Origin of the sequence: uncultured Adlercreutzia sp., from assembly GCA_910585575.1 — a bacterium.
Lineage (GTDB): Bacteria > Actinomycetota > Coriobacteriia > Coriobacteriales > Eggerthellaceae > Adlercreutzia.
This window is the reverse complement of record CAJUFS010000007.1, coordinates 7222-63392: the sequence shown is the minus strand read 5'-3', so window position 1 is coordinate 63392 and position 56171 is coordinate 7222. Positions and strand designations below refer to the sequence as shown.

The window sequence follows — 56171 nt, the reverse complement described above, 5'->3', positions numbered from 1 at the left end:
CGTCAGGTTGGTGTCGGGATCGACGAGCCAACTCTCTACCCCGACTCTGGATAATGTGCTGTGCACCGTCGCGGGCGCACGGCTGTTCATGCTAGCGGTTGGGCGAAGTTGGCGCAAGAAGATTCGCGGTTAACCCGCAACTTCCTCGGCTGACGATGGGCACGCTCGGCTTCGGCGAGAAGTTCTCTACGAAACGACCACGAAGGCCGGCGGGTGCGGGGAGGAGTGCTACACTTTTCTCCTAGTGTACGAGTTCGAGGAAAAGAGCGCCCATGCCAACCAATGCTGATTACACCCGCGAGTACTTCTCCATCATCGATGATCTTGACGGGGCCGTTGAGGGGCGCCGCGCAGCGTTCGACTACATGTTGAACTCCACGGCCATCGTTCATCATCAGGTGGTGGCCTCCTCGTTCGTGCCGCGCCTGTTCAATCAGGAAACCTACGACGTTATGAAGCGTACGGCCGAAACCTGCCACCGCATTCTGTGCAAGGTCATCGAGCGCTATCGCTCCGATGAGGAGTACCGCAAGGTGTTCGACTTCGACGAGCGTCTGGTGGATCTCATCTTGCTGCCCCGCGGCTACGATTCGGTGCTGCCCTTCGCCCGCGTGGACACCTTCCTCAACGAGGACGACTTCCGCATTCACTTCTGCGAGTTCAACGGCGACGGTTCGGCGGGCATGAACGAAAATCGCGAGATCACGAACTCCATCATCGGCTCCGAGACCTTCCGTACCTTCGCGCAGAACCACCAGGTGCTCGGCTGCAGCCTGTTCGAGCCGTGGGTGAAGGAGTTCATGAACATCTACGGCACTTACGAGCACAAGGTGGACAACCCGCGCTTCGCCATCTGCGATTACCTGGAGAACGGCGTGGTGGACGAGTTCTACCAGTTCGCTGAGTTGTTCCGTCAGAGCGGCGTGGACTGCGTGGTGGCCGATGTGCGCGAGCTTACCTTCGACGGCACGGTGCTGCGCAACAAGGACGGCTTGGAGATCAACGCCATCTGGCGCCGCTGCGTCACCAACGACGTGCTGGAGTTCTGGGACGAGTCCCAGGCGCTCATCGAGGCGGTGCGCGCCGAGAAAGTGGCGCTCATCGGGTCGTTCGCCGGACACATCGTGCACGATAAGCAGCTGTTCGAGGTGCTGTTTAAGCCCGAGACCCAGGCCTTCCTCATCGACGAAGAGATCAGCTTCGTTGAGGAAACGGTGCCCATGACGGCCTTCCTCAACGAGGACGAGGTGAACCTGGCTCAGATCCGCGCGAACAAGGACGAGTGGATCATCAAGCCCACCGACCACTACGGCGCCGATAACGTGTACGCGGGCAACGCTTTGTCCCAGGAGGAATGGGAGCAGGTCATCGACGAGTTCGCCAACGAGCGCGCCGGCTATCCGTTCATCGTGCAGCGCTTCATCACGCCCTTCAAGACCGACACACTGCCGCCCGATTACGGCATCAACGAGAAGCCCGACGGCGCCGTGCTCAGCGATCCGGTGCCTTACAACAATTTGAACGGCCTTTACCTGTACAATGGGCGCTTCCAGGGCGTGTTCAGCCGTCTGGGGCCGCACTCCACCATCTGCAAGCAGAACGAGGGCATGACGGCTGCTTCCATTTGGGTTGATTGCTCGGTGGACCCGGCGGTGGCGCTGGAGGTATAGCGGGAAAGCGTAGCGGCGCCCGGCGGGGTGGGGTGCGTGCTTCGCGCTCGCACCGCTGCAGGGCCGCAGTTGAGCTGCAGACGTGTCGTGGCTGCGTCACGCGCGTAGGAGAGAGGGGAGGGAGCCCATGGGCTCTTCCGATAGTATTTTGGCGGGCATTGGCGCCACGGTGCTTGCGGTGGCGCTGGCCGTGTGCGGTTTTGCCTTTTGCTGCATGCCGCCTACCACGAACTGGCTGGCTTCGTCGATGAGCCTGGGGGAGGAGTCTCCCTATACCCATGATCAGCTGGTACAGTTGGCCGATGTCACGCGCACCTATACGGTAGACCAGCGCAGTCTGGGCGACGATCCGGTGCAGGCCGTGGCCAACGCTACGCTGACCTGCGCTCGTGAGGCTTCGGCCGAGGGATCGCCCAAGGCCGACTTGTGGAATGCCCAGGCCAAGGCCGTGCTGGACGAAAGCGCGGCTGACGCCTCGCCGGATGTTACGATGGAGAAGCTGGCCCAGGTGAGCGACCGCTATGCGCTTGATTCAGCGGCCATGACGCATCTCGATGATTGCTACCGTGCTATCACGGGCGTCAGCTCGTGGCTGGGCATGATCGGTGTGGCGGCGCTGCTGGTGGCCATTCTCCTGTTCGTGCGCAAGCAGTTCGCAGCCTTGGCCTTTATGCTGCGAGTGGGCCCGGTGTTTCTGGTGGCCGTGCTGGGTATCTTGGGCCTGTGGGCCGTCATCGACTTCAACGGCTTGTTCGCCGTGTTCCACTCGTTCTTCTTCGAGGACGGCACGTGGACGTTCCCAGCTGACTCTCTGCTCATCTCTATGTATCCGCTTACGTTCTGGCAGGGCATGGCGGGCGTGTGGGCTGCCGGCGCCATTGGGTTGGGCGTGCTGTGCTTTGTCGGAGGCTGTGCGGCCTCGTGGCGTGCCAAGCAGCAGGCCGCTGAGCTGGCCGCCGAGGCGGCACGCGCTGCTAAAAAGTCGAAGAAAGGCAAGAAGAACCGTGGCTAAGGCCCCCAAAGAGCACAAGACGAACGCCCTGCGCGAGCTGGACGCCGCGGGCCTTGCGCACGAGGCGCTGTTCTTCGAGGCTGAGGCTACTATGACCGGTGAGGAAATCGCCCGCGCCCAGGGAGAAGACCCCGATGCGGTGTTCAAGACCCTTGTTACCTGCGGAAAGACCGGGGAGCACTACGTGTTCCTGGTGCCCGTGGTCAGCGAGCTCGATCTGAAGAAGGCCGCTGCCGCCTGTGGCGAGAAAGCCGTGTCCATGGTGAAGGCCCGCGAGCTTCTGCCGCTTACCGGGTACGTGCACGGCGGCTGCTCGCCCGTGGGCATGAAGAAACGGTTCGATACTTTCGTGGACGAGACGGCCCAGTTGTTCGACGAGATCTACTTCTCTGGCGGCAAAATCGGCTGCCAGGTGCGCATGAACCCCGACGACCTCCAGAAGCTCATTCCCTTCACCTACGCCGATTTGACGGTGTAGCAATGCCTCATATATCGATCATTAATGCGATTAACGATCGATATAGGGAACGCAAGGGGCGTGGGAGCAGCTGCCGCCGATGGCGTCCTGACAGGTAGGGCTTGCCCTCCTTGGTATACTATGCCCCATGAAAATTGCCTCGGTCATAGTCGATATTCCTACCCAAGCGCTTGACACCCCGTACTCCTATGCCGTGCCCGACGAGGGCGTGGGGGAGGACGGGCTGGCGCCTGAGGTGGGGTGCGCCGTGCTGGTGACGCTGGGCGGTCGCAAGGCTGTGGGTTACATCGTGGGGTTGGAAGAAGCCGAGGAAGCCCCTGGTGAAGAGGTCGATTTGTGGGGCAACCCGCTTTCGGCCAGCAAGTTGAAGATGGTGGAGCGGGTGCTTTCCAAGCCGTACTTCGACGAAGAGGGTGCGGCCTGCGCGCAGTTTCTGGCCGAGCGCTACGTGGCGCCGCTTTCCAGCTGCGTGCGGCTGTTCACGCCGCCGGGCGCGGTGCCGCGCGTAGTGCGCGGCCGCGACGGGCGGTGGCGGCTCGAGGAACCCACGGTGGGTCAGGTGGACGATCGCTGGGTAACCCGCGGCCCCGCCTTCGAGGGATTCCAGCCGCGCAAGAATGCCGTGAAGCAGCAGTCCGTGTTAGAAGTACTCGCCCAAGGCGACGCGCGCGTTGCCGAGCTGGCCCAGGAGTTCGGCGCGGTGGACAGCACGTTGAAGGCGCTGGAGGCGAAGGACGTAGTGCGCATCGAGCGCCGGCGCCGCATGCGGGGCGTGGGGGCCGATCCTTCGGGCACTGCCTTCACGCCCACGGCGCCGCCGCCTCTTACCCCAGGCCAGCAGCAGGCCCTCGAGGCTATTGAGGCGGCCCGTGCGGCCGGCGAGGGCCGCGTGGTGGTGGTCGACGGCGTGACGGGCTCGGGCAAGACCGAGGTGTATTTGCAGGCCATCGAGCGCACCCTGGCCGAGGGGCGCACGGCTATGGTGCTGGTGCCGGAGATCTCGCTCACGCCGCAGACGGTGGCGCGGTTCCGCGGTCGCTTCGGCGATGCCGTGGCGGTCATGCACTCGCGCATGAGCCAGGGCGAGCGCTACGACCAGTGGGACTTCGTGAAAAGCGGCGCCGCCCGCGTGGTGGTGGGCGCCCGAAGCGCCCTGTTCACGCCGCTGGCCAACGTGGGGCTCATCGTCATCGACGAGGAGCACGAGGGCTCCTACAAGCAGGACTCCGCCCCGCGCTACACCACGCGCGACGTGGCCGCGTGGATGATGCGACGCGCCGGCGGTGCCCTCGTGCTGGGCTCGGCCACACCGTCCATCGAGGCGCTGCACAGTGCGGCGAAGGATCCGCTGTGGAGCCAGGTGGCGCTGCCCGAGCGCGCCAACGGCCGCCCGCTTCCCGCTGTGGAAGTGGTGGACATGGCCGCCGAGTTTTCCAGCGGCAGCCGCTCCATGTTCTCGGGGCGCTTGACGCGCGCGCTCCAGCAGGAGCTGTCCCAGGGGCACAAGGTGGTGCTGCTGCTGAACCAGCGCGGTTTCGCGAAGTTCCTCCTGTGCCGCGACTGCGGGTTCGTGCCCGAGTGTCCCCATTGCGCCACCTCGCTTACCTATCATGAAGAGGGCAGCAAACTGGTGTGCCATCATTGCGGCTACCACGTGGGGGCGCCGCCCACGTGCCCCGAGTGCGGCAGCCCTTATCTGAAGAAGTTCGGTGCCGGCACCCAGCGCGTGGAGGCCGATCTGCGCGCGCTGCTGGACGGCATGGCCGGCGTGGGGCCGGGTGTGCCCATTATCCGCATGGACGCCGATACCACCAAGGCGAAAGGCGCCCATCAGGCGCTTCTTGAGGAATTCGCCGCCGCGGACGCTGCGGTGCTGCTGGGCACGCAGATGATCGCGAAGGGGCTCGACTTCGACGACGTAACCCTCGTGGGCGTCATCAACGCCGATACCCAGCTGCACCTACCCGACTATCGGGCCGGCGAGCGCACGTTCCAGCTCATCGAGCAGGTAGCCGGCCGCGCGGGGCGGGCGAATTTGCCCGGGCGCGTGCTGGTGCAAACCTACGAGGCGAACGATGTGGCCATTCGGGCCGCGGCATCCTATGACCGTGCGCTGTTCCTGAAGTCCGAGCTGCCCAAACGCAAGGTGCTTCAGTACCCGCCCTACGTGCGCATGGCGAATGTGCTGGTGTGGGGCAAAAACGAGGACGAAGTGGCCGCCGAGGCCGAGGCTCTGCACAAGGCGTTGGAAGAGCTGATCCGCTGCGAGGTGGGCCAGCGCTGGAGCGTGCTGCCGGCCAGCCCCTGCGTGCTGGGAAAGCTGCGCAACACCTACCGCTGGCACATCGTGGTGAAGGCACCGGCAGGCGACGATATCTCGGGCCCCTTGGCGCGCCTCTTCCGCGCCCGAAAGCCGCATCCCGCGGTGAACGCCGCCGTGGACGTCGACCCTGTTGACCTGCTGTAGCGACTGCGTTGCTAAATTGTAAACTTTCTGAAAATATCCTGTATGCAGCGAAAATATTGCTTTTCCGCCCTGACCAAGGGTTCCTTCACACCGTTTGATTGAAAACAGTTAACTGAATGTCTATAATTTGTAAAGTTAGGTGAATTCTACCTGATTAACTCATGTTTTTGACAAGTCTAGCGAACGATGCTAGGTGGACGTAGGAAAAAGGGCGGAAGCATTATGAAACGGAAAATGCTCACTACGAATTTCGGTTTAAGCCGAAATAATGCCACGGGGGGGGGGCGCTCATAGCAAAGACCCCCGCCTAGACCGCGAGGGACGGGCAAAAAGCTCGCAGAATGAGGGGGTGACCGCCGCCCCAGGGCTTTCCGCAAACGACTCTTTTGTCGAGGGCGCCTCGGCAACGGTGATCTCCACCAACGCCCCCTTGCGCACTCGACCGTGGCAGAAGACGATCGCCGTTATCTTGTCGGTACTTCTGGCCTTCACCATGTTCGATTTCTCGGCCATCGGCCCTTCGGTTTCCTCGGCTCTGGCCAGCGAAGAGACTTCCGAACAGGTAGCTTCGGAGGATGCCGACTCCTCTTCTCCCAGCGATTCTGAGAGCGAAGAAGGGGAGAAGTCTGCCCAGAATCAGGACGAAGACGCTGACAAGGCCAACTCCGAGAACGCTTCGGCTGAAAAGACGTCGTCCGAAAATCAGGGGGATTCCGTTTCTCCCTCTGAGGGCGATGATGACAAAACCGCTGATTACCAGGAGAATGAACCTGCTGAGTCTGAGTCGGTCGCGCCATCGGTGGCCGATGTGCAGGCTGTGGCCATTTCCGAGGAAGACCTGAAGGCCCTTGCTCCCGTTGGACTGACGCCCGCCGACCAGGTGCTGCCCGCTGACTTGGGTGGCGAAGACGACATCCGCGAGCGGTTGACTTCCGACCTGGCTGCCTGGGGAGCGCCGTTCTCGAGCGAGGGCAGCTTCCAGCTGAAGGGCCGCCGCATGCAGGTGCGGCTCGGACTGGGAAATCTGAAATCCCAGCTCAACGGTGGATTTATGGGCGGTAGCGCCGAAGGCGATGCCGTGGTGCTCACATTCGATGCCCCCTATCTGTATCCGGCTGACGAAAAGGGGACACTGGCTTCCACGCTCTCGGCCGAGGAGTGGGCCATTCGCGTTGTCCGTGCCAACGAGGCGAAGAGCGCCCATGTCGGCGAAACGGCCCAGGCAGTGGCCGATCGAGCCCATGAGGCTCTGATGAGCGAAAACGTCAAGCGCTTGGGCGGACGCGTAGCGCTGTACCGCGAAGGTGTGCCCGAGGGTTGGTCGGCGTGGCAGCTTCATCAGAATGGTTACGCGCGCTTGACCGACGACGACTTCAAAGGGGGCGTGTCCGGTCGCATCGTGTTCCGCTATGAAGGCGGCGAGCGCGGCAAGGACGGCAAACGTACCGAGGCAGACGGTCGCCTGGATGCCGACGCCGCGATGCCCCAGTTCGAGGTGGGCTTCGCCGGCTCCGTCATTGACGGAGGTAGCGCGGCTTTGACCTGCGGTTATGAGGTGCATTCCTATACCGATGCCGACGGGAAGACTTCCTTGGGCACTGCTATGCGCCAAGGGGCTGGATCGCTCAACTTGTCGAACGTGGAGTCGACGGCGGAAGCAAGCCTGGCCGTCGAGCCGATGGGCTCGCCGACGGTGGCTGACGGGCAGACCGGATGGGCGAGCCATCTGCTCACCCTCGCCATTCCCGAGCATGCTCCCGCCGCGCAGAGCGCGGCTTTCGCCGTTTCCTACCCGGCCGATGCTCAGGGCAAAAACGGTCTGACCGCCCACGACCTGCGCGCGAATCGCGCAGATGGCAACAAGGAGGAGAAGGCTGCCGACGGTGAGACGGAATACGTGGGCATACCGGGCGAAAGCGGCTTGGTCGTGCTGGATGTGACGGGGCTTTCCGCAGATGAGCGTGCGACTATTGATCCCACGAATGCCGAGGCGCTGGAGGCAGCGGGTTTGATTTGCCTGCCTTACCAGGTAACTGACGAGGGCCGAGCCGTTGTCAGCTTGAAAGACGAAGCGGGCAAGGTGTCGGCCGGCGGCGAGCGCGTACTGCTGGTGAGTGTGCCGTTCGCGTCCGAGAATCTGACGCTTGATGGGACAGCGGACAAGAGCGCCTATCAACCGGTGCGCGCCGTGTTCGAGGCCCAGCCCTCACTGCGCGTGCTGTCTTCGGCCCAAGCCTTCCCGCTGCGCGAGGAAGCCGACATCGCATTCGCGCGCAAAGCCTCGGTGTCTCCCGCTCCTGACCAGCTGAAACCTGCCGAGGGTGACGCTGCGCAGAAGCCTGAGGGCGATGAGGGCGACAACGCTGCCAGCAACGAGCCGACTGACGATAACTCCGCAAATGAAGGCGGCGACGAGGGCGCCAACGCGCCAGCAGCCACCGAGTTCACCAAGCCGGCTCTTCCCGAATCGCATCCGGGCATCAGCGGCCATGCGGTGACGGACGCGAACGGCAATTTCTACTCGCTGATGATGCAGAGTATTAACCCTGATGGGAATGTGGCTTTGTATGCGGCCACCGACGAGGAGCTTCTCGATGCCTTTAGTCTGACCTTGGGCTATAACGGCGACTGCATGATGCTCGACCAGGAGAACAATATCTACATGGTGGGCTCCACGAACAAGGCCACGGTTTCGCTGGACTACGCTTATACGTCGGACCTCTACATTCTGGGTACGCCGAACGATCCGGCCAATATCTACCTCGAGATTCCTTATTTCTACCGAGACGTCGACGGCACCATCCAGGAGGTAGCCGACTATAACGAGTACTGCGGCATTTTGGCTGATCCGGCCGTCGCGGCTAAAAACCCTGACTGGAACACGAATCCCATGCGTATGATGCTCACCTCCGAGGACATGGACGCGCTTTTCGAAAGCTATGATGTCTATTCCTCCCTGTCTCCGTTCCCCATTAATGGCGCGGACAACTGGAAGCAGATCGAAGGGTGCTACTACCAAGAAGACAAGAACGACCCCGAAAGCAAAGTATTTGCGCTCACCGGCGTGTTCCGACTTTGCCCGAAGAGCTTCGACGACCCGACGCTCGCCCTTGCGGATGTTTTCGACGTGGCCTTTACCGCCAATGTGCCGGAGAATACAGGCGGTGCGGTAAAAACGGGCTGCGTAATAGAGTCGTACATCGATGTCCTCACGAACGAGGCGCACACCTGTGGAGTGGTTATCGATAACGGTACCAGCACCAAGGAGTTCGTGCGCAGTATCACGTTCATTAAGTCGAATCTGCAGTGGGAAATGAAAGTGACTCCGCTTACCGAGCATCAGGTGATGTGGGACCGCTACAACTATCACGCTTACAAGGTTGAGATCGAGAACACGTCGCCGACGTTCGACACGCCCATCGACCTTCTTGGCTTTAACCTGACGGTGCCCAACTCCGAAAGCGGTACGGGCGGTATCCTGCGCTCCGATATTGCCAGCTGGAAAGCAGACGGAACTCCGGTCAGCGCCGACGAACTGTACGGCGATGTTTGGAAGTCGGGCTCTTTCATTGGTAAGCCCAATGCGGGCGGCGTGCTCATCTACGATGTGACTGACCAGGACACCGATGCCGCGTCGTGGAATGTGTTCTGGGACAGCGTCGACCAGGTGAAATTCACCAACGTGGAGAGCTTGGCAAACGTGCAGCCTCTGGCTTACCAGACGTTCGAGCGCAACGGCCAGATGAACTTCTTGATTCAAAACGAGAAGGATGCCAATGGCGAACTGCCTCCGCTTCTCATGCCCACCGGTAATCCCGACCATAAGCGCAGCAAGGTGACTCTGCTGGTGGCAGCGCCGTTTACTACCAATTTGAGCTATACGCCCTGGCAAGAACCGGATACGAAGATTCAGCGCAAGACCTATCCGAACTTGGCCTTCGGCTGCTATCCCACGGTCTATTTCGGCAATCGGGGCATTGAGGGCTTCACCTGGTCGAAGTCGAACAAGAACGACGCCCAGCGCTTCGAGGACGTGTTCAACAGTGTGAAGATGCGCAAGATCGCCAGCGCCTACGATGCGGCGAACGATCCGAATGCCCCGGCGTCGGTGATGAACGAGCCGAAGTTCCTTGAAAACGGCGGATCGGGAACCGGCCGCTTGGGCTATCCGTCCCATTATCGCTTGACGGATTTCACCTCTCAGGGAAACATCTTCATTTCCGGTATTGAGAAGAACTGCGATCAGCCGAGCAATGTGGTGGACTCGCTTCCCAAATATTGGGATCTCAGCACGATTACTTTGAGGGTCAAAAAGGATTCGAGAAACACCGCTTCGCCGTCGGCCGCCACGGCCGCCGCGGGCAGCCTCGAGCAATGGTTCGGCGGAAATGGCAAGCCGATTATCGAGGTGCAGGTGTGTACGGCTCCCAAGCAGACGCAATACATCGAAGATAATCAGTTGGAGTGGGTGCCGCTCGACCTCGAGCCGGTTGACGAGGGAATCTCGGGGCAATGGCACGTCTGGCGATGGGGAACCAAGGGCGGTTTTGCCCAGGGTGCTCTGGACATCGCTGGATATCTGGAGAGCAAGGGCATCGAGGCTAAAACGCGTACGAAGCTTGTTACGGGTTCGGGTCTGCCGCGTTGGTTTACGGGTAAAGTGCGCATAAACTTCGCCGATCGTCTGCCCGTGCACGAGCCTGGAGTTCACGAGAGCAGCGTCGATGCTGCGAAGGTGGTCGTGGACATTCCCATCGATATTACGTTCTCGGGCATTATGCGCGAGCCTCAAGGAGAGGGAGTAAGCACCGATCCAGAGGAAACGATCCCCTTTACGAACGTTGCCACCTTAAGCAACGGTACTCCCACGTGGGTGACGCCGGTCAATCTGGGTGATAACGCCCAGGGATTCTATGCTGGATCGGTGCGCACGTGCCTGCAGCAGGTGGCTCTTAACCCCTTGGGGCCGGTGCAGCCCAAGGTGCAGGCCTACGGTTATTTGACGCCCCAAGAAGCGCCTGGCGCCACGCTGTCCGGTCATAGCAACAATGAAGGCGAGCTCTACGTACCCGTGAACGAGGAGCGGGCTGGCTTCGTTTTCAACCTCTCTAACGAGCATGAGTCGAAGATGGAGCCTGGCTCGTTTACCACATCGTCTTTCTCGTCGGGTACCCCCATCGACGAGAACGCAACGGCCAACAACGCCGGTGCGAACAATGCGCTGTACTCGGCATGCGATTGCACACTGCTGCCCGATGGCGGCTTCGTCGACGGCGTTACCTACCCCGAGGGTTCGGTGATCCACCGAGGCCATAACGGTTTTGTGCCCTCGTCGGTGGTGATTAGCAAGGGACTTCTGGCCTGTGCCGACATCACTTCAGTCACCCTCTGGCGCGTCCATGACGGCACCGAGCTGGGCGCCGAGGGCCCGCTGACCCTTACCCGCGAGGAACTGGAGCCGTTCATCAATCGCAATGCTTCTTCCGAGCTCTACGGCTGCGCAGTCATTCCCCAGAGCGCCTGGGCTACTCCAGAGTGGCCTGATGCCCGCTTGGATAAAGTGAAGGTCAATTTCGAGTCCTTTGACGGCAGGGTGGCGGCGTCGAGCAACGCCTCGCCCTCTACTACGGCCTCGTCCGTGTACGTTGCCATTCACGGGAATCCTGGCATTGTAGGCCGTTATCCCATGAGCGGAACGCTGGCCACCGACTATCGCCTGGGAAACAACGCTGTTCATTCTTCTAAGAAGGCCTATTTGCACGCCTCATCACCGTCGCCTGAGGTGCACGCTTTTGGCTATCGCCTCGAGCGTGGCTACGCTTATTTCCAGGACGACGCGACGGGTGGCAGCCGGGCGGCGCAGAAGGTATCGCTCGGCACGGCGAATGAATCGGGATCTTCGGCCTTCAGTGCCGGTTCGGGCTTTGCCTTCTACATCGACAACCACACCACTTCGCCGGCGCACAACGGCTCGTTCAGCACGGGAGATCTGTACAGCATCTACAACGATGTGAACGGCTTCAGGGGCTACAAAACCTCGTCGGTCTATCTGAATCAGTCATTGTTGGAAAACATGACCCTGCGCGATGCCGATGCCGTGGTGCTGCACTTGCGTGACGCCTCGGGCGCTTCTTCGACAAAAACGCTGACAAAGGCTCAGGTTTTAGCCAAACGCATCATGACGAACAACAAATACTACGCCAATATGAGGCATGAGATGTCAGGGGCGATCGGTTCGTCTCCCGTGGGCGGCGTGCTCCTTGCTTCCGACATGTGGAATGCTTCGGCCGGGTATTACCTAACGGGACTTACCGTCAACTTCTCATATTTCAACCCGAATGTGTTCTTCCAGCACTTTGATCGCGACACCTATGAGGAAGCCTCGCAGGACGCCGCCTATACGCCGGCTGTGCGTCAGAAGGATCTACTGAATCCTACCTGCCCGTTGGTGGCTTTCTACGGTGCTCCAACGCTTCCCTCGGGCGCCTACCTGACTTCTCCGCTCAAAAGCGAGTGCCGGTTGACCGGCTCGGTAGTGGCCTCCTATGCCACGTCGGTGTCGCCCAGTGAAGAACTGGCGCACAGCGACACCGGTGCCATCACGCCGATCGATCCCGTGGCCACCAACAAAACCTTCGCCTACTTGAAGGATCGACCGACCGATCTGCAGACCTCCGAGAAGGAAGACGATCTGACCGTTCCCTTGGAGGAGGAACGCGAGGGCTTCGTCATCCACGTGGGTGATACGAAGAAAGTGGAGAATGCCACATCGGTAGTTGGTTGGAACATCCTGACCCGGGACGACAAGTTGACGGGCAAGTCCCAGATTCTTCCTGGCTACGTAAGCACCAGTGACTTGCCTTTCACGGCCCTCGGCGACGGGAAGCGCTACGGCTTCGAGACGAGCCGCATTGTAGTGAACCGCTATCTGCGCAATCAGTCCGATATCACCTCCATCGTTGTGAAATGGGTGAAGGACGACGGCACGACGGGCACGACTTCCATTCCGCGTGCGGAATTGGATGCCAAGTACCTGGTGAACGCCTCGGGTGCGACGGGCAGCGGGCTCTCGGTCAATGGGAGCCTCTCGGGCAGTTACGTGGTGCCCCGCACGGCTTGGGAAGGCTATCATCTGGTTAACGTCCGTGTGAACTACAACTACCTGCGTGAGCAGACTATCATTCACTACGACGAGGATGAGGATCCCCACACATTCTCGAGTGACGCCATGGTTGTTCTGCACGGCTCGCCCACAATGCCGGGGACTTATCAGGTAACCTCAACCGTGGGTACTGACTACGGGGTGGCCGGCGTGCCCAATGTGTCGAAGAGCGACACGGCGGTGCTGCGCGTGAAGACGGCAGAGCCTCGCGTGTACGCCTTCGCTTACCGTGATGGCACCAACAGCATTACTTCGAATCCTTTGGCAGCGGTGTCCACCCATGACGCTGGAACCAATTCCTACAATAGCGAGCAGACGGCTCATATCGGTTTTAATAACGCGGGCTATCACTTCCAAGTTACCACTGAGAATGGCTCTATGCTTGCTCCGGGATCGTTCAGCACGTCGGATATTCCTTGCGTGCAGGATGGAAACACTGCTGACTACCATGGATTCAAGACCTCTCATGTGGTGATCAGCAAGGGTTTTGCGGCCAATTCAACCATACAGAGCGTCGACCTCACCTACCTCGATCCTGCGACAGGCCAGACGGCCGTTCGAACGCTGACCGCCGCGCAGTTGGCGTCTTATCGAGCCTCGTCGGGAGTAATGGCCGGGGCCTACGTTATCCCTTCCAGCGCCTGGAACGGGAAATGGCTCAGGAACGTCAAGGTAAACTACGGCAAGTTCAATGGAGACGTGCAGTTCGAAGGCGACGCCTATCCCTTCTCAGGCCGCTATTACCTGCACGATACCGGGAATGATCAAGCGCAGAAGGGGGCCTTCGTCGCCCTGTTGGGCACGCCGACGGCCTCTTTGGGTGCTGATGGACGCTTGGACGTATACGGTACCATGACCACGAACTACCCCGCGGGGCTGCCCCAAGCTACCGCGCGATCTCGGGCCACCCTCAAGGTCAAGCCCGCGCAGCCGTCGGTGTACGCCTTCGGCTTCTCGGATGGGGGCACTGGCGGCGGCCATTACGATCGCAGTATTGGTTCCGGTAACGGAAGCGACGGTTCGCGCACCGTGTCCATTGGACGCGGCAACTCCGGTTACAGCTTCCATATGGCCACGGATGCGGGCTCTTCGATTATCCCGGGCTATCTGGAAATCGGTACTACCCAGGTCATGCAGCGTCCCGGTACCAACCCTGCCGACATGCGTGGCTTCAAAGCTACGAAAGTGGTTATCAGCAAGGCCTTCGCCGCTGCGGCGCAGAACATGACAGTCACCTTCCAGGTAAGCAACGCCGTTGCAGCGCCTCTGCTCAGTCCGGTAACGGTCACGCTGACGGCAGCCCAGTTGGCCCAATGCCGCAAGTCCGACGGCTCCTATGAGTTTGCGCCGGCGCGCTGGCTTCCCACGGGAACCGCCGACGGGACGGTGTGGCTGCGCGGTCTGCGTATCGACTTCACCCGCTTTAACGGCGGTGTGAACTTCCAAGGCCAGCATTCCGGCAGCTCCTACTATGTGGACAGCGATGCCCTGAATTACGATGCCTATGTAAACATCTACGGCACGCCTACCAAGTCGGGCTCGATGCCGGTGAGCGCCACGGCCTCCACGGCCTATGCTCAGGGCTCGCAACTTACTAACGTGTCCACCACCCATACGGCCACGCTCAATGTGCAGCAGGCCAATCCCGAGGTGTACGCGTTCTCGTACCAGGGCACGACGGCTGTCGGGTTCGACCACAGCGTCATCACGCGCTCGCTTGGCTCCAGCGCTTCGACTCTCGATAAGGATCGCAAGCATGTGGCCTCCATGGGCGTGGGGGATTCGGGCTATACCTTCCATGTGACTACCGACAACGGCTCCGACATGGCGCCGGGTTACTTTGAGACTACCTATACCGCCCTGGGGACCCGTCCGGGAACGACGGACGACTTCCGCGGGTACCAGGCTTCTCATGTCGTAGTGAGCAAGGACTTCTGGAACAACGCCACGAACCCGGTAGTGAAACTGGCCCTTACCGACCCGGCCACGGGGCAGAGCAGCACTTTGGTTCTGACTGCGGCGCAGATGGCGTCCTATCGCCAGAGCACCGGGGCGCTGGCGGGTGGCTACGTTATTCCCGCGAGTGTCTGGGGCGGGAAGTGGCTGCGAAGCGTGCGCATCGATTTCGAGAAATTCAAAGGTGGCGTTCAGTTTGCAGGCGGCATTGCCGATAACGGACTCGCTTCTGGCAATAAGAATTACCAGTCCTGGTATACGGCTCCTGCGCCCGGCCAGGGATCGTTTGTGGGCTTGTACGGCATGCCGACGCAGCCAGGCACGCTGAACATGAAGGCCACCTTTGCCACCAATTACGGTGCCGACGACCGCACCATGGATCACAACGGCACCATCGTCAACCAGGGCGCTAATCTTGAGATCGAACAGCCCGATCCGCTGCTCGCCGCCGATGGCTATTACCAGCGTACGGGAACTACCGACCTGAAGACAACGGCGGCTGGCGCGGGCGAGCAAGAGGTGCCCATGGCCATGGCCAGTGCTGGCTACTGGTTCCGGTTGGGCTCGGGCAACTCCTCGAAGATCATGCCCGGTCAGTTCGTGACCGACGACCTGCCCGTTTCGTATTTCGATGAGGAGCAGTGCCTGCGCGGTTTCGACACCTCGCGCGTTATCCTCGGTAAGAACCTATTGGCCAACGCCGATATTGTCTCGGTGCGCATCCGCTATGCCGTGCTGGGCACCTCGGGCCAGTTCTCCCGCCAGTCTAAAACAATCAGCGGAGCCGATCTGATTCAGTATCTCAACGCCCACAAGGTGACCAGTGGCTCTTTGGCGGGCTCGGTGGTGCTGACGCCGGTCGACTGGGACAACCACTACTTCCTCGGCATTGATTTCGACTACCGTTCGTTCAAGCCGAACGTAAGCGTCGCCCGTTCCTCAGCGGCCAGCTATGTGGCCTATGAGGGAGAGGGAAGCCAGGTGGGCATTCTTCCGGTGAAGGGCACTCATCGCTCCACCTACTATGGCGGGGGCGTGCAGGACGGCACGGCCTCCAAGACGCCCAAGCTGAAGATAACCACCATTGCGCCCGAGCTTACCATTGACGGGCAGTGGAGCCTGGACAGCACGGTCTACACGCCCCAGCCGCCCACGACGCTCAATGGTTGGACGCAGTGGAAAGATCCCGTACCCTACCGTTGGGGCGAGAACGACCTGCAGGAGAGGGCCTGGTACAACTACACCTTAAAGAACCATACGGTCTCTCAGGCCAAGAACCAGGACTTGCTCATTGCCGTCGAGGAGATTTCCGGTTCCACACCGTCCGCCTTGCGCGGGTTCGTGGCCAAGGAGCTGCAAATTGACAGCGTCAGCTTCAGCGGAGGCGTTCTTCGCCAGGGTACCAGCGAGATCGGCTACATCGACTTCTTCGACAGCGATCAGGGTGTGACCGGTGGCTACCAAAACTTCGCCAGTGACGACGCGAAGCAAAAGGTTACGCTCACTGCGGCGGATTTGGCCAGCCGTATCACCGGCACCAAGCTTTCCGTCAACCTGACCACCCTGGGTCTGAAGAATGTGAAGTACGTGCGCGTGCACTTCAATGTGCTGGGGGACAATGTAGGCGGGGTGCCGTCCAACGACTTCCGTGCTCGCCTCTATGGCCACGTGTATACCCATGGCGCCCGTTCCGACGCCTATGGGCGCTATACCCGCAGTACGGCGAAGTTCTATCCACGCACGATGAAATACGGCTCTGATACCGCGCGCGACGCCCTCTATGATATGCCCATCAAAGAGCTGATCTTCGACGCCTGGAGCGAGGCGTTCCGAAGCACGAACGCGAGCGAAGGCTCGCTGGCCTCGTCAGATCATCAGTGGAACGTCCAGGTGTCCCACGTCACGCCGCCCGCAGCGAACGGAAAGTATGCGGGATACCGCTACCGCGTCAAGAACACCACTTACGCCCGCTCCGACACGAACCAGATCGTGCTTAGCGTCGACAGCGTTCGCAACGTCTCGTCGGGCGGGTTGACGAACATTCGTGGCTTCTTCACCGAGACGGTCGATTTGGACATGGGTCTTCTGTGGCTGGGCTCGGAGCGCATGACGGGCAACGACCCGCGCACGTCCTCGCTGGTAAATTTGAATTTCGTTTTCCTTGACAGTGCTACCGGTCAAGAGAAGAGTGTCACCATTCCGAAGTCCCAGCTGCTGAAGCCGGCTTCGGCGCAGGAGCTGCCCGGAGGCACTCACTGGCGCACCTCAAACCCCACGTTTGATCCCGCCTGCTCCGATTGGGGCTGGAACAATACGGGCGGCTACCACTTCAACACCCGCGACCAGGCCGTATTCGGTTCCTGCGCCGGAATGTACCTGAAGCGCATCGAGATCAACTACGGCGTGGTGGCACCCAGCTACTTCGCGAATAGTATCCTGCATGCCCAGTTGAGCGGTGAGCCGAACTGGTACAACGTGCTGGACAACGGCCCGTTGATCTCTACGGTGACGGCGAAGCGCACGAATTTCCCGAACGGTCTGACCTATCCTTCCTCGTTCACCTTTAATGACAAGGCGGATTCGCGTCTGACGGTGCGCGATCCTGTTTTGGGCATCGAGACCCATGCGAAGTGGGGAACGCCCGGCTCTGGCACAGTCATCGACGAAGTGCCCAATGCACAGTACAAGTCCGACAACATGGATAGGTACCAGTCGCAGATAGCCGTGCCCTACGACAAGGACTTCACCTTGTACGCACGCATCTTCAACTCATCGGATATTTCGAAACTGGAGATGTGCGATGTGACCCTTGATCTGCTGATGCTGCGCGAGAATGGCATCTACCAGAAGGGCGGCGGCACGGTGTCGGCCTGGACCGGTTTCCATACCACCAAGGTCACGTTCAAGAAAGAGCTGCTGGAGCGATTCGGCACGGTGGGCGACATCATGTTCTACGGCTCGCGCGATACCGACACCGCCATGGACGCCACGACGCCGAAGCTGAAGCTGACCCCGGTGTACAATGGCACGGCCCTGCAGGGCTTCAAGGATCAGAACGGCACGATGTACAGCTGTCGCTCCGCTTCGGGCGCCCTCACTGATCTGGTTATCAGCGAAGCGCAGCTGCGGGCCGCGGGTATCGACGATTTAAAGAAGGTGTACCTGTCCAAATGGCTGGAGATGGCCCGCGATACCTCCACCTCGCGCCCCAACCAGCTTGTGGTATTCGATGGCTACACTGATCGCGAGCCGGGCGACCGCAACGTGAATATTGCCGGCACGGCCAAGATGTTCCTGGGCGGCGTGACCAACGATCCCAACTACGTCATCACGCGCTACGATGATACGGCGGTTCTGGTGTCCAAGATGTTCTTCGACGCCATTGCCCATGCGGGCTTTGCCGACCAGCAGACCAACAAGCGCTTCGATCGATGGGCCACTCAGGCCGATGACCGCCATCAGGTCCGCCGTGAGGGTGTCTACAACCGCGAGGAGCCCGACAACATCTTGCAAATCGGCTACAAGGCTCAAGGCTCGCTTCTGACCGATTTCCGTCAAAGCGCCGGCGCGCTGCCGAACCGCGATCATGCGAGCCAGTACGAGTGGGAGCTCGATCCTTGGAAAACCTTCGAGCCCAGCTCTCAGTCGTTCAGCAGCGGCGCCGAGGTCGAGATCGTTCAGAATATTCCCCACCAGTACTTTGATGCTTACTACGTGAAAATTCACCCGCAGGCCCTGTCTTATCTGCAGGACATCGTCGTTACCTACGGTGATGGCTCCACGTACACGGTGAGCCGTGCGACCATCGATGCAAACAAGGGCAACGCCGTGGCTACGGCTAACACGGGCGGAAAGTACACGCGCCTTAATCTGTTGGCAAAGAACGGAAACACCCACATCGCAGACTTCTCGGGTACGAAGGGCAATTATTTGCGCGATGCTTTTGAGGACTACAACACCACGAAAGAGCCGGCGCTTTCCGAGCGTGTAACCAAGGTGACCTATCGTCTGCGCATCAACCAGAACAAGGGCGTCGTCAACCCTGATTACGGCACCTGGTTCAACATCGAGACGACAGATACCGACTCCTACGAGGTGACGGGCCGCTTCATTCGCCAAATTGACGAGACGTCGAGCGTGACCAATGTGGAGCTGTGCATTGGCGGCCGCTACTCGGGCGCCAACCGCACACTGCATCAGGCCGTAGAGCGTTGCGACAACCCGAGCCGCAACAGCAACGATGATTTTCGTTCGAAATGGTCGTGGCAGGACTACTATACGAGCCCGACGTACGACTACGATGCGAATCGCTGGATGAAAAAAGAATTCAAGATGCGTCACCTTCAGGCGAGAATGCGCCTACAGGTGACGGAAACGCCCAACAGCAATCGCAAGAGCCCGCTCGATAAGGTAACCAATAAGACGAACGCCTTCGACGAGGGCGAGTTCGAGGACTACAACGTCGACGTGAGCAAGATCGACGGGGTACAGAACCTGCCCCTTGGCAGCAATCAGAATTTCTCGGTTGCCTTCACCCGTTTCCAGCCACCTCGCAACCAGATGGCGGGAGAGATAACGAACGGAGCGTACGACACGTTTAATGCAAACGGGTATGCCATCGAAGGCCCTGATGGCGACCGCTACGACTCATTCGACGATTCCCACTACTATGACTTCTACAAGAGCGGCTGGCGTTTGGTGTCCTTTGCCGATGAGGTGATTATCCGCGACACTATGCCCAAGTGCGAGCCGAGTGCCAGTTCCATATTCTACGGCTTCATGTCCACCGGCTTGCAGATCCAGCCGGGTGACGGCAGTATTCTGCCCTATGTCGACAAGATTGTGTTCCATCTGCGCGACTACCCCAACGGAGAGTCGGGCAGCACGGCCAACGCCGTGGACAGCACGGTAGAGCTGAAGGGCGCGGACATTGCCTCGATGGTAAGCGCCTACAATGCGGGTAAGTCATGGAACGTGTTGTTCGAACACAACGATGGTTTCCCTTGCCCGCAGTTGAACGGCGAACCCTATGTGTACACGCTCAACCTGAAGAAATTCCAGTTCGTCACCTCCTACGATATCGTACTGAAGAACCTGGGCGGCAGCGCCGACTACAACACTGAGACGGGCCGCGGCTACAAGAAGTTCGATAGCTGGGATCGCGGTACCATCGATATCCGGGTGTTCGGGCGCCCCTATGCCTGGTACCTCGATGTGCCCGCTGGCGCTTCGGCGGCCGACAAGCAGATGATCAAAGATCATAACGAGCAGGCCAAGAAGGACATGTTGAACAAGATCGAAACCTTCAGCCGCCGCTATTATGCTCCCACTACCGATGTCATCAACAAGACGCACAACCGAGGGGCCAACGGCGGCTATGCCGACAACGACCACTGGCGTGATCGGGCTTGGATGCTCAGCTATCCCATTCCCTACAACTTCTACCAGTACCTTACCAATAATCGGGTGACGGTGGACGGCGATGGCGAGATCACCAGCGGCGGTACGCGTGATTTTGCCGACAACAACCGCTCGCCCAATGTGAACTATATCGAGGCCCGTTTCAAAAACGACGAGGACACGGTGCTGCCCGACCGCACTGATTACGCTGCCCGTATCAGCCATCTGCGCATGAACGTGACACCGGGCGAAATCGCTCGTGTTCAGCACCTGTACCTTCCTAAGAACTTCGTGAAGACCGATGCGGCCCATGATCCGAAATGGTTTCAGGTGCAGTCCGTCTCGTTCACCATCGAGACCAAGGCCGGGGAGCCAGATCAAGTGATCACCTATCAGTGGACCACCGATGCTCAGGGCAATCTGACCAATCAGGCGCTGGCGAACATCCTCTCGGGGCCTGGCGCGTCCTCGAAGTATACCGACTGCTATGTGCTTGACCTGGAGAAGGCGCTGCGCGAGTGGGCAGCTGCCAATCCTGACAAGCTTCCCACCTACAAGGCCGTGGGCAGCTATTTCGGCAATATCGACGGTGGGGCTAAGGGCGTGTCGGTCACCAATACCATCGATGGCTATGCCTCGAATCCCTCGGTGAACGTCGATTATCTTAAGGCGCGCATCAAGAAGATATCGGTGGTATTCGACTCGCCCGAGGCGAAACTGTTGGATGAGAACACCGTGCTCAAAGGCGACGAGGTGCTCAGTCCCACGCATAAAATGGACTCCTTCACCTTCGCCTACGACAGCGTTTACGTCGACCGAACGGCCACCGATTTCGCCACAGTTCAGTCCACTACTACCGATCCGACCCTGGGCTCGTGGGGCGAGTTCTCCACGCCGACGTTCGGCAAGAAGGGCTGCCCCTTCAACTACGATACGAGCGTGGAAACCCTGTACACCGATGACATCCAGACCAAGGATCCGAACCATAACGCGCTGCCCAACTCCACGCTGCAGCAAAAGACCGTGCAGGGCCTGCAGGACGTGTACCACTTGCTGGGCACCTTGAAGGCAGAATCGGTGCGCGGGTCCAAGACCCAGGGTGTTTTCGGCTACGATAAGGGCGAAGACGACGTGATGGCACCTAGCTCCTATGAGGCTGCATCGAGCGCGGCCCGCACCAACGTGCCCGACGGCGGCCTGCATGCCGGCGACTATGTAGAGTACTCGCTGTATGTGGGCAATGATCCTGACTCGAAAACCATCCTCGAGGGTTTCAACGGCCGCTTCGAAGTAGGGAAGGGGCAACGCATCATCGGCTGGGAAGTGGAGAAAGTCAAGCAGAACGGGGTGTGGGTCGATCATGTCTCGCCTGGGCGCGACTATCCCGTGACGGCTCAGATCGGCACGGTATCGGGTACCATGCGCCCCGCCCCGGCCCAGACCGACTTGTCCCAGACCTATACCAACCCCACTCCCTCAACGGTGATGGGCACCGAGAACTTCGATACCAACCATGTCATCGAGTTCCAGATCGGCAATCCCAAATGGGATGCCGCCAATGCGATGACCGATCCGAGCACGCGTATCTTCCAGAAGGGCGAGGGCATCTACCTGCGCGTGATCACCCAGATGACCAGCGAGCTGGGCTCCTCTACCTACGATGCCTCGGAAAACGTCATCTTCCAAAACGACGAGGCCTCTTACGATTATCGCAAGCCCCGTGCCGACTGGAAGACGGTGTCAGCGCCCATCCACGGCTATGTGCAGTACAAGGCCCGGGGTGTGAAGAATGCTGCCGATTGCCTGCCGGTGTCGCAGCCCGAGACGTCGCCGAATATCGATCCCAGGCAATTTGTATGGGCCAACGTGACGGATGCGGGTCTTAAACTTTACACCTATAACAATGTTGGCTGCAATGCCTTCTATGCCCACGGCAAGATGAAGTTCACGAACCGCAACCAGTACGGTTCGCTCGTGTGGTCGAAGACGAGCTTCTACGAGCACGATGCCGACGCATCGCGTTCGACAGCCACTTCTGCCGTCACGAACCACGAGAATGACCCGCAGCTGAACATGGAGTTCACGGCCACCCAGAACGCCAGCTCGAATGCCATGGCCAACGTAGACGGCAACCCGGCTCAGATGACCGTGAGCAACCTCATCAACCCTACCTATCATTCGACGAACATCACCGTCACCGTGAACTTGTACGATCAGCAGAGACGCCAGGGCTTTGAGTTGACCGAGGTGCCCCATATCGCCAACGGTACGAAGGCCACCCTTAAAGATGCGGCAGGCGAGAGCATTGACCTGCGCTACCCGCTTAACATGCCCAAGAGCACGCTGCTGAAGGCAGGCCCGGCAACGGCCGGCTCCAACGGGCTGAATGGCGGCGACAATCATCGTCCCGACATCAAGATCGAGTACTATGACAAGCAGTCTGGCCGTTGGCTGCAGTATGCCGATCTGCTGGCCCTGCACAATCAGAATGTGCAGCAGGGCAACACCGTGAACATCAATCCGTTCCGCACCGTGACCCGGGTGAAGTGGACCTACTACGATGTACCGGCTTCGCAGATGGTGAACGGACAGGTTCAGCCCTATCGACTGGAGGACGTGGCCCTGGTGGGCGTCGGCCGCTATATCGACACGCGCATCAACCAGCATCGCGGCAATCCCGCCGACTCGTGGACTGGCCGCTATTACAAGGTGGATGTGGGCTATACCCATTACCATGAGGAGAATACGCAGCTTGATTTCTACAAGGTGGGGGAGAGCGGCGTTACAAAGACCGACCCGGTGAAGCACTGGCTCAACGACGGCAACCCGGCCTACCAGACCAACTTCGCCGATGCCGTGCGCACTAAGGCCGACTCCCAGGCATCGTGCGACTTCACGGTCTATCGCCGTGTGCCGGTGGTGCGCTTCCAAACCCAGGCATTCCAGAGCGAGTCCTTAGCGCTTGGGACCTACCAGCCCTTTGCCGAGCAGAAGACCGGTTACTTGCCGGGTGAGCGTATATGGTATAAGGACACGGTGTACAACGTGCCTCAGGGCACCGGAGCCAACAAAGGTTGCAGCAGCCTTGAGGGCGAGGTGTACAACCCGGTGTTCTACGAGCGTATACCCACGAAGTACCTGCTGGACGACGAGGGCAACACCATAACGGCGGCATGGCTGCAGGAGCGTCTGCAGCAGGGCGGTCATATCCGCTGGAAGGATAAGAGCGGCCATGATGTGTACGCCGATCGAACCTCGGACGTGCAGCTGCAGGTCACGCAGGTCGACCCGTTGACCGGTAAAGTGGTCGATCCTTCCGATCCCTCCTATACGCCGGTGACGGCTCCCGACTACGGTGGCATGATGGTCTACGGCAATCAGACGAAGAACGTTGCCTATGGCAACTTCGGCAAGCCTTTCGCCGATATGACGCCTGCCTCAGGCTCGACGAGCCTGAGCACTGAGTTCGCGCTCTTCCGCATCGAGTGGGTGCCGATTCCCGACGAGGAGCCCGAACCCGATCCGGACAACCCCGACCCCGACACACCGACAGGCCCGGGCGTGGGTACGCTTCCCAGTCCCCATGACCCGCTCTCGCCGGCTGATCGAACGGCGCCGGGCAACACCTGCCTGGAGGTGGGCGATACCATCGAGCTGATATTCGATGTCTATGCGGCCACCGACGGCCTTCCCCAGGTGTACGCTCAGCTGGGCAGCGGCACTGCTGCGAACGGCTCGGGTACGACCGGTCGCGAGCCGGCCTACTTCCCCCGCGTGGGAGAGTACTGGTCGAGTTGGGAAAACGAGGGCATCAACCCTCTGTCCGACAACAACTTCGGCTATACGGCCGTCAACAGCGCTGGTGTGTTCCGCGTTAACAATGCTAATGTACTGATGGATATGGACTTCCTGCACCATGATGCCGGCTTTACGGGCGACAAGCCGGGCACCGTGGATATTTGGGAGATGTTCGACGGCTCGTATACCTATTTGCCCGGTACGGCTCATAACGGTGATTCCGATCAGGGCCTCAACGGTGCCGGCCGTATCGACGAGGAAACAGGGCAAGGTGCTTTGGGAGCCGGGTTCCTCGATGCCGACGTGCGTACGAGCAATTACGTGCAGGAAGCACGCTATACCCCGCGAGAGGACATGGCAGCCGATTCGTTCCAGAAGCTTCCTCAGTCCGTGTGGCTGCTCACGCCGAATTACGAGCGTTTCAACGATAGGCAGGACGAGTACTACTACACGAATCGCGACTACTATTACTACGTCATGGAACCGCGTACCCGCGGTCAGGAAGTGCGGCTGGCGGAAGATCTGAACCGTCCCCGTCGCTGGGGCTCGCTGACGCCCATCCTGTGGTCCGAAACGCGCCTGCATCTGCAGAAGGCGTGGCTCGCTACCTCCAGTGAAATGGTTCCGGGTGCCACTGGCTCCCTTAACGAGACGGGCGACGTCGAATCTGCTCGCAAGTACAATTTGTATGACGCCCGCGAATCGTGGTCCCATAAAGAGGGAACCTGGGAGGACACCGCCATGCCGGCCTACAAGGGCTTGCTGTACGGCCAGTACCAAACGGCTCTTCAGTACCACCAAAGCTATACGGCCAAGCTCCAGGCACTCAACTATGGCGACCGTACCCTTGATGGCGTGGAGTTTACCTATATCATGCCCCGCGGTGCCGAGCCCGAGCTTGACGCCAACGGCAATCCCCAGGTGTCGGCCCAGGTGCTCAGCGGCGTGAACGGCACCAGCGGCTACGACAAGGATCCGAAGCTGAACGAATCTTGGGCGAACGTGGCAGCGGCCAACATCACCGTCGAGGTGGTGCAGACGCCTTACGGGGAGTACGCCGGCTACGACGCGCCCAGCGCGTCACAAAACCCGGCCGACTACCGCAACGGCATCACGCTGAAGTCGGGCACGACGGATCGCTCGGTCAAGCCCCAGCTCAGTACCTACGAGGCCGTGGCCTCTGACCAGCCGGGTATGCGCAACGAGTCCTATGTGGATAGCTCCCAGCCTTGGGTGCTGCGCATCACCGTGCGCCAGCCTCTGGGCAAGTGGTTCGGTCGCAACGCCGACGGCACGGCCGTGGGAGCGAACAAGAACGTGGCAGATCCCGACCAGTATCAGGGCAACGCGGGCTATAAGCTCAACGTGAACGTGAAGGCCCGCATCTTCGGTAACAACGAGAACGAGGCGTGGTACGACCGCCTGATGACCCGTCCTATCGACACGCGACCTGTGTCCGGCGCCAACGTGGCCCAAGGTCAGATACCCAGTCCGTCCAGCTCGTATTTCCAGGTATTCGACATCGATCACTTCGAGGGCAACGCGGCCGTGGCCGACACGAACAAGGCCGACGGCGATATTAACAACGCCAATCAGTTCGGTATGGATTTCCGCTTCGCCTCGCGCAAGGGCACGGGCACGGCGGACACGAATCCGGCCGAGCACGATCCTCAGTCCCATGTGGACGAGGACGGCAACTTCGATCCCGATGCGTGGGAGGCGTGCAATCTGTGCCAGAACGAGGGCGGCATGGGTCTGGCCTTCGACATGAGCTACGGCTCGCCCCATATGCCTTCGGTGGGCGGTCGCATGGTGCAGAACAACACAGTGATCGCCACCGACGACAACCCCATGGGCGCCAAAGCCACGAACACGAATCAGGTACCTTGGCTAACCGCCGCCAAGGACAAGATGCAGAATGACGACGAGACGCCAATTCGCGTGTATGCTCAGACCGGCACCTCGGCCGTGCAGCGCAAGCCTGTCATGCGTGTGTGGAACACCATTGGCGTCGACGGTGTGGGGTCTGATGCCTCGCAGTATTATATGTCGGGCGAGTCCGATGTGCGCCAGCTGAACGTGCATGTGGAGAACCGCTACTGGTGGAACGACACGGCGGTCGACCTGGCATCGCGCAACGGGGCCGAGAAGACCGAGCTGTACGAGCGGCGCACCCACACCTACTCGGTGGATGGCGGCCAGCGCGGCTCCATACCCCAGCCGGCAGTAACGGTGGTGCTGCCCGAGAACCTGGCGCCGGTGAATGCCAAGACCAACCGTCCCTATGCCCGTTTGCTCGGGGTGGCCCAGCCCTTCGAGCACACAGATGCAAGTGGTGCTCGCGAGGCTGACTGGAGCCTGAACATCGCTACCGACGCTACCTCCGACTCGAAATGGAAGCTGGCGAACAATCAGGACGTAGCCAACAATCTGTCGATGTACGACGCCACAGTCACCTATGAGGCCGTGGACGACGCCGGCACGCCGATCGCCCAAGACGGTATCACGCCGGCCCAGTGCCGCTTCGTGGTGCGCTTTACGGCGCGTTCCATAGACGAGGCGGGCAATGCGGTAGTGAACGGCCCGGCCACCGGTGAGCACTTCATCAAGTCCAACGACATGGAGACGTTTAAGTTCAAGGTGGTCACATTGGGTGATCGTGTGGCTTCTACCCAGGCAGAGTTGAACACTTTCCAGAACATCCGCACCTTCGTAACCAGCGCGGTTCCAGCTTTCAAGTTCTTCGAGGATCAGGACATCGCTCAGGATGCCTCGGGCAAGAGTCAGAACCCCTATCGCGTGGGCAACGCCTATCAGATGCGCTATAAGGGTGATACCTCGGACAAGCGCCTCGATTCGCGTGTGACCCGCGTGGCCACGGACGGAGTGGTGTACAGTTCGACGCAGCCCAACGCCGAGAAGCTTTCCCATCAGCCCCAGCATTTCTGGCATGGCAAGAACGGAACAGCCATTGACTATACGTTTGCTGCGTCGGCCACGTTGGAGAGCTTGCAGAGGGGCGGTACGCCGGTCAGCTACTTCTGCGGTCTTAAGTGCACCGAGGACTGCACCGAGGCGTGGCATCAGTGCTCCGTTACTGGCGCCAACGCCTGTGCGCCCGTGGGCGGATGCACCCCGGCCTGCAACAGCTTGTTCAATAGCAGCACGTGCACGCAAAACCTGAACCCGGTGGTTCAGGCAGGGACTTTCCAGGGACAGAACTTCTGGCCCTATGTTCCCTATCAGAATTGGCTGACTTACTACAATTACGAATGTGGGGCTAATTCGAACTATATTCCCTGGAAATGCACGGGCGTGCCGCACGATCATCGCGATATGAACGCCAACAGCACTCCCAACCGCTACAAGCGGGTTTGGAACAGTCATACCGGCCAGTACGAGTTCCACCTTATACCGCTGAATCAAAATGGAAGCTACCCCAGTGGATCCGCGGGCAACAACGTGTTCGTTCTCGACCCCGGCTATCATCCCTATTCGCATTGCGCGAATCCCTGCTGCCCCTCGGTTACCGGTATTGCCAATCCGGTCCATACCGGCTACGTGCGTTTGACCTTCGGCACCTTCGGCGTGCTGCCTGCCGATCCGGTATTTGCCGGCATGACGAACGATCTGAACGACAAGAGCTCGATCTCGAAGGAAGACGGCGAGTCGAAGGCAACGAACAAGCTGCCCGGCTTCTCGCGCCGCTATCTGGAGACCGAGCGCGGTCTGGATAAGGAAAACGTTCTTTCCCAGAGCGGCATGTTGGTGGAGGACTATTTCAACAAATTCCCGGCAAACAGCGCCTACTACAACCATCCGGCCTACACTCTGCAGAAGGAAAGCACGCGCGGACTGAACCGCGACACGACGAGCCGCCACGAGGAAGGCTACACGAACCGCGTGACGGGCACCTGCCAGGCCAGCGATGACAGCGGTATTTTGACGGGCCTCAAGCTGCGCGCCTGGAAGTCGCCGAAGCTGCAGCCCAGCTATGCAGTGGAATATCAGCGCAACGTTGACACCGACAGCACCGATTCGGCCAAGCGTGCCGTAAAGGGCCAGGAGGTGTATCCCCAGGGCGTGAAGACCGGAGATCCTCAGAAGGATACATGGCAATATGGCGACAGCCTGTGGTACGCCGCCAGCCTGGAGAACATTCGCGGAGAGGACTGGAACGACGCCTCGCCTGTGTACCACGCTAAGATGGTGTTCTCCTTCCATCTCCCCCAGCAGGTAACGCTCTATGGCGATCGCACCCTTACCGAAGATTACTTAAAGGATCTGTTTGCCAACGACGAGTGCCCCTTCTATGTGGAGTGGACGCACACTGATCGCGATCCGATCACCGGGGCCGCCAGCGAGCACCATACGGACACGCTCTATCCTGGCGACCTGATTCGCGACGGTTGGACGGTGAACATCGTCAAGCAGCCGAACTACGGAACGAGCACATACAGCGATCATGCTGTCGCCACGGGTGCGTCCGCCGATTTCGCCAAACCCGATGTTGATCAGATGACGGACAAGCCCGATGAGGGAGCGGCCACTAAGGAGAAGCGCCGCGACAGCGAGATCGTCGTTATCGAGCTGGCGCCTCCCGACGACGCGACCGACGAAGAGTTCCAGAACCATCCCTCTTTGCTGGAAGCCTATTGGGATGGCGTGCGTCCCGACGGCTATTTCGGTGTGGGCGATAAGGTCACGCTGAAGCTGCGTGTGCGCGTAGACAATATGGTAAGCACCACACTCGATACTGCGGAGGCCCCTGGCTTGAGCAGCTTTATCGACCAGAGTCTGCCGCTGCGTGATCAAGAGACCCTGCGCGCCGAGTTGTCGGCCGTGCGCAACATTGCCAAGAACCTCAAGGGCTTCCCCGATGCCCTTGGCATTGTCAGAGACAAGGGCCAGCTCGATGAGGTGTTTACTTGGAATGGCGACGGCTCGGCGGCCTACATGACCTTCCACGACACTGAGCTGAACTGGCTTAAGACTACAAATGGCGGCCCGGGGTGGACGCACCGCTGGCAAAACGCAGGCACGGGGGCCGACGGAACGACTCATAACGCTGGTGCTCTGGCGGCGGCTAAGCCCATTATGCCGATCCAAGACGTTGAAGAGGGAATTGTCCACCATGACTACGGCTTCGCCCGTCAAGAGGTGGCCGGCTTCCGCTCCGATTCGCAAATCAAAGATCACGAGCAGCAGGATATTACTGGAAGCAACAACGACTTCCTGCCTAAGGCTGACTATGATTGTGACGGTGATTTGACCGACGTATTTGCCTATGCGGAGAGCGGCACGTTCACGCTGTGGCGTCCGTCCTCATCGGTACGCGGCGATACACTTAAGCAGCGTCAGGTGGTGGGCGATCCCGATACCAAGGAGGACTCGGTTCGCGATCCCGGTATGAACAGCGAGGACGAGGGGGGAGACGGGTCTGCCGATTCCGATGACGACGGGGAGGTGGAAGACAGCGTCAATCGCTTCCTTATCACCCAAGCGGTGAATACCGGCGGTGCCGTGAACAGTTTTATCGTAGACTACCAGGTGCCGTTCTACGCAACGCGCGAAGCCACCAAGTCCGACGCTCTGCTGCCTAATCCGGGAGACGGGCGCCCCGCTTCCCAGGACGTGGTGCGCACGCGTCCCTGCGTGACCACGCTTAAGAGCGGCGTATGGGAGGTTCCAGGCTCGCAGTATGTCGAGCGGGACGGCAAGCGCGTAGCGGCGAACGATGCCGCCCGAACTGAGGAGAAGCTGCGCCTGTTCGTGATGGTGCGCATTGCTAAGGCACCGCGCGATGTGAACGGTGTGGATCTGGCAACGACGGGCTACGGCGAGCAGAACGGCACGAGCCACAACAAAAACGAGAACTATGCCAAGCTGGGTACCGATGGCGATCGAGACTACTTCTATGGCGAGGACGATGCGGCCGCTGATGGCAACACCGCTCCTGCCTCGGGCATGTGGTTGATGGTGGGCAGCCAGAACGGCTACGCCATCTCCGACAAGCAGAACGTCGAGATCGACGTACGCCAGGCTATTCGCGATTTGCAGGAGGCCGGCCAGCTGAGCAACGACATCGTGCTGGGCACGTACGGCAACTACGATGTGCGCCAGATTCGCTGGGTCGTGAAATCGGTAGAGCTCGACGACAACGGCCAGCCCAAGTACTCGGGGAAGCAGGCCTTGGTCGACACGCCCGAAACCTATGCGACGCCGGTGCCCCATGGTTTCCTCCTTGCGGTAGACGCGGCTCCCTACGATGACTCTACCGAGGAGACGAAGGCCTTCACCGCGGGCAACCAGGAAGCCGACGAGGTGGATCCCAATCGCTTTAACGTGGGCTGGGAGCGCCAGAAGAACGAGGACGGTACCTATACGGGAACGTACACCGGCGGGAAGAACGACTGGCGCTTGCTGAAGACGAAGACGTCCATGCCTACCTCGTTGACGGATCCGGCCGCCAGCGTAACCTGCGAGACCGAGGTCGTGGAGAAGTTCAGCCAAGTGCTCGGGGACGAAGAGCCCGACGAGGGAAGCGGCGACGATGTGGAGCCGACTCCCTCGGTGCACCTCAATCACTTTGTGTCCGGCGTGCTGCGCTACGACGATACGAAGTACGCCGAGTTCGACCGCGTGGGCATGGGCTTCTATATTACGGAGGAGGATCCCACGTTGCGCTTGCGCGTGAAGCAGGCCTACTTCAAGGGAACGGTCGACTCCGAGTTCGCTTGGGTAGAGGGCCAGCCGGTCATCAGCCAGGACAACTCGCGCATGATCAAATACACCATTACGCTGAACAACCTGAGCGATTCGCAGATGTTCCAGCTGGGCATTACCAACCGCAAGCAGTCGACGGCCACCAATCCCATGCTGTCCATCCTGCTGCCTTACCTGGAGGACTTCGGGCAGGCCTCCCTGCTGCAAGACGAGAACTTCCAGTACGTGCCCTATCGCTCGGTGATTACTCAGAACGAGGACGGCACCTATCCCTGCCCGTTAAACGACAACTTCAAGACCACCGCGGAGAAAGAGGCGCAGACGGTGATTATTGCTGGCGTGCCAATCACCCAGATGGTCACTACCAAGGGGGCCTACTCCCTGAACGGCTCAGCGACGGCGCCCTCTCAGAAGAATAACAACGAGGAATGTGCCACGTGGGTCGATCAGGCCGGAGTTGAGCGCAATATCTCGACCCCTATCTGGACATACCATATCGAGAAGCAGACCATGATGTTCGCTCCCGTGACGGTGGATCCGGACAAGCCCGAGACCGATCCGCTTACCTATACCGAGATGCTGGCTGATCCGACGAGCCTCGCGCCGGGCCTCGCGCTTTGGAATCCGTGGCTGTACCAGGACAACGTAAACAAGGGCGATGTGAAGGTGCGCGATCAGGAAAGTGTCGTGTCGCTGAACGGCTCTCCGGTGAAGCGCAAGTTCTTCAACTGGGCCTTCACGGGTAAGCCCACGCAGTATGGCGACATGACGCAGGCCAAGCTCCGTCCGGGCGAGGCGCTGGTCATCGAGATGCTCATGCCGATCAGCGATACTGCCACGTCGGCTCTGGGCAACGAGCTTCTGACCACCACGGGCTATGGTTACAAGGCCGGCTATTACGAGCCCTACCTGCCCGAGGGATCCACCTTCGAGTCGGTATCCTATGCTCAGGACAGCCGTGATGCCAACTTGGACGATGATCGCAACCAGCTGATCATGGCCATGCGTCTGCAGCCGTGCTCCTTCGAATCTTTGAACGCCGTGCTGCAGAATAAGTTCGCCTACACTCGTACGAACTCTCGTTACAGCAAGGTGGTGAACGGCCCAGCCCGTCTGACCGAGGGCGACGACTATTACTACGAGTCGGAGACCAGCAACCCCAGCGCCGATGAGAGCCGATCGAAGAACTACATCCGCGCCTCGTTCCTGGATATTCTGCCCTATGAGGGCGATGTCGATGCCATGAACGGCTCGTTCTCCACGTCCCAGAACCGCGGTTCTCAGTGGAACGGTTGGATCAAGGATCTCGACTCCATCAAGCTCATCCTGCGCCAACCTGGTAACGCTCACTATAACGATGGGGTCGAAGTAGAAGAGGCTTGTCATCGTATCTATGTAGGCCCCTACGAGCGACGGGGTAATAAATTGGTGGCGCTGAGTGAGGCAGATCTTATCAAGGTGTGGCAACAGGCTTCCACCAACGCAAAGAAGTCGCTCATCAATAACCTGCGTAACAACCCCAACGCATTGTACGCTCAGAAATTCATTCCGCTCAGCGAACTGAAGAGCTACGTGGCTTCCCATCCGGCTGAGGCGGAAACGCTTCAGAAGGGCCTGCGCGCCCTGTGGGTCGATATCTTGGACACTCCAAGCGCCTACACCGGCGATATGCTGTACCTGCCGCCGCGCGGCTTGTTGCGCCTCACCTACGACATGCACGCTCCTCTTAACTTGCCCAAATATCTGGGTGATCTAACGGGCAACGTGGTGTACGACATGAATACCGATGCTAAGCCGAACGAGGGCTTTGAGGGTTCGAACCCCTTGGGAGCCGCGCGCTTGGCGGAGGTGACTCAGTGGAATTCCTATGTCCATCGCGTGAACACCGCGTCCCGCAATGACTCCCAGGCAAACACGAAGAACTTGAAGCTAGAGGAAAAAGCCTACGCCGGCGTGTTCGTCGATGCTCCCGAGGAGCGCGGCTACCTGGGCGACTACGTGTGGGTGGACGAGAACTGGGATGAGAACAAAAACGATACCGCCTCGGTGGCGCTGAACTACGATGCCCTGGGCCGTCCCACCACCTACCATCAGGCGAAGAACGGTCGGTACCTGCTGTCCACGGCCACACGCTACGACAGCGTCACGGGCCAGCGTGTGGGCACCTTCACTGATGCCGACGGCCAGCAGGCCGATACGAGCACCATCCTGAAGGACATCAACTTCGACGGCCAGAAGGAAGACCCGGGCGTGAACGGCGTGAAGGTGGAACTGCTGAACGAGAACGGCTACCCCGTGAACCGCGACGGCCAGGTGGTCACCTTCAACGCCACGGTGAACGAGGGCAACGGCATCTGGCAGGAGTGCGACGAGTTCGGCAATCCGAAGTACTCCAACAACGGCTTCGCCATTGTGGCCTCCGGTGGCGCCCCGGTGTCTTTCACTACCGAGTCCGACTACTACGGCAACAAGGGCTACTGGATCCTGTCCGACCTGAAGCCTGCCGACTACAAGTTGCGCTACACCTTCCCGGCGGAGTACTCGGCCTACTCGCTCACCACGAAGAAGATCGGTCCCAGCCGCAACGTGGCCCTGGAGATCGAGCGCGTGGAGGACGACCCGAATACGGCCGCTAACGAGGCCTGCCTTATCGCCACCACCACCGACACCATCACGGTGAAGGGCCTGAAGAATGGCGATGGCTATGACAGGGAGAAGTTCCTCAACGGCGAGTACGATGCCCAGCATGTGATGTACGATGCTATGGCCACCAGCTACAGCGTGGGCATCGCCCGTCCCGTTCCCTACGAGGGCACGGTGTTCCGTGACGACGTGTACGACAACAGCGAGGAGATCGACCCCGATCTGTACGACGGCTTCATGGACTGGCAGTCCGATCCTTCCCAGACGCCGGCCGTGGGCGCCGCCGGCTACCCCGGCACCTTCGAGACCCGCAAGGAGCAGCGCGTGCCCTACATGCAGGTGTCGGTGCACGAGTACGACCCTGAGACTGGCCAGCTGAAAGATGAGATCGCCCTCGACTCCGACGGCGAGCCCGCAGTGAAGACCACGGGCATGGACGGCCTGTTCTCCTTCACCTTGAAGCCGAACCGCACCTACGGCATCCGCACGCAGGAGACCATCGTTACGCGCCGCATCACGCCAACGCCCTACGTGCACGCGAACAACCCGCTGGAGCAGGCCGTCATCGACGAGCCCATGCTGGCCTCCGACTCGACGGCGGTGAAGTTGCAGAAGCGCTACGACAACGACTTGACCGTTTATGGCAGCTCCGGCGGCCAGACGGGCCTGTTCGAGGCCGTGGTGCCCGTGGACGCCTCGGGCCATGCCGTCTACGAGCAGGGTCAGACCTGGCGCGGCTACCGGGTGAACCACCGCCTGTCCTTGGGCTTCATCGACGACACCAAGGGCTATCTGGGCGACCGCATCTGGAACGACGCCAACCACAACGGCGTGCAAGATATGGACGAAGTGGGCGTGGCCGGCGTGAAGGTGACCATCGAACAGTACTGGTGGAACCCCGAGGGCGGCACGGCTGGCATCGGCGGCTGGGAGCTGAGCCCCGACTGGGACTTCCGCACCCAGACCACGAACGCTGCGGGCAACTACGTGTTCAAGGCACTGCCCGTGTCGGTGATCGACCCGCAGAACACCATGCCCAACGCCGTCATTGACGAGAAGCCGCGCTTCCTGGCCGGCTATCGCGTGCGCATCGACCAGAGCGCGCTGGCGGCGCTGCCCGACACCTGGTCGTTCACCTACCGCAATAACGCCGCACCCCAGCTTGACGGCGAGGAGGACAAGATCGACTCCGATGCCTGCACCTCGGTGCTGCAGGCGCCTACCATGACGTCGGGCGTGACGGTGCCCAGCTTCTACTTGAACGAGAAGAGCAACGCGCCTATCCTGCAGCCCGAGTTCGAGGCGGGCACGGGACCCGATGCCATGATCGTGCTGGCCAAGCCCATGGACTTCGACGACACCTACCCCTACGAGCAGTTCGAGGTGCGCACCAGCGCCTTGAGCAGCCGCTACTACAACCTGTTCGAATCGATGCACACGGGCCGCTGGGATGCGGGCCTGGTGCGGGTGCCCACGGCGGCCATTTCTGGCCTGGTGTGGAAGGACGCGAACTACGACGGCGTGCAGAAGCGCACCGCCGACGGCTCCCTGGCCGCCGACGAGCCCGGCATGGCCGGCGAGCGTGTGCTGCTGACCCAGTGGTACTTCGATCCGACGCGGGTAAACCCGCTCGACGACAACAGCCACTGGTTCCAGAACCTGGGCTTCGGCACCGACAACCGCACGACGGGTATCGTCACCGACGGCCTTACCGCGGCCGACGACGCCACCGTGGCGGCGGGCGACGTGGCGGTGCTGACCGACGAGAACGGCCGCTACGTGTTCGACAACCTGCCGACGGCCTATACCAGCAACGCCGGTGAGCAGTACCTGGCCGCCTATCGCGTGCGGCTGGATGCCATGCACGTGGATGACCCGGGCACGCCCGAGGCGATCCACTGGCTGCCCACGCGCGCCCACCACGCCGGCGCCCTGGCGGCCACCGACGCGGTGCGCCTCGACTCCGACCTGCTGGACGACGCCACTCGCGAGCTGATCGGCCGCGAGCCGCTGCTGGGCGCCGGCCAGTCCGGCAGTCGCCCGCGCCACGGCCAGATCATCTTGGCCCGCTCGGTGGCCCAGCCCAACGCCACTCAGGCCTCCCATGTCACTCTGCCGAGCACCGATGTGATTGCCGGGGCCCTGGGCAATGCCGGCACATCCTTCGACTGGCTGCACGTGCGCAACGACGCCCTGCAGAACGACGGCAGCTACGAGATTTCCGGCGGCGATGCCGGTCAGCTGCCGGCGCCCACAGCCGACATCGACGGCGTGCTGTGGTACGACCTGAACAACGACGGCGTGCGAGACGATGTGGAGACCGGCGTGGGCGGCATCCGCGTGACGCTGGAGCGCTACATTCCCGATCCCGACAACGAGGACGGCGACGGCGACGGCTGGAAGGCCGACCCCGAGTGGTACACCGGTTGGGGCGTGGACGACCCGGCCTTCGAGGCCGATGATGACCCCGATCCGTGGAAGGCCTACGAGGCCGATTGCCAGAAGGGCATCGGTTCGCCGGCGGCCGGCCACAGCCAGCTGACGGCGGACAACGGCGGCTACCTCTTCGCCGACCTGCCCACCCAGCGGGTGGAGGACGATGGCACGCCTGTGGTGTACGCCTATCGCGTGAAGGTGACCGTGGCTCCCGACATTCGCTACAGCTACCTGATCGCGAAGTACCAGCAGGGCGGCGACTTCACCCTCGACTCCGACCTGCGCGCGGCCGATGCGTCGTTGATGAACACCGACGCCCGCGAGTACGACGTACTGCTGGACCGCGCTGACGACGAGGCCTTCCAGGGCAACGTGGTGAAGGCCGCGGCGCCCAACAACCCGAACCATGGTTTCCACGGCGCCATGGCCGGCGTGCTGGGCATCTTCGCCGAGGCCATGGGGGTCGAGTCGCCGATGAACTACGCCTACGACCGCGCCAGCGCCACGGACCGCCGCTACAACGACGGCTCGGTGGAGAACCCCAAGCGCGGTATTATCGAGGGCCGGGTATGGAAGGACACGAACTACGACGGCGATCAGGCTATGAGCGGCGGTTCCTATGATCAGAGCGAACCCGGTATGGCCGGCGTGAAGGTGCGTCTGCAGCGCTGGATGTGGGACAGCCCGGCCGAGGGCGAGCCCAAGCAGTGGATCAAGGGCACCGCCGAGGAAGTAACTACCGATGCCAACGGCGTGTACCGCTTCGAGAACGTGCTGGCCGCCACCCGCAAGGAGAACGAGACCACCATGGTGCTGCTGGGCTACACCGTGGAGGTGGACGGCGACGAGGAGAAGGGCGCAGGTGCTTATCCCGTCACCTTGCGCGAGCAGACTACGGCCGCTGCGCCCTCCAAGGTCGGACGCCCGAACACCTACGGCGACGAGCTGGCCTATACCGAGGATGCCTATCCGGTGCGCTGGACTGTGGACGATAGCTGCCAGCGCAACGGGGTGCGCATGCTGGACGGCCGCCTGATCATCGCGAACGCCTCGGTGGCCGCCACGCAGCCCGAGAACAATGTGCGCGGCTTCGACATCTCCAGCGTGTACGATGTGAAGCACCTGGATGCGGGCTTCGTGCCGCCGGTGAACTCCACCATCGAGGGTGTGGTGTGGAACGATACCAGCTACGACGGCAAGCGTGATTACGCCACCTCCCTTGATGGAGCTGCGGCGACGCATGCCGGCGTCGAGCCCGAGTATGGCCTGTCCGGGGTGACGGTGGTGCTGACCCGTTACGTGCGCAACGGCGAGCACTGGGTGCCCGATACCGACTTTGGCACCGAGGGCGCCATGCGGACGTCCACCGACGACGAGGGCGTGTACCGCTTCAAGGATCTTCCCGGCTTCAAGCGTCTGAGCCAGGACAGCTACACGCTGTACGCCTATCGCCTGCGCTTGGAGGATACGCCCGAGGCCTCGCTGTGCACGCGCTTCCATGTGAGCACGGCGGGTAACCGCTTCGACTCTGACGTGCTCAGCGATTCGGCAGGCACGCCTATGGGCCTAAACGAGGTGTTCGTGGAGGGCGCCAACGGGCGTGTGCGCAATGACGGCTACGTGCTGCTGGCCCGTCCCACCAGCGCCAGCCGCGCCTCGCAGTACTCGTTCACCTATGCGGGCCTGTCCTACGACCCCGTCGAGCCGGCCCTGCGCCAGCGCGGCGGCGATGCGGGCTTCCGCGAGCCCTCGGGCCGCGAGATGGCCGGCGTGGTGTGGTCCGACGACAACGACGGCATCCGCCAGGATGGCGAGCCGGGCATTCCCGAGGTGAAGGTGGAGCTGCGCCGCTACTGGTACAAGGCCGGTGTGGACGGCGAGCCCGGCCTGTGGGTGCTCGATCGCGACTTCCACGGCGAGGCGACCGAGCCCGAGCAGCCCGAGGGGCCGAGTGAGCCTGGGGAGCCTGTCGAGCCCGGGGAGCCGACTGAGCCTTCGGAGCCGACTGACCCGACTGACCCGACGGAGCCAACTGACCCGACCGATCCTACGGAGCCGACTGACCCTGGTGAGTCTACCGATCCGACGGAACCCTCCGAGCCTGTTGAGCCTATGGATCCCGAAGAGCCCGGCGAGTCTACCGACCCCGAAGAGCCGGGTGAAACAGAAGAGCCTGAAACACCTGAAGCGCCCGAAACGCCGGTAGTTGCCGCGGTCATGAAGGTGATGGCTGCTGCCTTCGTGAGTGTCGACGAAAGCGAAGTGCCTACCGAGCCCAGTGAGCCGACCGAACCGACCGAGCTCGGTGAGTCTACGGAGCCCGAAGAGCCCGGTGAACCTACCGACCCGGTTGAGCCCGTGGAGCCCACCGATCCTGTCGACCCTTCAGAGCCGACTGACCCCACTGAGCCTGACCAGCCCACGGAGCCTTCCGATCCCGACCAGCCCGCCGATCCAACCGACCCCGATCAGCCGGTCGAGCCCGAAGACACTTGGGTTCCGCGTTCGGTGCTCACGGCCGAGGACGGCACCTGGTCCTTCGAGAACTTGGACGCTGTGGGCGTACGCGAGGTGGACGGCCAGGAGCGCTACGTGGTGTACGGCTACCGTGTGAACATCCCCGAGATTCCCGGTAGCTACGGCGTGACCGTGTTCGGTCGCGGTGATGCCACGGTGACGAATTCGAGCCTGGACGAGTACACCACGCGTCTGGTGCCCGACGAGCCGCAGAACGGACTGACCGTGCTGGCTATGCACTACAACGACAACGAGGACGTGCGCGCGCTCATCGAGAATGGCCCGCAATACACCGGCGGCAATCGCTGGTCGCGGGTGGGCGCCAACGATTATCTGGAGAATGATGCGGGCCTCGTGTACATGCGCGTTGCCGCCATCAAGGGCCATGCGTGGAACGATGACGACAACGACGGCCTGCAGCGCGGTGACGAGGAGCGTCTGCCGGGCGTGGAGATGCGTCTCGAGCGCAAGTACATTGATGGTGCCGAGGCACCTGAGAAGTTCGGCTGGCTCCTTCCCGACGGTGCTCCCGGCAGTGACCTGGACGAGGAGGGCGAGCCGCTGGAGAAAGCCGAGCGCTACGACCCGAATGCGGTGGCTCCCGAGCCCGAGCCCGATTTGCCGGTAATCCCTGATGAGCCCACGGCTCCCGAGCCGGGGGAGAGGGATGACGCTCCCGGTATCGATGCCGGCGAGACGCCCAGCGAGGGAGGACCTTCCACGGGCGAGGGCAGCGGCGAAGGCGTTGAAGCGGCAGCTCCGCTGGCCGATGTGAACGAGCCGGATCAGTCGGTCGATGGCGACGGGCCGGTCGAGCCGACTCAGCCGGGTGATACGGTCGAGCCCGAAGCTCCGTCTGTGCCCGAAGCGCCTGCAACGCCCGATGCTCCCGCCGATTCCGAAACTCCGGCCGAGCCCGAGGCCCCCAAGGCCAACGAGTGGGAAGTGGTCGCGGTTCAGCGCACCGATGAAGAGGGCAGCTACTCCTTCGAGAACCTGCCGGTCATTGATGACGAGGGCCGTGCCTATTGCTACCGTGTGGTGGCCGACCGTCCCGATGAGTCGAAGTTCGTGCCTGCCGACGAGGGCGAGAACGACAACATCGACAACGACCTGAACCCGGTCTACCTTGCGGTCGAGCAAACCATGACCGTAGACGGTGTGGAGCAGCCCGCTAGCGACGACAGCATTGCTCCGCAGGCTGAAGTGGCGGACGGCGAGTCCAGCGAAGGCGAAGAGGAGCCGGAGCCCGCTTCGGGTGCCACCGACAGCATGCACGTGGTGCACCAGCTGAACCGTGGCCTGAACGCCTATGGCCAGTACTGGCAGAAGCTCGAGCCCGACGAGTGGACATCGGTGCAGATGCGCTCCGTCGACTTCGGCGTCCACTGGGAGAATCCCGAGGACTACGACGATTGGCTGACGCGGCTCATCGAAAGCGGATGGTCTACGAGGATCATAAAGGCTACGCCGTTGCCGCAGACAGGCGACTTGGTGGCTATGCTGTTGCTGCTATTGCTGATTGCCGCCGCGGCTGCAACCGCGCACGAAGCGCGTCGCCGCATGCGTCGAAAGTCCGAGGCAGCAGATGTCTTAAAGGACTAGCGGCCGCTAAAGCCCAACAGATCCACCTCGCTAAGGGAGGGGAGCGCCAAGCTCCCCTCCCTTGCGTATGTTCGTTGCGTGTCCGCCCGCTCTAAAGTTCCCCGTAAAGATTCTGCTGGAAACGAACACTACCCGAACGATCCTTTTGTCGTCTTGAAAGGAGAGTAGAGCCTTGTTACAGTGCTCATCGGTTTAGGAATGATTTAACTCCGTAAATTACTACGTGTTATAATACGTATAAAACTAAAACTATGTTTACGGAGGTAGTTATGCCGACGGTGAAGGACGGACACTTGGTTTTTGGCCGTGATCAAATCGTATCTGCCTCGCAGGCAGCAAAAAACTTCGGTGAAATTCGCCGTCGCGCACTGCTGCAGCCCCAGTACATTTCTGATCGCAATGCTGCCATTGACGCTGTCCTTGTAAATTTCGACACATTTGAGGAACTCGCTGTTGAGAACGAGCGCTTAAAGGAGGAGCTCTTGTACGAGCGCGCCGCCCATCGGATTTCCCAAGCTGATGCTGATCCAAATCATCGATCGATCCCCTTGGAGGAAGTTATGAGCCCCGAGGAGTATCAGGGGTTTCTGGCCATCGACACCGAATCTGTTTCCGACGAGGAGCTGTTCGAGTGAGCGAGCGTAAAGGACGTTTTCGCATTGCCTTCATTGACGTCGATGCCGAGAAAGAGTACCGGATGCTGGACGGCTCTCAGCGCAAGCTCGTTGACGCTGGCCTTGCTCGCCTGCGTGAGCGGGCAGACGAGATAGGGAAGCCTTTGATGGGGCCGCTTGCGCAGTGCAAAGAGTTGAAGTTCAGAAACGCGGGTCTTCGCATTATCTTTCGCATTGTAGGCGAAACGGTGGAAGTTCTTGATATTGTCCAGGTTGTCGCAATTGGGAGGCGGGATAAGGACAAAGTCTTTCGTACGGCGGAAAAGCGCCTTCGCTTCCCGTTCCTTTGTTGCGCAACGTAATTCCTGTCGAGACGGTATAATTGTCCCATTACCACACTGTCATTGCTGGCTTGTCTTTGGTCGCGGCCGGTTGAGAAGGGAATCGCATTCAGCATGGGGAAGCTGTCTCGGCATACGGGAGCTGCGCGTCGCGTGCGCAGTCTGGGGCTTGGATGGCCGAAGATGCTGTTGCTTGCCTGCTCGCTGACGGCTACGATCGGCTCGGTGGCGGTGTACGCCACGGCGGCGGTGGCTCTAGCGGGACAGGACGAAGGTGCTGACTTCTCGGGATTTCCCGGCATTGTCGCTCCCGTTGGGTCGGCAAACGCGTCTCACGAAGAGGCCTCGGCCGATGCCCTGGCGCAAACGGGAGTGGGGGCGCAAGGGCCCGATGGCCGATCTCAGGAGGCGCAGTCCTCTGATGCGGGCAATGCGCCTCAGCAGAACGCTCCAGGGAGCAGTGGGGGCGGACGCGACGATGCGGCAGCTTCAGATCAGGCTTCTACGGCCGCTTTTCCTTCGGTAGCCTCTCAAAACGACAAGGGCTCTGCTGACAAGACGGCCGATTCACCAGACAGCGCCAAGGGCCAGGACAAGAAAACTGGCTCGTCCGATACCTCGCAGCCAGCTGGCTCCTCGGGCTCCTCGAAGAAACCGGCCTCTTCCTCATCCAACGACGCAACAGCCGGCACTTCGTCTTCCAGCAAGCCCTCGGGCTCTACGGGTGGTTCTTCCTCCTCCGCACCCAGCGGGTCCGATTCCTCCGATTCGTCGGCCTCGAAGCCTTCCACGGGTACGGGCGATGCTCCGTCCACTTCCACTACGCCATCCACCTCCGATACGCCCTCAAGCGGCTTGAGCGAGGCCACTGAGAAGAAAATCCACACGCAGCTGACCAGCAAATACAACGACCTGGCGCCCCTTGCCGAGGACGTGGCCGAGGCGGTATCCACCTTCGATGCCACCGTCGACGAGGCTTCTGCCTCGGCGCGCAAGAGCGCCCTTTCAAAGGCGAAAGCGTTGTACACGAAGGCTTCGGATGCCTCGGCGGCTATGCAGTCGCTGTCGGTTCCCGCGAAGTCGCAGTATCGGGCCAACTACGACGACATGCTTATTCTCTACGACGATTTGGCCACGGCAGCCGATGTGCTGCGCCGGGCGTGGAGCGTGGCCTGCGGATCGGTGGACGTGAGCGGCAAGACCGAGCCGCGCCAGGTGGTGGCAGCCTATAGCGACAGCAGCGGAAAGCTGAATGCGCTGAAGGACTACGAGAAGCGCTATCCGGGGGCGCGTCCGTGAGCGAAGAGCTGAGCTGTCGAAATCCGGAAGACGAGGGAGCGCTTGCCGCTGCGCCTGCCTCGCGGCGCCTGCGCGTGGTTTCAGTGCGCTCGTTCGAGGCCGCCCATGCCGTGCGCTCGGCGTCACGCGATGAGTTCCTTAGGCGTTTCGCCACGTTGCTGATCGACGAAGAATCGGCGCGGTTCGGCGGTGCGGGCTGCGTCATGCGCGCGACGAATCCGCGTGGCGAGTCCTTTGCGGTCAAGGTGCTCGGAGGCCGGAGCGCAGCCTACGCGAGCCTGTCGTCGGAGGTTGATTCCGAGCCGCCGGCATGGGCTCAGGCCGCTTTCGAGGAAGAGTACGCGGCCCACCAGTCCCTTTCCGGCATCAAGGGGTTTCCGCGCCTCTATGGTCGCGCTGAAATCGACGGTCGCCCTGCTCTTATCATGGAATGGATCGAGGGCGTCACGCTTGCTGCGGCACTGCCCTCGTTGGCAGTGGATGGCCACAGCCGCCTCTCTCCGCTCACGGCGGCCCGACTTGGGCGCGATCTGTTCGACCTGCTCACGCGCATGGCCCTGGTGGCGGGAGGGTTCGCCCATCGGGACATCTCCCTGGCCAACGTTATGATCGATACCGCGCAGCTCTCGGTGGCCCAACAGGTAGAGGAGGGCTCCTTCGAGCTGCGGCTCATCGATTTCGGCTCGGCGGCGACAGAGGAGGAACAGGACCGCTCGCTCACGGCGGTCTACGGTGCGCCTCGCGGTGCCACGGCCGATTTCGCCGCGCCCGAAATGCTCACGCGCGATGTGGCGGCGGTGGCGGCCCATCGGCACGCGCCCGCGGTGGACGTGTACGCGGCCGCCGGCGTGCTGTACCGCCTGCTGTGCGGCCGCGCCCCCTTTGATCTTTCCCAAGCCGATGATCAGGGAGAACCCCTCTCTCCCTATCGGTGCAAGACCGAGACCGAGCCGGCGCCCTTCGCCGGCGCCCATGGGGCCTGCGCGGCGTTTGGGGCCCTTGGCCCCGTGTTAGCCCGCGAGCCGGAAACTGCGGTGATTGTCAGTCGGCATCTGGGGGCGTTGGCCGGAGATCCTCCCGAGAGGGAGGTAGCGGCGGCGTTGGACTCGGTGGACAGCACCTTGGGGCCGCTGCTGGAAACCTGTCTGAGTGCGGAGCCGCGCCAACGACCGAAGGCAGAAGCAGTGCGCGAGGCCCTTGCGGCGTTCTGTGCGAGCTACGACGAGAACGTCGGCCGAAGCCTGCGCGGACAGGCGGTTTCCTCTTGTCTGGAGTATCTGCCCGTGGGGCCCTTCGGTCTGACGCCGCGACGTTTCGCGGCCGGCGCCCGACGGGTCATCGGCGTGACGGCCCTGGTGGCGTGGGCGGCCGTAGTCGTTTCGAGTGCCGTGCTGCTTGGGGGAACTGAAGTTGCCGTGACGGCTGGGCCGTTCGATTGGGCCGGCCCTGTCTCCCCAGTGGTTGTTGCCTTGCTGGTGGCGCTGCCGGGTGCGCTCGGTCTTCTTGCCCGAGGCCGTCGGCGGCAGAGCGGTGATGATGTGCTGCGCGGTTCGCTTGGTCTGGTCTGCGGCATGGTCCTTGTGCTGGTTGCACTCGTGTTCACCCAGGCCAGCGTGGGGTCTCTGCAGCTGTTTGCCATGGCCGAAGCGGCTGCGTCGCTCTGTGCCTGGCTGCCCATGGTTTCCGACTACGTATTTGGCGAAGAGGGTGTGCGCCGCTGGGCGCGCAAAGCCCTGCCGCCGGCGGTTTCCGCCCTGCCCGCTTCTCTTGAGGAGGTTTGCTCATGAGCTCCACTCCCACTACGCCCTGCTCGGTGCTGTTCGACACCATGAAACGCCAGGGCGGCATTAGCTATAAGAATACGGCGGCGCTTATTTTGTCGGGGCGCCCCCTATCAGACGGTCGCAGCCCGGCCAGTCGCGTCGACGACCGCACCTGGGTATCGCGTTTCGTGGTGCACGCGCCAGTGGGGTCGCTGCAGGAGAACTACTTCGGCGACTTCACCGTGTCGGCGCTGCGCCTTATCTCGCGCCTGAAAACGCGCAACGGGAAGGCTATGACCAGCGAGAAGATTCTTGCCCTGGTGTCCGACGAGGACGGGCGCGCCATGGATCGGGCTCTCGAAGCCTGCGGCCAGCCCGCGTCGCTGTATCGCAACGCGCTGGAGCGTTTGAAGGGCGAGGGGTCGCTGACGGCCGAGGAGCGGGCCGAGGTGGCCATGGTGCTGTTCGTGACGGTGGCCTGTACGGCCAACGCGCGCCGCGCCGTCGCCCGGGCGCTGGAGTTCACCCAGAAGGCTCACGGCGGCACTTTCGTCACGCCCGCTACCGTGCCTGACGGCACAGCCCCGCAGACACCGACTGCGCCGCGGGTCAGCCGCTTGGGCTTGCTGCCGCTGACGGATGGCTATGTGGAGGGAGCGCCGTTTTGGCTGGCGCCCACGGAGGCGGGGACGCTGCTGGGTTCCCTTGCGTTGGCGGCCGAGGCGGTTACCGATGTGGCCGCCGATGTCTCCGGTGAGCACGCCCGCATTTGGCTCGATGACGGCCAGTGGCTCATCGAGGGGCTTGATTCCCGCAACGGCACCGTGCTCGTCGACGGCTTGACGGGAGAGGAGACGGTGGTGGAACCGTCGCGCAGCGAGCGCAGCGGGTTCTCGCCGCAGCCGGTGCCCCTCAGCGCTGGCGACACGCTGCGGCTGGGGTCGGTGACAACGTTTTTGGTGGTGGAAGGGAAGCCGATCGAGTAGAGAGGGCGGCCCCGGCTGATCTAGGCGCCGCAGCTATTTGACGCGCGCGGTTTTCACGGCCGACCAGTTGCTGTAGAAGGTCTTGCCGCCCACTTTGTAAACGGTGCGCACCCGCACGTAGTACTTCTTCTTGGCCTTCAGCTTGGTGATCTTCGCCGAGCGCTTCGTCTTGCCCTTCACGTACTGCGTCTTCTTGCTCTTCTTGAACTTCTTATCGGTGGCGCATTGCACCTGGTAGCCGGTCACGTTGCCCGAAGCCTTCTTCCAGGTGGCGGTCAGCGCCCGCTTGCTGCCCTTCACTTTGGTCAGGGAGGTTTTCTTCACCGTGGGCTTGACGATTTTGAATGTCGTGGACACCGAGCCTGTGTAAGCCCCGCATCCTGCGACCGTGACACGGTAAGAGCCGACCCCCGTGCGCCCTTTGCTGTATGTAACGTGGAAATCGGTTCCGGATCGCAGCTTCTTTCCGGCAAGCTTAACAGTGACGGTGGGTTTCTTTGCTTTGCCGTTGAAAGTGAAGCTGCGGGCCGAAAGCGAGAGCGTTGCACGACTGAGAGAAGTTTTGGCCGCGCTCTGCGAGGTTGAGGGAGCAGTGCTACCCGAAGATGCGGACGCATTGTTCGATGACGAAGGCGCATTGCCCGATGGCTTATTGGTGGAAGGGGTATCAGGCGTTGCGGGAGCCGTGGGTGTAGTGGGAACCTCGGGAGTGCTGGGCGATTCGGGCTCCTCCGGTACCGGCAAGATGTCGGCTGCCGCCCACATGGTTACATGGTCGGTCACCAGTTGGTAGTGGCCGGCATCGGCTCCCATCAGGCGATAGGTAACGGTCACGTCTTTTCCGCTTCCCACTTCGGCATCGTCGAAGTGGGCTTCTGCCTTCAGCACCACGTCGTCTCCAGGAAGGATTACGGGCTTGGCAGAGTCGCTTTCGGAGGGAAGGCAGGTAAGCTGCGGCTCTTTGCCAGGGGCGAAGGTGGCAAGGGTGGTGCCGTCGTAGGTCTTCGAGGCGATAGTGCCCGGCGCCACCGAAATACGCTTGCGGTCGATCTGGAACGGCACCATGGCGGTAGCCGCGACGCGCTCGGTACCATCGGCGTTTTGGGCGCGATAGCGCAGGACCTTGTAGAAATCCTCGGTGTCGTTGGCGGACAGGGCATCCGATTCCCATTCCCAGGATCCTCCTTCTACTTCAGCACCGGCGAGGGTAAAGACCCGGGCTGCCGTACTGGCCGCCGCTTCCACAGTGGCGCCGTAGCAATCGCCCGCATCGAAGAGTGCGGGTTCGAAATGATAGGGAGCATCAGCGTAGGCCTGGTTGGTAATCACGGGGCCGTTGGTGAAGAGGGGGTTGGTCTTGACAAGGTTGGTAAGCATGGCTTCGTAAGGGTTGTAGCCGTAGTTCAGGGCAATGTGGCTCGTGTTGAAGCGCGTTGCGTCGACTACGGTATCGGATCCTACTAGCAGGTAGGGCGGTGCGGCGGTAGGGTCGGCCTCGGAAGCTGCCAAGTTCAGGGCAACATCGACAGCGTACCAGAGGCCGTCAATCTGCACGATGTTCCACTGGTGGTACATATACGAGCTCTCGAATCCCAGCGAGCGGATAATCTCCTTACAGGGTGATTGGTCGACGGCCAGCGCGCCGTCCTCGATGAGGCACGGGATGCCCGCTGCGTCACAGAGCACCTTGAAAGCTGCGGCCAGACCCTCGCTGGTAGGCGCATCGACCGCGCTTTCAACCTGCTGCGCGTTGCCGTCTTCGTCGGCGACAAGATCGCCCTCCCAGGCGATCTTGTTCGGGCCGTCTTCCGACTTAGATCCAACAAGGGCGTTCAAGCAGCGAAGACTTTCCCAGGCGGTGGTGCGGTATTTGAAGCCGCCTGCGCCTCCTACCTGGGCTTCCGTGAGTTTGTTGTAGGTATTGCGCTCGCAGAGGAAGTCGTTGAGCAGCGCGACCTTCTCGGCATCGGTGGCGCCTTCGGGAAAGCGGTCGAGGGCTTCCGCCACCTTTTCATCGCGCAGCTTGATGCCTTGGCGAATGCGATTGCTGCCTAAAGTGCCAGAGCAGAGGGGCATGTCGCTGAACTGCAGTGCGCCCCCAAATCGAGCGGTGCGCACATCGGCGTCCGGTCCCTTCAGGAAAACTCGGAAGGACACCAGGCCTTGGCTTTGCATGTCGCTGGTCTGGCCGTACCAGCACTGGCCGTTCAGCCAGAACACCTCGGGATGGTCGCGCCGAAAAGCCGCCCAAGCCGCATAGGTTTGAGCGATCGTCTCATTGGTAACAAACTCGCGTTCCTCGGCATCGAGGTAGGAGAAATCGAGAACTTTGAAGAACGAAGAAACCGCAGTTTTCCCGATGACGGGATCGCTGAAGGACGCGGAAGGGGAGTAGTACGAGCTGTCGATAAGGTAGGGAGTCTCGCTATCGGGATTCGAGCCCTCGACCAGCCAATCGTAATACTGCTGCGCGTAATCGGGAAGCACCGTGCGGGACCGCCAGTCGTCGTGAAGCCCGGAACGAAGGAACGGGCTCGGAGTATCTTCGGTAGGATACACGTCCGAGAAAGCCAGAGAGGGAGCGATTGCGAGCGCAAGCAGGCAAACGCAAGCCGCCAGCGCACCGGCGCGCACAATATTGCGGCGCACATTCGCCCAGCGTTCAATGTATTTATGGCAGAAGTCTCTCACGCCAGCAGGCTCTCCCGAAACAAAGCAGTGTGGTGCCAAGATTGTAGCATTTCGCCCTGGGTTATAATGATTTGCATCAGAGAAAGGCATTCCTTATGGCGCTCATGACAGTTTTTCATGGCAGCGGAGACGTGGTCAACACTCCTGAAATTCGCATCGGAAGATATACCAAGGATTTCGGCCCTGGGTTCTACTGCACCACGCTTCGTGAGCAGGCGGAGCGTTGGGCGCAGCGCGCCAAGGTGCCTCGGGTGAACACCTATCGCGTGCGGTTGAACGACTCGCTTGATATAAAAGAGTTCGAAAGCATGACGGAGGAATGGCTCGACTTCATCATTGCTTGCCGCCATGGCGAGCCGCATAACCACGATGTGGTCATAGGCGCTATGGCGAACGACCAGGTCTATAACTATATTTCCGATTACATGGACGGCGCGCTTACCCGGGATCAGTTCTGGGCTTTGGCGAAGTTCAAGTACCCGACGCACCAAATTGCATTCTGTTCGGATAAAGCGTTGGAGACCCTCGAGTTCGTTCGCTGCGAGGAGGTGTAGCGTGGAGGGCAGGGAAAGCCAGCGAGCAAACGACATCTTTTTTGCGTGTAGCCTGATCGACTATATCGCGCGAAGGACGCTGAACAAGCGTGCAGTCGTGGTAGACGCTTTGGGTCGCGATCGCATTCGCAAGATCATCGAGCTTGCCGACGTATATCACAGCGATAACATCGACGCGGTAAGTGACGAGTTTATCGAAGAAGCCGGGATTGTAGCTGGTGACTTCGACAATGTGGGCACGGCCAAGTACGCAGTGCCCTCTCATTGGGATATCGGGAAGGTTTACAAGCGCCTGGTGCTGCAAATTGCAGAGACTGAAAACGTTGACGATGTCGAGGCGCTTTTCCGCGCCTACCACTCTTTTGTAAGCGATCTCATCGACAACTACAATGGCAGCTTCTACTACGATTCCCCAGCCGCCATCTACGACGCGTATGCAACGGGAGAAGTGGAGTAAGTCACTTGATATAGCTGGCGTAGCGACGTTGGCGGTATCGAAGCAGCGGTCCTGATTTGATAAATCAGGACCGCTGTGTTTAGAGACACGATGTGCAAGCTGTTAGCATCTCTGGCTTAGTAGATGTGGGTCATGGAGGCTGATGACTGTTTGGTCGGGAAGCTCTCCATTCACTGTATTGATGGAACGATCATTCGTACGTTGTTGAGAACGATCGGCCACTAGAAGGCTTCAAGGAGCCTGGTTGAAAGAACTTGAAGCCTCGATGTCGGGGTAATTGCAGATGAGATCTGATCTGACAGAGTTCTGTCGTAATCCTTTGCTGTTTCCGCTGTCATAGCTGCATATTTATCGAGATCTGAGAGTGCATTTTTTGCGTCGCCGATGACGTCACGTAGTGTGTCTCCTTCTGTTGTTGTCAGGGTTACGCGACTGCTTGCCAGTTGGTCTGCGGATTCGAGGTACTGCAGGGCCGTTTTAAGCTCAGATACCGACATCTTAAAGTAGAGCAGTTTTAACGAACCGTCTCCGTAGTTGGATCCTGAAAGGTAATCCTGCAGGGCTTTGCTCACGCAATCTCTGGCTTTAGTTGAGTAGCTCTTAAGATTGTTGGCGTCAGAATAGGACCATTTTGTGCCCTCGGGTTCTGCGGGAGCGGAGGGTGTGTTTGGCTTGGGCGGATTTGCTGGTTGGGTTGCTTCGGGGTACTCTGGAATAACAATTCGTTTCGTTCCCTTTGGGATCGTCGTGCCGTAATAGAACGTCTTTCCTAATCCGATTCCGTTTGCATACAGGTATGCTCTATCAAGCAGTTTTCCATTTTTGTCATAGCAAAACGCATACTCTCCCCAGTTTCCACGTGTGGGTGTGCCGCATTTCACCATCTTGAACCATACGTCCATGTAATAGTACGAATTACCCCACTCGCGGAAGCTGTACTTTGTCAGGGACATGCGGTTATTTTCATATCCTTGCTCGCCGAAACTTGCGGGTGCCTCAACCTTAACTCCGTCCCATGGATTAGTGGGCTTTTTCTCCCATTTCGCATAAAGTGTGATGTTGCCGGTGGAACCTTTTTTGATGGAGGTAACCTTTTTAGTTAGCTTCTTGTTCGAGTACCACCCTTTGAAAGTGTATCCGTTTCTGGTGGGGGATTTGAGCTTGAATGTTTTTGTACTTATGGTATATGAAGATGCATTGGAGCTGCTGTTCTGGCCGCCGTTTAGCACGTACTTGATCTTGTATTTCTTTTTATTCCACTTTGCATAAACTTTGGTAGATTTGTTTTTAACGACAGTAATCTTTTTCGTTAGTTTCTTGTTTGTGTACCAACCTTTGAAGGTGTAGCCCTTTTTGGTCGGGTTCTTTAATTTCAGCTTGCCCGTGTATTTCGATGGATTTGCTCTGTTGTTTTTACCGCCATTTAGCACATATTTTATTTTGTAAGTTTTGCTGGACTTTTTCGTTGCCGCGAACGCTGCTTCAGGCGAAAGCTGGGTTTCAGCTAAAGCAAGAACCGATGATAGCGATACGATTAAAAGTGATGCTATCAATAAATTTAGTGGCTTTGTTTTTCGAAGTGTCATTCTTCCTCCTTCTCTCGGCCGTCCTTAGATCATCTTAGCCGTGCTTCATGCGATTTTGTTGCGCAACAAAATAAGCTTTTACCTGCGAAAACTCTGCTTGAAACTTGCGGTGTATCCGCTAGAGTTGAGAGTGCGCTGGGGGTAGGCCGTAAGGGCCGCAGGCTTTGGATGCGAAATGCGACGAGATGCTCCTCCGACGGTTTGGGCATAACAACCGTGGGGACGCCAGCGCGGAAGATAAGGAAGGTATCCGCCACAGTTACCACACTGCGTCGGGGCGCCGAGACACGGCAAACCACCAGAAAGGCAGATACCCTCCTTGTCGACGGTTTGTCCGTGATTCTATTGAATTGTGGCGCCTTCCAAACGGATAACGCAGTGTGGTGAGGTCATTGTAGCACGGAAGCGCCGCAGTTAATTGCTAGCGGTCTAGCCATGCTTGATCTTCCTGATTTCGCCCAGGAGCTTATTGAACGCAGCGGCATTCGTGCGGCTCAGGCGTAGTGCTTCAAGCAACCCTCGAGTTAAGGGTCGGACCCATCCAATCCCAGCATCGATGGACGGGTCCGACTTGTTTCTGGGGGAAGAATTGCTCCACTTGAGCCGGCAGCAATTCTTCGATTAATGCAGACAGCACTACTCCATCACTTCGGGGTGGTCGCCCTTCCATTTCTCTTGGTAGGATTTCAGCAGTTCGGTTGCGTCTTTATATTTCTCTTTAGCCAGCTCTTTCAGGAAGTCGACTAGGTGTTGGTTGTAATCGCCATCAAAGTTGTTCGTTATGTACTGATAGCGAGTTTCTTGGGCAAGTTTTGCTTCTCCGAGGTACTCGTACATAAGTGCCGCCATGGCCAGCTTGCCTTCGCTCAGCATCTCGTCGGCGATGCGACGCTTGCTGTCCGTCACGGCTTCTCTGTCTGAGACAGTGAGATACCAATTTTCCGCATCTGCGAATTTTCCGTTTCTGAAGTCCCGACTGCCTAATTCGATAGCGCTTGCATCTCGCAAGGCGACAGCATCTCGATAGGAGCCGAGGGTCTGAAAGCCTGCAAAGCTGGCTTCGAATTCACCGTTCTCGTAGTGTGCCATAGCGCGATCGTAGCTGGCGTTCGGCACGAGAGCGTCGGTTTTAAGGAGCAGGAAACCGAATATAGCGATTATTGCAATCCCGATAGCGGCCCAGATAATCGCCGTCCGCTTCTTCCGTGCTTTTCTCTGCGTTGCCCTTTCCAAGAGCTTGTCTTCGTTTTGGAGGTCAAGTATGTCCCGCTTCGGAAGGTTGCAATTTACGCAAGTTCCTTGGCCGACGTTGACCGTTCCGCAAGAGCAACGCCACCATGCGCCATGATCGATGGCGGCAAATTGGTAGCAATTAGGGTCTTTTCTGAGCTTCTTTAACTCGATCACGCGTTCCTGGGAAGCCTGAGGGGAAAGCGAAACAGGTTCTTTTTCGTCGTTCTCTGGCAACGCTCCAGTGCTGAACCACTGATTGCCTCCGCCGGAAACAGTTTTGATGCACGCTTCTACTGAAGAGACCTGAGAACCCTCCAAAGCGATAGGGTCGGGTCGCGCTACGCAATGAGACGGAAGGTCGGCGTCAAGGGGCTCGTAGGTCACTGCCTCCGTGAATCCGTCGGCGTAGTGGATAGTTGCTTCCAGCTTGTAGCTTTCCGCGGTTGTGTCCGAGACGTTTACGATCTTGAGCTGCAGGTAGCATTCACCGGTTGCAGTGTTACGTGCCACTTGCACGGCTGAAAGGTAAAGGGGGCATCCTGGCTCCCAGGTTACTCCGCCGTTTGTGCTGTCGCCACGATAAACAACTTTATAATCAGCCACGATCTGACCTCCTAGATTCGGGGCATCTCATCGCGGATCTGTCGATCAGGCTCAATGACGGGGGCCTGCGTCTGGCCGCGATCAGGCAGCGAAGCGGTGTATAGGCCGAGCACGATGGGGGAGGCGAATATTCCTACAAGCCACAGCATGCCGGCGCCATCGCGATGAAATCCTTTTTCTTTAGCGGCCTCCACCAGAAGGTAGATGGCCATAAGCCATACAATGAAAAGCGCCAAGCCTATGAATATGAAAACAATGATCATTTCTCCGTACATATTTATCCTCCTCGTTAGCGATAAATTCGCTGCCCCACGCAGCGCTTCTCGCCCATGCTAACCCGCTTTTCCGGGAATCCGTTGCGCAACAAATTGGACGGAACGGATAGGGAAGGTCGCCCTGCTTCTAAGAAATATTGGGAAGCGAAGGCATCAACTTCTCAAAATCTTTGAGAAGTTGATGCCTTAAACCCTGGCGATTCTACTTTCAAGTTTTCCTTTTAGACTGAAGGGTCTTGTGCTATTATTGATCGCTGTATCTCTGCGCCAGACTAGTATTTTTATGCCCAAATTCAGGCGCAGCGGGAGAAAGGACTATCGCGTGGCTGACGCTGCCAAGAAAAATCCTGAAGAGAACGAAGAAGTTGTTGTGACCGAGGTTGTCGAGGATATCGAGGACGACCTGGACGATGACGATATGGAGAACGCCGAGCCGCCCGCGACTGAGACGGTCGAGCAGTCCTCCGACAATCTGACTGAAGACAAAATCGAAGCCGGCATCGATTCCGAGGAGGACCTGCTCGAGGGCATCCCCGAGGAAGAGCTGAAGGCCACGGTCGAGGCGGCCTCGCTGCCGAAGGTAACCCCCCGTACCAAGGCGAAGGCCCGCACCAAACGCAATGCCGACGCCAACGTCACTATGCTCACGGGCGACCCGGTCCGCATGTACCTGAAGGAAATCGGCAAGGTGCCGCTGCTTACCGCCGCCGAGGAAATTGACCTCGCCATGAAGATCGAGGCCGGCGTGGCCGCCACCGAAGAGCTGGAAAAGGCCGAGGAAGACGGCATCGAGCTCGATCGCCGCGAGAAGCGCCGCCTGGGCCGCATCGAGCAGGTGGGTCTGGACGCCAAGCAGCAGCTCATCGAGGCCAACCTGCGCCTCGTGGTCTCCATCGCCAAGCGCTACGTGGGCCGCGGCATGCTGTTCCTCGACCTCATCCAAGAGGGCAACCTGGGCCTCATCCGCGCGGTGGAGAAGTTCGACTACACCAAGGGCTTCAAGTTCTCCACTTACGCTACCTGGTGGATTCGCCAGGCCATCACCCGCGCCATCGCCGATCAGGCCCGTACCATCCGCATTCCCGTGCACATGGTGGAAACCATCAACAAGCTCGTGCGCATCCAGCGCCAGCTTTTGCAGGAACTCGGTCGCGAGCCAACCCCCGAGGAAATCGGCGAGGAAATGGGCCTCACCGCCGAGCGCGTGCGCGAGATCCAGAAGATCTCCCAGGAGCCGGTCTCCCTGGAAACCCCCATCGGTGAGGAGGAGGATTCCCAGCTCGGCGACTTCATCGAGGACGACGCCGCCGTGGTGCCGCCGGACGCCGCCAGCTTCAGCATGCTGCAGGAGCAGTTGGCCAAGGTGCTCGAGGGTTTGGCCGAGCGCGAGCGCAAGGTTATCTCCCTGCGCTTCGGTCTGGAGGACGGCCACCCGCGCACGCTCGAGGAAGTGGGCCGCGAGTTCGGCGTCACCCGCGAGCGCATTCGCCAGATCGAGTCGAAAACACTGGCGAAGCTTCGCCATCCCAGTCGCTCCAGCAAGTTGAAGGATTACTTGGAGGACTAGCCCTTTGCAGCTTGGGTTTGCGGCCCCGGAGCAATTCCGGGGCCGCTTTTTTGTTGCAACAGGTTGAAAGTGGGGCACAATGAACGAACGCTGTTTTTGTCTGGCAAAAAATTGGACTTTTGACCAGTGTTTTGACTCAACGAGCCAATTTCGTCGGATTGTCCGATGCTGGCATGGCGGTTGGCAAGTGCGTTGCGGCGCTATTTGGCCAAATCCACTCCATTTTCCTAAGCTTTCTTGTGTTTTGCTGGTCAGAAATGCCAATTTTTGCCACAGAGGCACCGCTTTCGTTCTCGAAGAATGGCGCTGCCCCAATAATCATCGCTTTGACCTGCGGTGCAATATTTTGATAAGAAATGCGAAAGGAAAGATGAAGAGAACATCCATGGATGTTCCAAAAGCCGCGTACTAGACTTTTCTATCGAGGGGGGCTCCGGAGCCCCAGGGAGGGCCTAAAGGGGCTCTTTTAGGACGAGGAAAGGGGAGTCTATGGAAAAGACTGCATCCACTCGCATCAGCCGCCGTTCCTTCGTGGCGCTGTCCGGTTTGATGGGAGCAGGTCTGGCGCTGACCGCGTGCAGCCCGTCGAAGTCGGAGGAAAGCCCTGCCGAGGAGGCTGCCAAGCTGCAGCTGGGCGGCGAGCCTTTGGACTACGACACGCTTACGTGGTCCGGTTGCCATGTGAACTGCGGCAGCCGCTGCCCGCTGAAGGTGTACGCCAAGGACGGCACGGTCATCCGCATCTCCGTGGACGATGACGGCACCGACGAGTTCGGTCCCGGCAAGATCCAGCAGCTGCGCTCCTGCACGCGCGGCCGCACCAACCGCCAGCGCATCTACAACGACACGCGCGTGCAGACGCCGCTCAAGCGCGTCGAGGGCACCAAGCGTGGCGAGGGCAAGTACGAGGAGATCTCCTGGGACGAGGCCATTGATCTCATCGCCACTACCATGAAGGAGATCAAGGACGAGTACGGCAACGACGCCTTCTACATCCAGTACGGCACGGGCGTGCTGGGCGGCACGGTGTCGAAGTCGTGGCATCCCGACCAGACCGCCTTTGCTCGCCTCATGAACCTGTGGGGCGGCTATCTGCGCCAGTACGCCGACTACTCCACCGGCCAGATCACTTGGGACCTGCCCCTGCTCAACGGCGACGCCTGGTCCAACAACGACGTGATGAACCTGGTGAATTCCAAGAACATCATTCTGTTCGGCAACAACCCGGCCAACACCCGTATGTCCGGATCGGCCATGCAGTACCTCATCACCCAGGTGCGCCTGGAGAACCCCGAGGCCAACATCATCGTGGTCGATCCGCACCTGTCCGACACGGCCGTGGGCATCGCCAACCGCTGGATCCCCATCCGCCCCGGCACCGACATGGCGCTCGTGGCCGGCATGATCCACTACCTGTTCACCGAGGGCAAGCTCGACGAGCAGCTCATCCGCGACAAGTTCATCGGCTTCTACTCCGACACCTTCATGGAGGACGTGAAGCTCGGCGAGCCGAAGAGCACCGCGTTCATGGGCATGGATCCCACGGGCAAGCTCATGCCCAAGGAGGATATGTCCTACGAGGCCTACCTGAAGGGCACCGGCGCCTACAAGGGCTCGGGCGAGAAGACGCCGGAGTGGGCCGCGGCCATCACGGGCATCCCGGCCGACACCATTCGCGAGCTGGCCGACATCTTCATGGACCACCCCACGGCCACCATCCAGGGCTGGGGGCCGCAGCGCCACTCCAACGGCGGCAACAACACCCGCGCCATCGGCCTCATCGCGGCCATCACGGGCAACGTGGGCATCTCCGGCGGCGGTACCGGCGCCCGCGAGGCCACCGGTGGCGTGCCGTACCCCGTGCCCAGCGCCATTCCGTGCTTCCCCGAGAAGAACACGGTGGACGTGTGCGTGTCGTTCTTCGACTGGTACCAGGCCATCGTGGACTACAAGTCCATGAACGACGCCACTTGGGGCATCCGTCACATCGACGAGAACGGCGTCACCAGCTACGCCGAGAAGCCCGGCACCATCAAGCTGAAGGCCCCCATCAAGTTCATCTGGAACTACGGATCCAATGTGATGATGGGCCAGCATGCCGACATCAACGAGATGCTCAACATCTGCAACCTGCCCGACGAGAAGGACTCCGGCGTGCGCATGATCGTCACCGTGGACCCGTGGATGACGCCCACGGCCATGGTCTCCGACATCATCCTGCCGGGCACCACGCCCTTCGAGGAAGAGGACATCATCCAAGGCGGCACCGGCTGGACGGGTTTCGTGTGCATCGAGTCCCGCGCCATCGAGCCCTTGTTCGAGGCGAAGCCGG

General features: G+C 60.3%; 18 protein-coding genes. 14 read left to right on the top strand and 4 right to left on the bottom strand.

Annotation, left to right across the window (positions count from 1 at the left end; translation table 11 throughout):
• The first annotated feature begins 272 nt into the window (after positions 1 to 272).
• The 10 genes from QZ307_RS01610 to QZ307_RS01565 all read left to right on the top strand — a co-directional run bounded on the left by QZ307_RS01610 (position 273) and on the right by QZ307_RS01565 (position 44873).
• Positions 273 to 1670, top strand: coding sequence for a circularly permuted type 2 ATP-grasp protein (locus QZ307_RS01610; protein ID WP_295994809.1), 1398 nt, complete (start codon positions 273 to 275; stop codon positions 1668 to 1670).
• Between the two features lie 127 nt (positions 1671 to 1797).
• Positions 1798 to 2682: a DUF1461 domain-containing protein gene (locus QZ307_RS01605; protein ID WP_295994807.1), complete on the top strand. Its 885-nt coding sequence runs from the start codon at positions 1798 to 1800 to the stop codon at positions 2680 to 2682.
• Positions 2675 to 3160 carry a Cys-tRNA(Pro) deacylase gene (gene ybaK, locus QZ307_RS01600; protein WP_295994803.1) on the top strand — a complete coding sequence of 162 codons (486 nt, stop codon included), beginning with the start codon at positions 2675 to 2677 and terminating at the stop codon, positions 3158 to 3160. Before QZ307_RS01605 ends, ybaK begins: the two co-directional genes overlap by 8 nt.
• A 127-nt stretch (positions 3161 to 3287) precedes the next feature.
• Positions 3288 to 5627 (top strand): primosomal protein N', encoded by a 2340-nt coding sequence (gene priA, locus QZ307_RS01595; RefSeq protein WP_295994800.1) that lies wholly within the window; start codon positions 3288 to 3290, stop codon positions 5625 to 5627.
• A 349-nt stretch (positions 5628 to 5976) separates the two neighbouring features.
• Complete coding sequence (locus QZ307_RS01590; RefSeq protein ID WP_295994797.1) at positions 5977 to 39870, top strand: SdrD B-like domain-containing protein; 33894 nt, start codon at positions 5977 to 5979, stop codon at positions 39868 to 39870.
• 269 nt (positions 39871 to 40139) lie between these two features.
• A complete protein-coding gene (locus QZ307_RS01585; protein ID WP_295994795.1) occupies positions 40140 to 40505 on the top strand; it encodes a hypothetical protein in 366 nt (121 codons plus the stop codon).
• Positions 40502 to 40846, top strand: a complete 345-nt coding sequence (locus tag QZ307_RS01580; RefSeq protein ID WP_295994792.1) for a hypothetical protein — start codon at positions 40502 to 40504, stop codon at positions 40844 to 40846. Before QZ307_RS01585 ends, QZ307_RS01580 begins: the two co-directional genes overlap by 4 nt.
• A gap of 93 nt (positions 40847 to 40939) precedes the next feature.
• The gene (locus tag QZ307_RS01575) at positions 40940 to 42124 is read left to right on the top strand and encodes a hypothetical protein (protein WP_295994789.1); all 1185 of its coding nucleotides are present in this window, start codon (positions 40940 to 40942) and stop codon (positions 42122 to 42124) included.
• On the top strand, positions 42121 to 43911 hold the full coding sequence (locus QZ307_RS01570) for a hypothetical protein (RefSeq protein ID WP_295994788.1): 1791 nt from the start codon (positions 42121 to 42123) through the stop codon (positions 43909 to 43911). Before QZ307_RS01575 ends, QZ307_RS01570 begins: the two co-directional genes overlap by 4 nt.
• Positions 43908 to 44873, top strand: a complete 966-nt coding sequence (locus tag QZ307_RS01565; protein WP_295994785.1) for an FHA domain-containing protein — start codon at positions 43908 to 43910, stop codon at positions 44871 to 44873. The genes QZ307_RS01570 and QZ307_RS01565 overlap by 4 nt, the downstream gene beginning before the upstream one ends.
• A 33-nt stretch (positions 44874 to 44906) precedes the next feature.
• Here the strand turns inward: QZ307_RS01565 and QZ307_RS01560 are convergent, their stop codons facing one another.
• A complete protein-coding gene (locus QZ307_RS01560) occupies positions 44907 to 47360 on the bottom strand; it encodes a YDG domain-containing protein (RefSeq protein WP_295994783.1) in 2454 nt (817 codons plus the stop codon).
• Between the two features lie 299 nt (positions 47361 to 47659).
• Here QZ307_RS01560 and QZ307_RS01555 point away from each other — a divergent pair, with 299 nt between their 5' ends.
• Both QZ307_RS01555 and QZ307_RS01550 read left to right on the top strand, forming a co-directional pair.
• Positions 47660 to 48118, top strand: coding sequence for a DUF3990 domain-containing protein (locus QZ307_RS01555; RefSeq protein WP_295994780.1), 459 nt, complete (start codon positions 47660 to 47662; stop codon positions 48116 to 48118).
• Positions 48119 to 48215: 97 nt separating this feature from the next.
• The gene (locus tag QZ307_RS01550; protein WP_295994777.1) at positions 48216 to 48575 is read left to right on the top strand and encodes a hypothetical protein; all 360 of its coding nucleotides are present in this window, start codon (positions 48216 to 48218) and stop codon (positions 48573 to 48575) included.
• 221 nt (positions 48576 to 48796) lie between these two features.
• On the opposite strand, the gene QZ307_RS01545 is transcribed toward QZ307_RS01550, so the two are convergent.
• The 3 genes from QZ307_RS01545 to QZ307_RS01535 all read right to left on the bottom strand — a co-directional run bounded on the left by QZ307_RS01545 (position 48797) and on the right by QZ307_RS01535 (position 52272).
• Positions 48797 to 50161, bottom strand: coding sequence for an InlB B-repeat-containing protein (locus QZ307_RS01545; RefSeq protein WP_295994774.1), 1365 nt, complete (start codon positions 50159 to 50161; stop codon positions 48797 to 48799).
• 636 nt (positions 50162 to 50797) lie between these two features.
• Entirely contained in the window at positions 50798 to 51997 is a 1200-nt protein-coding gene (locus tag QZ307_RS01540; protein WP_295994771.1) for a hypothetical protein, read from the bottom strand.
• A gap of 11 nt (positions 51998 to 52008) precedes the next feature.
• On the bottom strand, positions 52009 to 52272 hold the full coding sequence (locus QZ307_RS01535) for a hypothetical protein (RefSeq protein WP_295994768.1): 264 nt from the start codon (positions 52270 to 52272) through the stop codon (positions 52009 to 52011).
• A gap of 418 nt (positions 52273 to 52690) precedes the next feature.
• Here QZ307_RS01535 and rpoD point away from each other — a divergent pair, with 418 nt between their 5' ends.
• The gene (rpoD, locus tag QZ307_RS01530; RefSeq protein WP_295994814.1) at positions 52691 to 53839 is read left to right on the top strand and encodes an RNA polymerase sigma factor RpoD; all 1149 of its coding nucleotides are present in this window, start codon (positions 52691 to 52693) and stop codon (positions 53837 to 53839) included.
• A 489-nt stretch (positions 53840 to 54328) separates the two neighbouring features.
• A partial coding sequence (locus tag QZ307_RS01525; RefSeq protein ID WP_295994766.1) for a molybdopterin-dependent oxidoreductase occupies positions 54329 to 56171 on the top strand: 1843 nt, incomplete at its 3' end.

Coding starts and splice junctions, on each gene's coding strand:
- QZ307_RS01575 (WP_295994789.1), top strand. CDS start 40,940: ATGGGGAAGCTGTCTCGGCATACGGGAGCTGCGCGTCGCGTGCGCAGT.
- QZ307_RS01565 (WP_295994785.1), top strand. CDS start 43,908: ATGAGCTCCACTCCCACTACGCCCTGCTCGGTGCTGTTCGACACCATG.
- priA (WP_295994800.1), top strand. CDS start 3,288: ATGAAAATTGCCTCGGTCATAGTCGATATTCCTACCCAAGCGCTTGAC.
- QZ307_RS01605 (WP_295994807.1), top strand. CDS start 1,798: ATGGGCTCTTCCGATAGTATTTTGGCGGGCATTGGCGCCACGGTGCTT.
- QZ307_RS01555 (WP_295994780.1), top strand. CDS start 47,660: ATGGCGCTCATGACAGTTTTTCATGGCAGCGGAGACGTGGTCAACACT.
- QZ307_RS01545 (WP_295994774.1), bottom strand. CDS start 50,161: ATGACACTTCGAAAAACAAAGCCACTAAATTTATTGATAGCATCACTT.
- QZ307_RS01535 (WP_295994768.1), bottom strand. CDS start 52,272: ATGTACGGAGAAATGATCATTGTTTTCATATTCATAGGCTTGGCGCTT.
- rpoD (WP_295994814.1), top strand. CDS start 52,691: ATGGAGAACGCCGAGCCGCCCGCGACTGAGACGGTCGAGCAGTCCTCC.
- QZ307_RS01585 (WP_295994795.1), top strand. CDS start 40,140: ATGCCGACGGTGAAGGACGGACACTTGGTTTTTGGCCGTGATCAAATC.
- QZ307_RS01610 (WP_295994809.1), top strand. CDS start 273: ATGCCAACCAATGCTGATTACACCCGCGAGTACTTCTCCATCATCGAT.